Here is a 57,671-nt window from a genome sequence, read left to right on the forward strand (position 1 = left end):
GCAGGGGCTATTATTTTCTACCCGAAAGCGGAGTGTAACGTAGCGGCAGGGTGACGAAGTGAAGAGCAACGCAACGAAGTCCTACTCCCCTGAAAAGCAGGGGCTATTATTTTCTACCCGAAAGCGGCGTGTAACGTAGCGGCAGGGGTGACGAAGTGAAGAGCAACGCAACGAAGTCCTACTCCCCTGAAAAGCAGGGGCTATTATTTTCTACCCGAAAGCGGCGTGTAACGTAGCGGCAGGGTGACGAAGTGAAGAGCAACGCAACGAAGTCCTACTCCCCTGAAAAGCAGGGGCTATTATTTTCTACCCGAAAGCGGCGTGTAACGTAGCGGCAGGGTGACGAAGTGAAGAGCAACGCAACGAAGTCCTACTCCCCTGAAAAGCAGGGGCTATTATTTTCTACCCGGAAGCGGAGTGTAACGTAGCGGCAGGGTGACGAAGTGAAGAGCAACGCAACGAAATCCTACGCCCCTGAAAAGCAGGGGCTAATAATCAACATAAAAAACAGGCCGTGTGTCCACTGCCTGCTTTTTAAACTTGTAAAGCTTTATTTACTTCATCACGCACTTCGAAAATATCAAACGGTTTTGTAAAGTAACGAATGGCTCCTAATTCTAAAGCTTCTTGCACAACATCCAATTCTCCGTATGCTGTCATCATAAAAACAGGCAGCTTCGGAAATTTCTTTTTTAAACGTCTCAAAATTTCAATACCATCCATTCCTGGAATTTTCATGTCCAGTAAAACACAATCCATCTCTTGTTCGTCTGCATACTTTAATGCCTCTGAACCATTCGCTGCTAAATATGTAATATATCCTTCCTTTTTCAGCACTTCATTTAAAAGTAAACGAATTCCCTGCTGATCATCGACAATTAGTAATCGTTTCACATCGCATTCCGCCCTTTTTAGTTTTATTCTTACACAAAAACTTTCTTTATTATGTATAATTCTCCTTTTTCAGCTTAATACCTTCTAGTATTATAAATTATCTGCTTTTGCTTTCTAGCTTTTACCCTCTATAATATGAATAGAGGTGGAAACATGTCAAAAATTCTAACAACACAATTAAGTGGATTATTACAAAGAATTACACAAAATGAAGAAGATGCTATCGAGGAGACAGCAAGGTTATTAGCACAAGCCGCAATCGGCGAAGGAAACGTCTATTTTGCTTGCTTTGGAGAAATGCAGGTTGTGGAATTAAATGCACTTCAAGCAGTCGAACCCTTTAGCAAGTTAGCTCCTTGGACTACAGACACAAGCTTAACAGAAGCTGATCGGGTTTGCATTTTTACTCGTAGTGCATATGATGAAGAAGCACTCGTCTTAGCACAAAAATTAAATACACAATTTATTCCCTTTGCTGCTATAGCTAGTGAAGCAGCTAGTGGAGATAACCCTCTTGCAGATTTAGCCTATACGTATGTTTCTACGCGCATTAAAGGCGGTTTAATACCAAATGATCTAGGTCAACGTATTGTTGTACCACATGCACTTGCAGGACTCTTTGTATATGAAGCTGTCAAAATTGCTTATGATGAAATGCTTGGGTTGGATGAAGAAGAATTGTAGTGATCAACTTAAAAAGAGTTGTCTCGTGTATAACGAGACAACTCTTTTGGATTATTTAAATGTTGAGCCGATAAAGTCGCGGAACAATGGTTGTGGACGATTAGGACGTGACACTAGCTCTGGGTGGAATTGACAGGCTACAAAGAAATTGTTTTCTGGCAGCTCAATAATTTCAACTAATTTGCCATCAGGGCTTGTACCTGAGAAGACAAGGCCAGCTGCTTCCATTGCCTCACGATATTCATTGTTAAATTCATAGCGGTGACGATGACGCTCATAAACAAGCTCTTTACCATAAGCTTTGCTTGCTTTTGAACCATCCTTTAATTTACATGGATATAAACCTAAACGTAAAGTACCACCGATATCTACAGTATCATTTTGATCTGGTAAGAAGTCGATAATTGGATACTCTGTATTTGCATCAAGTTCTGTAGAATGAGCACCTTTTAGGCCAAGAACATTACGTGCAAATTCTACTGTTGCTAATTGCATACCTAAACAAATGCCTAGGAAAGGAACATTATTTTCACGTGCATATTGTGTTGCTAAAATTTTACCTTCGACACCACGATCACCAAAGCCACCTGGTACTAAAATAGCGTCAGCACCTTTTAATAGCGCGGCAACATTGTCAGCATCAACGTGTTCTGCATTAATCCAGTCAATTTCAATATCAGAATTATATGCATATCCAGCATGCTTTAATGCCTCAACTACAGAAATGTAAGCATCTTGTAGTTCTACGTATTTCCCGACTAATGCTACCTTTCTTTTATTTGGTAAGTTCTTCACTTTTTCTACAAGGTCACGCCATTCTTCCATATCTGCTTCTGGAGCTTCCATACCAAAATGATCCAAAACGATATCATCTATATCTTGCGCATGTAGGTTTAATGGTACTTCGTATAAATGCTCAGCATCACGAGATTCAATAATTTCATGTGGTTGAACATCACAGAATAACGCTAATTTCTCTTTCATTTCTTGTGGTACTTCTTGTTCAGTACGAACTACGATAATATTTGGCTGAATACCTAAAGAGCGTAATTCTTTAACAGAATGCTGTGTAGGTTTTGTTTTAAGTTCACCAGCTGCTTTAATATAGGGAATAAGTGTACAGTGAATATACATGACATTGTTATGCCCTAAATTTGTTTTCATTTGGCGAATGGCTTCTAGGAATGGCAATGATTCAATATCACCTACTGTTCCACCAACCTCTGTGATCACAACGTCTGCGTTTGTTTCACGACCAGCACGTTGGATACGATCTTTGATTTCGTTTGTAATATGAGGAATTACTTGGACAGTTCCACCGTTATAATCTCCACGACGTTCTTTCTGTAATACAGATTGGTAAACACGACCAGAAGTTACTGTAGAATGTTTCCCTAGGTTAATATCAATAAAACGTTCATAGTGTCCTAAGTCTAAATCTGCTTCAGCACCATCATCTGTTACAAAAACCTCACCATGTTGATAAGGACTCATCGTACCTGGGTCAATATTGATATATGGGTCAAATTTTTGAATCGTCACTTCTAACCCACGATTTTTTAATAAACGGCCTAAAGATGCTGCAACAATCCCTTTTCCAAGTGATGATACAACCCCACCTGTTACAAAAATATACTTCGTCATGAATAAATTCCTCCTTATGATGTTCTAAAATATTAGTGCGTTTAGGGGGGATCAGAACCATTTACATTCTAATACCCTAAAAAAAGAAAAGCCGAGAATGTCTACAAAATGTAGTCGATTCGAAGCTGTAATCGGTTCTATCTCTTTTCCACTTTCCTTTAAACCATAAAACTCTAATAACTATTCAGTCACCGTTTACTATACATCATGAATAATTAAAAACATTTATATTCGTATCGATATTAAAAGTATGGGAGAACTAAAATGATTAAAGTTAAAAACAAAAAAACGCTCCTCCTGCATAGGTTTGCAGGGGGAGCGTATTATATACACGGTCTTTCTCCTTCTTTTAAGGAGCCCAAGTAAAAGATTAAACGTAACCGTGATAGAAGTCAAGATTTTTTGCTTCTAGCTTAAAAGAAAGAAAATTCTAAGAGTACTGTATTAGATTTCTTCCTCTTCTTCTTCAAATTCTTCTTCCTCTTCATCGATAAACTCTTCATCAATTTCTTCATCAATTTCTTCTAGCTCTTCATCATCAAAGTCGATATCTTCTTTATCGTCATCTTCTTCTTCAAGATCTTCTTCATCAATGAACTCTTCAAAGTCTTCATCAAAGTCGATATCTTCTTCATCTAAGTCTACATCTTCATCAAGATCCTCTTCATCAAAGGCAGCTTTAGATTTTTTCTTTTGAGTCTTAACAGAAGGCGCTGTTTCTTCTTCGATTTGCTCTACTTTAAACCATTCACGTAAGCCCCAGCCTGCTTCTTGATTATATAAGAAGCGACCATCAATATTGATATCTGTATAAAATTGTAACAGACGGGATTTCATTTCTGCATCACTATAGCCCACAAGCTCTTGAATTAATTTTAATAAATCATTAAAAGATACTGAGGCACGTTTTTCATTTAAAATTGCATAAGCTAAGTTAATTAACGATTCTTCTGTTAATTGTTCCTTTGTCATTTCACGAAAATTCAATTCGTGCACTTCCTTTCCCTCATCACAATGGACGTTTTAAAATTACATGGTGCTTTATTCTCCAAGCGCAGCAAAAAAGGCCACGCAAAAGGTTCTTTCCATACAATAAGCATAATACCCATTATATACAAAGTTTTAGCCCCTTTGCTAGCTTCAATTACTGTTTTTTATATTACGCATTTTTTTTATTCCAAGATAAAACAAATAGACAGATAATAGTAGTAAAGGAATAGCGCCAATTTGCTTATTATACAGGAAAAAGGCTCCCAATACTAAAGCTAATATAATTATGTAGTGAATAGCTGATTTCATCCTCTACTGCGCCTCCCCTTTTTTTACATTTCTATTATAACGAAAATAAAAAGAAGTGCCTAATCTTAAGACTAGACACTAGAAATTAGAGGAGCATGATAGTTGAAATAGAAAACAAGAGTTTTGAACAACCTCGCTTACATATTACGACGATATTGTCCGCCAACTTCATATAAAGCTTTTGTAATTTGTCCTAAACTTGCTACTTTTACTGACTCCATCAGCTCTGCAAAAATATTGCCATTATTGACGGCCACTTCTTGTAGACGTGCAATTGCAGCTTCACTTTCCTCTTCATGTGCTTTCCAAAAAGCTTGTAAATTACGAATTTGCGTCTCTTTTTCTTCTGTCGATGCACGCGCAATTTCCATATTATCTATATCAGCATCTGAAGGTGGATTTGGGTTCAAGTAAGTATTAACACCAATGATTGGTAACTCCCCTGAATGTTTTAACATTTCGTAGTACATAGATTCTTCTTGAATTTTACCACGTTGGTATTGTGTTTCCATAGCACCTAACACACCGCCACGATCATTGATACGATCAAACTCTTCAAGAACTGCTTCTTCCACAAGATCTGTTAATTCTTCAACAATAAATGCGCCTTGTAGTGGGTTTTCATTTTTTGCTAGACCATGCTCTTTTGTAATAATCATTTGAATTGCCATAGCACGTCTTACAGATTCCTCCGTAGGTGTAGTAATGGCCTCATCGTAGGCGTTTGTATGCAATGAATTACAGTTATCTTGTAATGCCATTAAAGCCTGCAATGTTGTTCGAATATCATTAAAATCAATCTCTTGTGCGTGTAAACTGCGCCCTGACGTTTGAATATGATACTTTAGCTTTTGAGCGCGCTCATTAGCACCGTATTTATCACGCATTACAATAGCCCAAATACGTCGTGCCACACGGCCGATTACTGTATACTCTGGATCTAGTCCATTTGAGAAGAAGAATGATAAATTTGGTGCAAAGTCATTGATATTCATGCCACGACTTAAATAATACTCTACATACGTAAAGCCATTAGCTAAGGTGAAGGCTAATTGGGAAATAGGGTTTGCTCCAGCTTCTGCAATATGATAACCCGAAATGGAGACAGAATAATAGTTACGTACTTTATGGTCTATAAAATATTGCTGAATATCGCCCATCATACGTAAGGCAAACTCTGTTGAGAAAATGCATGTATTCTGTCCTTGATCTTCTTTTAAAATATCAGCTTGTACTGTTCCACGTACAACTTGCAATGTTTTTTCACGTGTCTCGGTAAACTCTTCAACTGTCAAAGTTCGCCCTAGCTCTTGCTCACGTAATTGAACTTGTTGATCGATTGCTGTATTCATAAACATCGCTAAAATAATAGGTGCTGGTCCATTAATAGTCATTGATACAGATGTAGACGGTGCACATAAATCAAAGCCTGCGTAAAGCTTTTTCATATCTTCTAGTGTACAGATCGATACACCTGATTCTCCAACCTTACCGTAAATATCTGGACGGTAATCTGGGTCTTCCCCATACAATGTTACAGAATCAAATGCTGTAGATAAACGTTTTGCATCATCATCCTTTGATAAATAGTGGAAGCGTTTATTTGTCCGTTCTGGTGTTCCCTCGCCAGCAAATTGACGCTTCGGATCTTCACCCTCACGTTTGAATTGGAAAACCCCCGCCGTATATGGGAATTCGCCAGGAACATTTTCTTTATAAACCCAACGCAAAATTTCCCCATAGTCTTCAAATTTCGGTAAGGCTACTTTTGGAATTTTCGTGCCAGAAAGACTAGTTGTTTTTAAGATGGTACGAATTTCTTTATCGCGAACTTTTGTCACAAACTCATCACCAGCATAAGCTTCTTTTAATGCCTGCCAATTATCCAATATACGCTTAGATTCTGCTGTTAATTCATCTCTAACACCTTCTGCTAAAGAAGTCAGCGACGCCACAAGCACATCATCAGGCGCTTTTTCTTGAACGGCTGCAATAGCACCTTCTAATTGGAACAGTCGACGAGCAAATGCCACCTGCTGCTCTGTTTTTTTATGATAGCCACGGACAGTGTCCGTAATCTCACGTAAATAATAACGGCGATCGTTTGGAATAATAACATCTTGCTTTTGCGTTTTCGCAAATTGCTCATAGCTTGTTTCCCAATTAAAACCTGTTTTTTCGTTAATTATTTTAACAAGAGCAGCGAATAATGCATTTGTTCCTTTGTCATTAAATTGGCTAGCTATTGTACCATAGACTGGCATGTTATCAAGTGATTCATCCCAAAGCTCGCGTGAACGTTGATATTGTTTTTGTACTTGTCGAAGGGCGTCCTCTGAGCCTTTTCGCTCAAATTTATTGATCGCAATAACATCCGCAAAGTCAATCATATCAATTTTCTCAAGTTGTGTAGGTGCACCAAATTCGCTTGTCATGACATACATGGATAGATCCGTGTATTTAGTAATTTCGGCATCACCTTGACCAATTCCACTTGTTTCTACGATGATTAAGTCATAACCTGCTACACGTACTACATCTAGCACATCACCAATTGATGCAGATAATTCAGTACGTGAGCCACGTGTTGCTAAACTACGCATATAAACACGGTTATTAAAAATAGCATTCATGCGAATACGATCCCCAAGCAATGCTCCACCCGTTTTTTGCTTTGTTGGATCGACTGATAGAATGGCTACACGTTTATCTGGGAATTCTTTTAGGAAGCGGCGAATCAGTTCATCCGTTAAGGATGATTTCCCTGCACCACCTGTTCCCGTAATCCCCATTACAGGCGTACCTTTTGAAAGCTTTCTTGCCTCTGCTAGCATTTCTTTCGTAGCTTCATCGTCATTTGACTCAGCTGCTGTTATTAGATTGGCTAAAATTTCAGGCGTCTCTGTCGTTAAAGCCTTTAATTTCTCTAAATAATTACCTGTTGCAGTAGGAAAATCTGTTCCTTTAATTTGTTCATTAATCATTCCCTGTAGCCCTAAAACACGGCCATCCTCTGGTGAGAATATCCCTGCAATGCCATACGTATGAAGCTCTTTAATTTCACGAGGTAGAATAACTCCTCCACCACCGCCATAAATTTTAATATGTGGTGCGCCTTTTTCACGCAGTAAATCATACATATATTTAAAGTATTCCATATGTCCGCCTTGATAAGAAGAAACAGCAATCCCTTGTGCATCTTCTTGTATCGCAGCATTCACGACTTCTTCAACAGAACGGTTATGACCTAAATGGATTACCTCTACACCGCTCGATTGTAAAATGCGTCGCATAATATTGACTGAAGCATCATGTCCATCAAAAAGACTCGATGCTGTCACAAAACGTACGTGATTTTTTGGACGATATACTTCTACCTTTGTCATATGAAATCCCCACTTTCTCCCATATTGAATAAAAAAAGCCAGCAATTGCAATATCGCTATATGCAATTGCCGACAAACCCCTTACAAAATATTAAAACCCCTTTATGCCTGAAATGAACAAGGTGATTTGCATGTCAATGAATTCGTCAATAGAATGCTGACGATGTAAAGCCCATTTGCGAAACGCCCAGCTTTGTCCTGAAACAACTAAGTTATTGGCTGCTAAATGAATTTGCTTATCTGTCATTGTTAGTTCGCCAGACTGCACACATCGCTGTAACAAGCGTTCAAATGTGGCAACCATTTCAAACTCTTTACTAAAAACATAGCGTTGTGCTTCTTTCGACAATGATTTTGTTTCTTGATACATGATTGTTAGCTCATCAACCATACTATCGATTTGCAGAAAGTATTCCCGAATCATTTCTTTTAACTCATCAATTGTTCCTGCTTTAATCTCATAACTTGAAAGACGCTCCATCGCATGGTGATAGATACTGTCACAAACAAGGTATAGAACGTCTTCTTTCGTTCGGATGTATTCATACAAAGTACCGATACTAAAGCCTGCAGCTTTTGCAATTTCTCTCGTCGTGGCACGGTGAAAGCCTTTTTCTTTAAATAGCTTAATAGCGCCTTGAATCATTTGTTCACGACGAATGGCGATTAGATTTTCATCTTTTACGGTTGACTGTACTTGGGGCCTTTTATCTTTATCAGTCATCAATTATTTCGTTAGCATACGCGAGATAACAAGACGTTGAATCTCCTGCGTACCTTCGTAAATTTGTGTAATTTTAGCATCACGCATAAAGCGCTCTACAGGATAATCTTTTGTATAACCATAGCCACCAAATACTTGAACCGCCTCTGTCGTTACACTCATCGCTGTATCGCCAGCCATTAATTTCGCCATTGCAGATGCCTTACCATATGGTAGGTTATTAGATTCTAACCATGCCGCTTGGTATGTAAGAAGTCGAGAAGCCTCTATTTGCGTTGCCATATCAGCTAATTTAAAGGAAATGCCTTGATTTGCAGTGAGTGGTTTACCAAATTGCACACGTTCTTTGGCATAGTCAACTGCTGCATCGAGTGCTCCTTGTGCAATTCCTACTGCTTGAGCTGCAATACCATTACGTCCACCATCTAGTGTCGTCATGGCAATCTTAAAGCCTTCCCCTTCAGCCCCTAATAGATTTTCCTTTGGAACACGACAGTTATCAAAAATAATCTCTGTTGTTGGAGATGAACGAATTCCTAATTTCTTTTCTTTCTTCCCTACAGAGAAACCTTCAAATCCAGCTTCCACGATAAATGCGGATGTACCATGTTTTGCTTCTGGATCTGTTACTGCAAATACAATATATGTATCTGCTACTCCACCGTTCGTAATAAAGATTTTTGAGCCGTTTAAAATATAATCATCGCCATCACGTTTTGCATAAGTTTTCATGCCACCCGCATCAGAGCCAGAGCCAGGTTCTGTTAAACCATATGCACCAATATGTTTGCCTTCAGCCATTGGACGAAGGTATTTTTGTTTTTGTTCTTCTGTACCGAATTTGTAAAGTGGCCAACCTGCCAGTGAAGTATGTGCAGATAAAGTTACACCAGTCGAGGCACAAACACGTGAAAGTTCCTCAACAGCTATGACATATGCAAGGTAATCAAAACCTGCACCACCATATTCCTCAGGCCATGGAATACCAGTAAGCCCAAGCTCCGCCATTTTGTCGAAAATCGCACGGTCAAATTCTTCATTTTCGTCACGTTCAGCAGCTGTTGGCGCCACTTCGTTTATAGCAAAATCACGAATCATTTCACGTAATTGTTCATGCTCTTCTGTTAACTGAAAGTTCATTGTCCATTTCCCCTTTTTAGTTAGACTCTGTTTTGTATTACCTGATTATTGTTAGTTTAGATTAGGAGCGTTTTTCCCTCACTCTGGAACGGTACCCATCACTTTGTACCATTCGCAATATCAGGCTTTATTTCAGTAAATGTTTACTAATGACTAGTCGTTGAATCTCACTTGTACCTTCATAGATTTCTGTCACCTTTGCATCGCGGAAATAGCGCTCTACTGGATAATCTTCCGTATAGCCATAGCCGCCAAATATTTGAACAGCCTCTATTGCCGTTTGTACCGCTGTTCGTGATGAGAAAAGTTTAGCCATTGAAGCTTCTGCTCCACATGATAAACCTTTTGCTCGTAAATCGGCTGCACGATAGACTAACAGTTTTGCAGATTCAACTGCCGTTGCCATATCAGCAAGCTTAAAGCCAACACCTTGTTGCGCGGCAATCGGCTTGCCAAATTGAATGCGTTCTTTAGCATAGGCAGTAGACGCCTCTAGTGCCGCCTCAGCAATTCCTAACGCTTGTGCCGCAATGCCGATTCGTCCAACATCTAAATTGGCCATCGCAATTTTAAAGCCTTCTCCCTCTTCCCCAAGTAGGTTGTCAGCTGAAATGCGACAATTATCAAATGTCAGCTGAACTGTACGTGAGCCGTGTAAGCCCATCTTATGCTCATCTTTTCCGATGATTAAACCAGGCGTTCCCTTTTCAACAATAAATGCTGAGATACCCTTTGTTTTTTCAGCTGGGTTAGTTGAGGCGAATACAATATACACATCAGCTTCTCCACCATTTGTAATAAATACTTTGGAGCCGTTAATCACATAATCATCGCCATCACGCACTGCCTTAGACTGTAAAGAGCCAGCGTCTGAGCCTGCACTTGGTTCTGTTAAACAAAATGCACCTAAATATTCGCCTGTTGCAAGCTTTGGTACATAACGTTTCTTTTGTTCGTCATTCCCAAAGTAAATAATTGGATTCGTTCCAACTGAAGTATGGACGGATAAAATAACACCCATTACAGCGCTTACTTTTGATAGTTCATTAATCGCAATAATATAAGATGTAAAATCCATGCCAGAGCCACCTAAGTCTTCTGGCGTCGTAATCCCCATTAAGCCAAGTTCACCCATTTGCTGTAGAAGTTCACGTGGAAATTCTCCCGCTTCCATTCGCGCCACCCATGGTTGAATTTTTTCCTGAGCAAATTGACGAACCATATCGCGCATCATAATTTGCTCATCTGTAAATTGCAAATGCATCTATAATGTCACCCCTCTAAGTTGTCCCGAAACATCTAAATAACCCCATCCCCATAGGATTACTCGTAAACGTAAAAACCTCTTCCTGATTTCTTACCTAGCCAGCCAGCTGCAACGTATTTACGTAGCAGTGGGCAAGGGCGATATTTACTGTCTCCAAGACCCTCATGTAAAATTTCCATGATGTAAAGACAAGTATCTAATCCAATGAAATCTGCCAATGTTAATGGCCCCATTGGATGATTCATACCAAGCTTCATCACATCATCAATTGCTTCTTTTGTCGCCACACCTTCGTAAAGTGCATAAATCGCTTCATTAATCATCGGTAGTAAGATTCGGTTTGAAATAAATCCTGGGAAATCATTCACTTCTACTGGTGTTTTCGATAATTTAACCGTCATCTCTTCAACAGCTTTGTACACTTCATCTGTTGTTGCTAAACCTCGAATGATTTCAACAAGTTTCATAACTGGTACAGGATTCATAAAGTGCATACCAATTACTTGCTCTGGACGTTTTGTTACTGCTGCAATTTCTGTAATAGGCAGTGAAGATGTATTCGTAGCTAAAATAGCATGGGCTGGCGCAATGCCATCAAGTTGCTTAAAAATGGATTGCTTAATTTCCATATTTTCCACAGCTGCTTCAATGATAATATCTACATCACTAGCATCCTGTAAATCTAGTGACATACTAATTCGACTTAGAACAGCAGCCTTCTCATCTTCTGTTTTACGCCCTTTTTCTACATCACGTGATAAATTTTTGGTAATAACCCCTAAACCACGCTCAAAAAATTCTTGTTTGATATCGTTCAATTTCACATCAAAGCCTGCTTGTGCACAAACTTGGGCAATACCAGAGCCCATTTGCCCTGCACCAATGACCATTACCTTTTGAATTCCCATTAGTTCAGTCCCCCTGTTTTTGGTACTTCAATCATAATTGCATCACCTTGGCCGCCGCCTGAACAAATTGCGGCAATGCCAATGCCACCGCCACGACGCTTCAATTCCTGTGCAAGTGTTAATATGATACGTGCACCAGATGCCCCAATAGGATGCCCTAAAGCAACTGCACCGCCATTAACATTCACTTTTTCTGCATCTAAATCTGCCAACTGCTTGCTGACTAAAGCTACCGCTGCAAAGGCTTCATTGATTTCAATTAAATCAATATCTGCTAATGATTTGTTAGTCTTTTTCAGTAATTTATTAATAACAAGACCTGGCGTTTGTGGGAAGTTTTCTGGCTCAAGCGCAAGTTCTTCGTGACCAATGATTATTGCCAATGGTTCTCTACCTTCACGTTTTGCACGTTCCTCACTCATGACAACAAGTGCACATGCACCGTCGTTAACCCCAGGTGCATTACCTGCTGTAATCGTGCCATCTTTGTCAAAGGCTGGTTTTAGCTTCGCCAGTACTTCCAAAGACGTTCCTGCTCTTGGTGCCTCATCTATATCAACAATAAGTGGATCACCTTTCCGTTGAGGAATCTCTACTGGTACGATTTCTTCAGCAAAGTAACCTTTTTCAATTGCGGCTAGCGCACGTTCATGACTGCGTACTGACCAAGTGTCCTGTTCTTCTCGACTTAGCGAGAACTCTTTAGCTGTTGCATTACCATAGCTACCCATATGCGGTCTTGCTTTATCGAAAGCACATGTTAAGCCGTCATATAGCATGCCATCTACCATTGTAGAATCTCCCATACGCAAACCATTTCGACCATTCAGAAGATAATATGGTGCATTGGACATAGATTCCATGCCACCCGCAATAATCACTTCTTCGTCCCCTAAACGAATCAATTGATCTGCTAATGTCACCGCACGCATCCCTGAAGCACAAACTTTATTGATTGTTTCTGTTTTTACTGCTGTTGGTAAATTTGCCTTCAGAGCAGCCTGTCGAGAAGGAATTTGCCCCTGTCCCCCTTGTAAAACAGAACCTAAAATTACCTCATCCACTTGCTCAGGTGCAAGATTTGCATTCTCTAATGCCCCTTTAATTGCAATCGCACCTAAATCACTTGCATGTAATGCTGATAATGAACCTCCAAATTTACCAAACGCAGTTCTTGCCCCTGCTAAAATTACAGCTCTATTCAAGTAAAACACCCCTTTTGTTTTACGTTCTCGATGAAGCTGCAAAGCATTATTGACTGAACGCTCGCTCGACTTCTATCGAGGAAAAATGGGAGTTTATTATCTCAACTCCCATTCCCATTTAATCTTATTCTACAAAACAATTTTTTATTGTGCAATTTATATTTTTCAGATAACTAAAATATTTCTGCAATAGCAATCATTTTTCTGCGTTCGCTTCCGTATTCTCGTCTTGTTGAGCATTTTCTATAGACGCTACCACTTCTTCGTATGTTTCTTCTGTTTCTTCGGAAGAAGGATTAACTGCCTTTACTTTTTCACCAAACACGGAACGTTCTAGTAATTCTGCAACATCAAATGTTCCAATAGAGTCTTCAACCTCTTTTGCCTTTGTACCATCCTCTAGCATTGTTAGGCAGTAAGGACAGCCCGATGAAATAACTGATGCATTTGTTGCAAGAGCCTGTTCTGTTCGAGCTACGTTAATGCGATTTCCTACATGCTCTTCCATCCACATTAATCCACCACCAGCTCCACAGCACATCGCTGTTTCACGGTTACGTTCCATTTCAACAAGCTTCACGCCAGGGATTCCTCGGAGGATCTCACGTGGGGCATCATATACATCATTGTAGCGGCCTAAATAACAAGAATCATGGAAAACAATCGTTTCATGAACCTCATAGTTTAGCGCTAGACGATTTTCCTCAATCAACTGATTTAATAACTCAGTGTGATGATACACTTCACCTTTCCAACCAAAGTCTTGATATTCATTTTTAAAGATATTATAGGCGTGAGGATCGATTGTTACAATTTTCTTCACGTCATTTTTCTCAAACTCATCAATATTTGCTGTAGCTAGCTCTTGGAATAAGAATTCATTCCCTAAACGACGAGGTGTATCCCCTGAGTTCTTCTCTTTATTACCTAAGATTGCAAACTTCACACCAGCTTCGTTTAATAGACGGCAGAATGCTAAAGCGATTTTTTGAGAGCGATTGTCGAAAGCTCCCATCGAACCAACCCAGAATAAATACTCCATTTCCTCGCCAGATTTTTTCAGCTCTTTTACAGTTGGAATTTGGATTGTTGGATCTAGATCACGCCAATTTTCTTTTTCCTTGCGGTTCAAGCCCCAAGGATTACCTTGTCGTTCGATATTCGTCATTGCACGTTGAGCATCAGGATTTACTTTCCCTTCAGTCATTGTTAGATAACGACGTAGATCAATAATTTTATCAACATGCTCATTCATTACAGGGCATTGATCCTCACAGTTACGACATGTCGTACAAGCCCAAATTTCCTCTTCTGTAATGACATCGCCAATTAAAGATGGACTGTAGATGTCCTCAATTACAGCACCTTCAGCACCAGCTGCCATTGCAAGCTGATTACCCTTTGTATTGGCAAAGAATTGATAAGGAACCCATGGTTTTTGCTTTGTTACGACTGCGCCCGTAAATGTTAAATGGTCACGCAATTTTACGATTAAATCCATAGGAGACAGCATTTTTCCTGTTCCTGTTGCTGGACACATGTTTGTACAACGTCCGCATTCTACACAAGAATATAGATCGAGCATTTGCTTTTGTGTGAAGTCCTGTATGCGTCCTACCCCAATAGAAGGCATATCCTCTTCGCTTTCAGCATTTTCTAAGGCCTCAAAATCAATTGGTGTTAATGTACCTGCACGATCTAAACGATTCATGTAAACATTAAGCGGACTGACAATTAAATGGAAATGTTTAGACTGTGGTACGTATACAAGGAATGTTAATAGAATTAAAAGGTGTGCCCACCACATTACATAAAACACACCAGCGGCAACAGATGTAGGTAAGAAGCCAAAAATAGCAGCAATACTTGAAGCAACTGGCTCCGTATAAGTTAATCCCTCACCATGCCAAATTAATCCCATACCATTAGCGATTAATGTAGATACCATTAACCCCCCAATGAAAATTAATACAAGGCCGTTTTTCCATCCTCGTTTTAGACGCACTAGCTTTTCAACATAGCGGCGGTAAAATGCCCACACTACCGCGATTAAAATCATCAAAACTACTAGTTCCTGGAAGAATGTAAAGACACCATAGAAAATGCCTAGTGGCAGATGTGACTCTGGTGCTAGTCCTTTCCAAATTAAATCAATGGCCCCTAACTGTACCATCAAAAATCCATAGAAAAACATAACATGTATTAAACCACTCTTTGGATCCTTTAATAGCTTATTTTGACCAAATACATTGACCATAATATAACGAAGTCGTTCTTTAACACTTTCATCAAACTCAACCTTTTTCCCCAATTGCACATACTTATAGCGTGTTTTCAACAGGTAGAAGAACAATCCTACTGCATAAAGCACAACCACGACTGTTAAGACAATGTTAGCAATTAATAATGGACTCATGGTTGGTCCCCCCTTTAGTTTGTCGTAATTTTCTCTCTTTGTGACGAATTTGCTAGTTCATACAGAAATGTACTTCACTTTATCATTATATTCCTATTCTAATAAATGAGTGAGCATTCAGTCAACATAAAACGGAAATATTTCTGATAATTTTATATTCTTACATTTTACAAGAAAAAAAGCCACCCTGAATTTTTTCAAAGTAGCCATTTTTTACTTTCCTTAACTATTTACTTATTGGGATGTCGCATATTCATTAGACATTTGAACATCTGCTAAATTTGCACACAAACCTATACCGCCCCTTAGCTAAATACATGGCAATTCATTTTTTGTACAAAAACCTTTACTCAATCAAACTTTATTTTTTAAAAACATTCCCACTGCGGATATATTCAACATCTGCAACGTTTAAGCGAGCATTTACAACACGTGCAGCTGCAAATAAATAATCCGATAAGCGATTTAAATATTTTTGTACAACCTTTGGTACATCTTCAACTTCTTTCATGAGTGTCACCATCTCACGCTCTGCTCGACGTGCAACCGTGCGTGCAATGTGTAAAGTTGCCGCTGCTGGTGCACCTCCTGGTAAAATAAAACGTTGTAAAGGTGGTGCTTCGTCTGATAAAGCATCTATACGAGCTTCAAGTACTTCAATCGGTTGCTCTGTTAATTTATAATGACGTTCTTTCATCACATTAGCAAGGTCTCCACCAGCATCGAACAGCTCATGCTGAATTGTCTCTAGGTCTGTTAAAATGTCCTTGAAGAGCGCTTGGTCTAATTCACTTACAGCCTTCCCAATAAAGGAATTTAATTCATCGATTGCCCCATATGTTTCCACACGTAAACTATCTTTATCAACCCGTCCTCCAATAAGACTTGTTTTCCCCGTATCGCCTGTTTTCGTGTAAAGCTTCATTTCTCTCATCTCCTAAAACTGGTTTTTGTAATTCCTAATCGCCTGAACTGTTGTTTCATAGACACCCTTTGCAATCGTTTTACCAACTTCTGTAATTGGGCCACCATACATCATTTCTTCTCCTTTTTGAGTTGCAGCAATTAACAGACTATCTGTAGCTGTACCTGTTGCAATGGTTCCACTCCGTTCATCACGAATATTTTCTGATTGCAACGCCTTTGTTTTTGCCTCAGTTGCTGTCATCAATGCCTGAAAAAATGCCTCTTCCGATAAACAGCCATTAATGATAACCCATGTATTAATAGTACCAATATATGGATCATCTTGTCTTTCATGTACTCGAGACACATCAACTGCATTGCCTACGCCAGCAGTTACAGCTACGATTATACTGCCAAAAGGTGCTGAAAATTCATTGATGGCCACTAGAGCTGTTGGTACTGCAGTTAGCATAACAACAGTATTGGTAGGTGAAAAATTTTCCCTTTTTAAAAATTCTTTAACTTCTCGTTTCACATCGCTGATGACATAATCACCAGGAACTGAGCGATTTAATAAGCAATTATGCCAGCCTATACCTGGGTTATGAACTGCTGAAGATACGGTCTTCAAAGGAAGCTCTGATTGAAGTTGGATATATTGTTCAGTTATCATTAAATGCTCTTTTTTGATGACAGCTCGCTGCTGGTAGTCTGTAGCTGCGGGCATCATTGTAATTTGAGGTTTTGGTATTTCAGGATGAGCATATGTAGTCACCCGTGCTTGATAAACTTCTTCAATTTGGGAGGCAATTAATACTTCATGTGGTGCACCAAGTGCTCTCATTCGTCCGCTTTCCATCAGCAATAATTCATCACAATAAAGAGAGGCTAAATTCATATCGTGTAGTACCATAACAACCGTTAAACCACACTCCATGGCTTCCTTCCGAACCATATCTAAAATTTGACGTTGGTGGGCAATATCTAAATGATTAGTTGGTTCATCCAGTAATAGTATTTCTGCAGTTTGAGCTAAGGCTTGTGCTACAAATACTCTTTGTTGTTCACCACCAGATAAAAATTCCATTGGTGTATGCTCATATCGCTTTACACCTGTTTGTAGCATAGCATGTTGTACAGCCTGTTCGTCCTGTTCAGACCAACTCGAGAAAAAGCCTGTTTGATGCGGGTAGCGCCCCAGTGAAACTGCCTCTCTCACACTGTTCGAGAAAGCATTTGCATGAAGCTGTGGTAATACAGCCATTTTTTTTGCCAAAGTACGAGCATTATAAGAAAAAATATTTTGTCCATCAATCGAAATGGTTCCAGCAGTAGCTGGTAAAATACCACTCATTACTTTTAATAATGTAGATTTCCCGCTACCATTCGGCCCTAGAATACCAAGAATTTTTCCTTTTTCAACAGTAAAACTGATGTCCTTGACGATTGGTACATCTTCATAGCCACCTGATAGCTGTTCAACAACAATCATGCCCGTACCCCCTTACTTCTTCGCTGCTTATAAAAAATATAGGAGAAAACAGGAGCTCCAATAAATGCCGTAATAACACCAATTGGTAGCTCTCTTGGCACAATGATTGTTCGTGCTACTAAGTCGCAAATAATGAGTAATGTTGCACCATTGAAAAAAGATAATGGTAATAGATGGCGATGATCAGAACCCCAAATCATCCTTGTCATATGCGGCACCACTAATCCTACAAAGCCAATTGTGCCAGAAACCGCTACAGCCGCTCCAGTGAGCATGGATCCACCTGCTAATATCAAATATTTACTACGCTTCACATTAACACCTAAATGTTTTGCCCGCTCTTCACCATACAACAAAACATTTAGTTCTCGTCTTTGTGTCCATAGCATAATTGAACCTACAATCACAAATGGAATGATCATTTGGACATATGGCCAACCACGCATCGAAACAGAACCAAGTAGCCAGCCTATTACCTGACGTAATTCTTCACCAGATAAGGCAATCATTAATGAAATAAGGGAACCTAAAAATGAACTAAAAATAACACCTGTTAATATCAACGTTTCCATTTTCAATGAGCGGTCTACGAGTCTAGCAAAGCTCATAACAACTACCATCGTGATGATAGCACCAATCATACTGAAGGTTGGCAGCGCATACAAACCGACAACAGGTATAGAAATACTAAAAAAGATCGTTAAAACAGCACCAACAGATGCCCCTGATGAAACCCCTAGTGTATATGGATCTGCTAATGGATTTTTTAATAAACCTTGGAATGCTGCTCCAGCAATAGCTAGAGATGCGCCTACTAGTCCCGCTAATAACACGCGAGGCAAACGAATTTTCCAAAAAATATTGGCGGCTGTTTCATCAACCGCCTTATTCCATAATACTTCTAATGGAATATGAACCGAGCCTATCGCTACGCCACACCAGATGCTAATAAGAAGAAGCGTACATGTTAATGTATAGGCTAGTGCTATTTTTTTCACTTAAATACCTCAGGATAGATTGCTTTTGCTAATTCTTCTAGACCTTCTGCTAAACGTGGCCCTTGACGACTTGTAGTACTTTCATCTACCTGCACAATCGCATTATTTTTTACGGCATTAATCGTATCAAAGCCCGCCCGTTTTGGTATTTTCGTTAAAATATCTGGTACATAATGATATGTCACCACGATGACATCTGGATTTTTTGCGATAATTTGTTCTGCATCAATTTTATACCAATTATCGCCATCTACAGCTACATTCTCTGCATTGATCATTTCAAGCATCGCGTTCATAAACGTACCATTGCCAGCTGTATAAATATCTGGCTCATCTGATGCTTCAACTAACACTTTTTTGGGTTCAACATCCTTGACTTTAGACAAAACTTCTTCTACTTTTGCCTTCATATTAGCAACAATTTTTTCTGCCTCTGGTAATTTTCCTGTAGCACGTCCAAGTTGCTCAATTGTTGTATATGTTTCATTAAAGTCTTGTGCGTTTCTTACTACAAATACTTTCAAACCTGCTGATTCAAGCTGTGCAATAGCCTCTTCTGAAAGAGACATGCTAGATTCGTGTGAAAAAACGATATCTGGTTTTAAGGCAATAATTTTTTCAATATCGTACTCCATACCACCAACCTTATCCTTCTCAGCTGCCTCTGGCGGATAATCGTCGTTGTCAGTAACACCAACTATTTCATCATTTAAACCTAGTCCAAAAAGGATTTCAGTATTACTTGGAATAAGTGAAACAATTTTCTCAGGAGGTGCTTCAAGTGTAATGTCCTTATTAAGGGCATCTGTTACCGTCATTGGGAATGTTGCTTCATCCACTTGTGCTGTTTCTTGCTGTGTTTGCTGCTCGTTAGATGGCTTGTTATCTTTTGCTTCCTGCCCACAAGCAGCTAGCAAGCCTACTGCTAAAAATGCTGATAATCCTATTTTCCAAAATTTCTTCATGTGAATCCTCCTTCGTTGGTCCATGCGACATTTCGCTTTATTCTGCATCAAAATAAAACCCCTCATCTTTGAACGATGAGGGGGCAAAATCGCACCAAAAAACTGATACAAAATCCACCACCCTATCCTCGTAGGTTGTCATGTCGTTATAAAGGCAGGTCTCCTGGCTAGTGCTACTTGCGATTTTTCAAGCCTTCCCGAAATCTTCAGTGGCATCATTTGAAAAAACTCACACTTACAGTGGCGGGACCGCATCGGAATCACACCGATTTCCCTTTTCACTTTACTTAAGTAAAGAACCTTTATAATATTCAGTTGATTTCATTATACATGAAAATGAAAGAAGTCGCCTCCATTCAAGACGACTACCCGGCCATTATACAATTTCAGAAAAGTATTGGACTGTTTTCATTTGAGCACCCATTTCTCTTAATGACCATGTCTGTTCTAAATAAACGTCCGCTAGTTTTTCATATTTCCCACCAAATTTATGTGCCCACTCAACCGCTATGACACTTTCATAAAGGTGAGCCATTTTTTCAGCCATACCTTTTGCTTCAAAAGTTTTCGTTGCCGCGTCTAAAGCGCTAAAAATTTGCAGTTTCATAGAAATATTCGCCAATTGTTCTTTAACGATTTGTACTAGTGAGCTGTCAGCTAATTTCTCTAATCGTTCCTCCATCTCACAGACAAACAGTTCATGTGCATGAAACTTATCCACTAAACGAATGAGTTCTAAGGCCAAAATATTAGCCGTCCCCTCCCACACCGTCAACACTTGCGCATCTCTTAATAAGCGGGGCGTTACAAAGTCTTCTATATAGCCATTACCCCCGTGTAATTCAATTGCCTCACTGGCATAGTAAACAGCTTGCTCTGCCGTTTCTTTTTTCATAATGGCAATATATAAACGATTCATAATAAGTTCTTGCTGTGTTCCCTGTCCACTTGTCACTTTATCGTATAATTGAATAAGATCAAAAACTGTCGCTACTTCCACGTGCAACTTAGCTGCAAATTTCCCTAAAGTATCCTGAATCATAGGGTATTGTGTTAAGGGCTTGCCAAATGCATGTCGATTGGTTACATAATGTTTTGCCTCTAAGAAGCCACGACGCATAATACCAATAGAAGCGACTGCATTACAAATTCTTGAGAGATTTAGTGCTTCTAGCATATAATAAATCCCTTTATTTTGCTCCCCTACAACATAGGCAAGTGCACCATCAAATTCTACCTCACCAGATGGAACTGCCCGAACGCCTAATTTATCTTTCAATCGGCGAATACGTAGATGATTTGTTGTTCCATCTTCTTTACGCCAAGGAACTGCAAACAACGTTAAGCCTTTGGAACCTGCTGGCGCCCCTTCTATTCGTGCCAATACCATCGCTACACCACACATGCCCGCATTGGATGCAAAGTATTTTTCACCATATAGACGATACGCAGTGCCATCCTTTCTCGCCTCCACCACATTTGCACCGACGTCAGAGCCTCCTTGACGTTCTGTTAAAAAGGTCGCACCTTCATATAAATCTGTGTCACCTGTTGCACAAACATGTGGTAAAAAACGTTGCTTTACCTCTTCATCTGCATAATGATCTAATAGATAGGCAGTCGCCATCGTCAATGTTACGGGACAATAAAATCCAGGTTCTGCATGTGATAGCAAATAACCTTGTGCAAAGCTATAAACATAATTCCCCTTGTGACCTAGCTGCGGAATATGCTTGTGTACATAACCTACAATCCCAGTATTATATGTCTCTTCAATCGTTTTTTTATAGCCATCATTAACCCAAACCTCTGATATCTCTTCACCATAGGCATCATATCTTTGAAGGCGAGGCTCACCCAGTCGATCTGTATGCTTTGCCCTCGTATCAATATCACCTGCACATAGCTCACCAAAATCTGTTAACTCTCGTTGGGCATAGGATAAAAACTCTTTATCTAACATCATTTCTACTATTTTTTGAAGCGTGTCATCTTCCGTAAAAAAGTTCGTAGTACGCATTGCTTCTTTTTGTAATACTTTCATACTATCTCACCTCTTGCCCCTTCAAATTTTGTTTTAATATTTTGCCTGATGCATTGCGTGGTAGCGCTTCCACTTTTTCAAAAATACGTGGTATTTTAAATTTTGCAAGATGTTCCTCTAAATAAGCTTTCAAAGCTTCCTCATCGATGTCTTGTTTAGCAGAATACACCGCCTTTACCGTTTCCCCCCATTGCGGATGTGGCACACCAATTACCGCAACCTCGAATATCCCTTCAAAGCTCAATAAACAATCTTCAATTTCTTTCGGATAAATGTTGACACCACCCGAAATAATGACATCCTTTTTACGATCTACAATCCAAATAAAACCATCTTCATCCTTACGAGCTAGATCTCCTGTTTTTAACCAACCGTCAATAAAGGCTTCATTAGTTGCTACTTCATCCTTATAGTAGCCAATCATGTTACCCTCACCCAACAAGACAATTTCCCCCACTTCGCCTACATTTACATCTTCTCCACTGTTATTCACAATACGCAATTCTGTACCAAGTGGCGCCCGCTGACCAATACTTCCTGCCTTTGCTTCATGCTCCTTGCCAAATAATAATGAACCACTTGGACCTGCCTCTGTTAATCCATATACACAAGTTAAATTATTTGTACGGAATGCCTGCTGAATGAATCGAACCTCACTTTGAGATAACGGTGCCCCACCATAGACCCACCATTTCATAGAAGACAAATCTGCCGAATGTAGCCTTGGCATCTGTGCCGTTAATAAATAAGCAACAGGTGCACCAAAGAAATGTGTTGTTTTCTCCTTTTCAATGGAGTCAATGAATAAATCGGGTGTAAAAGTTGGTGTTAATACATTTGTTGAGCCTACCAATACACCCGCCATTAAAAATAAATGTAATGGTGCAGAGTGTGTTAATGGCATCATGAGCAAAATACGGCTCTCAGGCTTTACCTCCATTTCAACAGCTATCATTTGCGCCACTGTTAAAATATTACGGTAGCTAAATAACACACCCTTTGGTTTTCCTGTCGTACCAGATGTATATAAAATCGTGGAAGGGTCATCCTCTTGAAACTGACAATCAATTGTTTGTGTACTAGCATTTTGAAGCATTGTTTCATATTGATGCCATCCCACTTTTTCTTGACCTGTTTTAATTTTTAACGGAATTCCAGCTAGCTGTTCAACTGCTGCAAAAATAGCCTCATGTACGACAATTGCCTTCGCTTCGGCATGCTGCGCCACGTACTCTACTTCTTGCAATGTAAATTTCGCATTGACTGGCACAACGATCGCTCCGATACGCTGAATAGCAAAGTAACTGACAACAAACTCTAAAACGTTTGGCATAAAAATTAAAACCTTATCCCTCGGCTTTACGCCCTGCTCTAGTAAAGCATGACTAAAGCGTGTCACCTGCTTATCTAAATCTTGGTAGGTTACTCTTCTGGCATGACAAATAACGGCTTCATTTTTCGGATACTTACGGGCATTACGTGCTAACAAATTGGAACTATTCATCTTGCATCTCTCCCTTTAAAGTCGCTAATTTTTCACTAAACATGCCATGCATTTGTTGTAACTCATGCTTCATCTGCGTCAGCTCAGCTATTTTACTCTCAATCTCTTGAATTTTTTGATCTCCGTATTCAACCGTTCGCTCTAATTGCTGAATTCCTGAGCGATCAAAATCAAATAGTAAAACCATCTCTTTGATTTCCTCCAACGAAAATCCGTAACGCTTGCCTCTGAAAATAAGCTTGAGCTTCACCAATTCTTTTTTGGAAAAGGTTCGTAGGTTGGTAGATGAACGATGGGGGCAAAGAAGCCCAAGTTCTTCATAATAACGAATTGTCCGCGTAGACACATTAAACTCCTTTGCTACCTCCTGAATCGTCTTCAAAACCATCTCCCCTTTCCTAATTGGCAATAGTATACCATTGACGTTAACGTAAACTTCAACAAAATTTTTGGAATTAACAGAAAAATAAAGTTTAAAACAGCTAATTTTCCATGGTTTATCCGTTTCTTTTGTCCTTCTATCCTTCACATTTAGAACTTTATCTCTCATATTCAGCCTTCGATCCATTAAAAAAGCCCCCAACACTTTTCATGTTAGGAGCTTAAAGTTTAATTACATTTTTTCAGGTGCAGATACGCCGATTAAGCGTAGTGCGTTCGCAATTGTTGTGCGGACAGCCGTAATTAATGCTAAACGAGCCTCTGTTAACTCTTTGTTTGAAGCATCTAATACTTTTTCTGCATTGTAGAAGCTGTGGAATGCAGCTGCTGTTTCTTGAATATAGTTTGCGATACGGTGCGGTGTGCGGTGTTTCGCTGCTTCCGCTACCACTTTCGGGAAATCACCAATCTTTTTCAGTAAATCGATTTCCTTTTCTGCTGTTAACAAATTGAGATGTTCTGTTGTAGCAGCAAAGCCTTGTTCATTTGCTGAACGTAAAATAGATGAAATACGTGCATGCGCATATTGTGCATAGTACACAGGGTTTTCATTAGATTGTGATACTGCAAGGTCAAGATCAAAGTCCATATGAGAATCGCCAGCTGTTTTTACAAAGAAGTAACGAACTGCGTCAAGGCCAACCTCTTCTACAAGCTCACGCATTGTTACTGCATTTCCTGTACGCTTAGACATCTTGAATTTTTCACCGTTTTTATAAAGCTGAACCATTTGAATAACTTCCACTTCTAACGTATCACGATCATAACCAAGCGCTTGAATCGCTGCTTTCATACGTGGAATATATCCGTGATGATCAGCTCCCCAAATATTGATTAATTTATCGAAGCCACGGACAATTTTGTCTTCGTGGTAAGCAATATCTGGTGTTAAATATGTGAATGACCCATCATTTTTAATTAGCACACGATCTTTATCATCACCAAATGTTGTAGAGCGGAACCAAGTAGCACCATCCTCTTCAAACACATGTCCATTGGCTTTTAATTTATCTAAAGCTACTTCGATTTTTCCGTTTTCATATAGAGACGTTTCAGAATACCAGACATCAAAATTTACACGGAAGTTTGCTAGGTCTGTTTTTAATTTATCTAATTCTAAAGCTAAACCGTGCTGACGGAAGAAGGCAAAACGCTCATCATCTGATTTTGCTAAAATTGCATCACCATGCTCTTTTGCTAATTTACCTGCAATATCAATAATATCTTGCCCATGATAGCCGTCTTCTGGCATTTCAGCTTCCATTCCTAATGCTTGTTTATAACGCGCTTCTAATGAATAAGCTAAGTTATTAATTTGATTACCTGCATCATTAATATAATATTCACGAGAAACACTGTAACCAGCCATATCCAACACATTACATAAGGAATCACCAACAGAAGCGCCACGAGCATGTCCTAGGTGAAGATCTCCAGTAGGATTTGCTGAAACGAACTCCACTTGAACCTTTTCCCCAGCGCCAGCATTTGAGCGACCATAGTCCGTACCTTGCTCAAGCACCTGTGTCACTACCTCCGTTAGGAAATCTTTACGCACTGTGATATTCATGAAGCCTGGGCCAGCAATATCGATCTTTTCAATATCTGTGCCTGTTGTATCAAGGTTTTCTAAAATAGCTTCGGCGATAGCACGAGGTGGCTTTTTAGCTAACTTTGTTAATTGCATCGCAATGTTTGTTGCATAGTCACCATTTGCTTTATCCTTTGGTGTTTCTAGGTGAATCGATAATTCTGTGCCAGCCTCAACTAGACCAGCTTTTTCAACAGCCTGCACGATCGCTGCTTTAATAGCCTGTTGTACTTGTTCTACTGCGTTCATCATTGTACCTCCGTAAATGTAATATCTAATGTATAGTTGCCAACGGATTGCCCACCCATTAGTAAATCGTACTGTACATGGAAATCTCCGCTTGTTGCCAGTTTTGTAAACGTCATATTTTTCGTATCAATCACGAGTGGCATAGCACCGAACTCACTTTCATAATGCCCTTTTTGTTGTTCAATTATGTTCAGCGGTAATCGCATATTAACCGCTCCAGCACGCATAATTAGTGCCTTCTCATGACCTAACTTCATCGTTGTGCGGATGGTTTTATCCTCCTGCACCTCATCATATTTCAAATACAAGCTTCCTGCTTTTTCAAGTAGCTGCCCTTTGAGCCACATTTCATAACTTTCGGACTCCCCATCACTTGGACGAATGGTAGAAATGAGCTTTATGTTCACTTGCGATCTTACATCGTTCGCCATAACGGATGCCCCTTTTTAGTCTTTTACTATAACCTTTTTATTATAGGATGAATACTTATGGTTTTTCAAGATAGAAGTGAAGTAAAGCTCCTCAACAAGTTTATTCGAGAAAATATAAACCCTCCCCTTCCATTAACGGAAAGAGAGGGTTTCATTTTATCTATACCATTTTTTTATAATCAACTGTTGAACTATTAACAATAAAGCACTAACAGTCCAATAGATCGGAATAATCGCTGGATTAAACAGACTAAAAATGAGGATCATGATTGGATTAATAAATACCATTATCTTCATATTTAATGGTTGACTTTTCTCTAGGGCTATACAACTTTGAATGAAATAAATCAAACAAGCAATCATCGAAACCCCAATATCAATTGTTCCTAAATTCATCCAAAGGAAATTTTCACTGGCAATCACTAAATCTAGCTTAATTGCGTAGTACAGTGAAAATAATATCGGTAATTGAATAAGGATTGGTAAACAACCTAGTAAAGAGCTTTTCAATGAAGCTGAAGTTAGCTCTTGGATTTGTTGCTGTACCATTCTTTTTTCAGATTCGCTTTGACTATTCTTATATTTGTCTGTAAGCGCATCTAACTCAGGCTTAATGGTAGTCATTAATTCTTTTGAGTGTTTTTGGTGTTTTGCCGATCGAATAAATAACGGCATAAGAATTAATCTGACTGCAATCGTAATAGCAATGACACTAAGTGCGTAGCTACCTGTAAAAGAATGGATGAAATGAATGAGGTTAATAATAGGTTGTGCTAAAAATGTTAACAATGGTTTTCCTCCTAGTTTTAAAGTTTAAATCAAACTAGGAGATACACTTTCTTCCTCATTGTCTTCGGACATTCTAATACACAGAACAAACCACGTTAGCATAGGTGGAGTCCAAGTATTCGTGATAGTATAGTCAACTTCAAACTCCTCGTCCTTCACATCTTGAACGGTTATTTTATTGACGAGATACAGATGCAAATGAACACTTAATACAGTTAAAACCAAAGATGCTAATAACCAAAAGTATTCCATTGTACTGACAAAAATGAATAAATCATTCATGAGAAGTGACCAAATCATAATACTCCTCCTTCCTTTATTAAAATTGAAGAAACATACATTTTACTAACTAAAAGATGACATTGTTTTCATCAATCTTTCTCTCTTTGTCATATAAACTATTACCTTACTTATCTACGCTATAAAGTAAAATAAGTTTCAATTTTATGCTAAGGCTCATTCTTCATTTCAAAAATATAAAATGGGGCTTGCTCATAGCTCACCCCATTTAACCAATCTTATTTATTTTACCCAGCCTAAGATCATTTCTCGTAATAATTTTGAGGCTGTGTTTGCTGTCATCTCTGAAGAATCGTAGATCGGTGCTACTTCAACTAGGTCGAAACCTACTACATTTACACCACTTGCTGCAATAGCATGGATGGAAGCGAGTAATTCTTTCGAAGTAATACCACCACAGTCTACTGTACCAGTTCCTGGTGCGTGTGCTGGATCTAAAACATCAATATCAATTGTTACATACACATTGCGTCCAGCTAGTGTTGGTAGGACCTCTTTTAACGGTTCAAGCACTTCAAATTTTGATATGTGCATACCGTTCTCCTTTGCCCATTCAAATTCCTCTTTCATACCTGAACGAATACCAAATGAATAGACATTTTTTGGTCCTATATGTTCCGCAATTTTACGAATTGGTGTAGAGTGCGAAAGTGGCTCTCCCTCATATTCCACACGTAAATCCGTATGTGCATCAAAGTGAATAATAGCAAGATCATCATATTTAGCTGATACAGCCTTCATTACTGGCCAAGACACTAGATGCTCCCCACCCATGCCGACAGGAATCTTGCCATCCGCTAATAATTTTTCAATAAATTTTTCAATTTCATCTAATGAACGCTGTGCATTCCCAAATGGTAGTGGAATATCACCTGCATCAAAGTACTTTACTTCCTCAAGCTCACGATCTAGATATGGACTGTACTCTTCAAGACCAATGGATACCTCGCGGATACGCTGTGGACCGAAACGTGATCCTGGACGATAACTCACTGTCCAATCCATTGGCATGCCATAAATTACTGCCTGTGCATCGTCATATGTAGGATGACTTTTTATAAAAACATTTCCTGAATAAGCTTCATCAAATCTCATTGCTAGCCCTCCATATAATTAATCATCATTTTTCGTCTTCTTCTATTATGGCTTACAGGATTGTAATGAAACCTGTATCCTTTTATCCTCGTATACATTATTGGAACGTCTAGCAAATTTCGATTAAAATCTACAAGGTGCGATTTTTTTGTCGAATGCCAGCATTTCAAGTAGTACAAAAAAAGTATAGATGTTTTTGAATAAAGTGCAATAGTTTTTAGTTAGAATTTCGATTAAAGATGAATGTTCGAACACATACTAAAGCTAAGTTCGAAGTTGTGAGAAAACGAGGTGAAGTCGGATGAAACGAAAAAGCTATCATCGAAAGCAACAACGTGTAAAGCGCACACGCAAAAGCCTTACGTTATTTGTGGCCTTTACATCTGCAATTGTCGTAGCGTTTGTCGCACTCCGCATCTATGTTCAAGTGGCTGGTGCACCGCCTTTAACCGTACCAAAGGCTTCTATTTTCTTAGATGAAAATGAGAACCAAATTGGGGATCACTTTACAAATCAACGACGATATTGGGTCGGCCTCGATGAGATGTCACCTTATTTAAAGGAAGCAGTTGTTGCTGTTGAAGATAAAGATTTTTATCAACATGGAGGTTTCGACTATTCACGTATTGCTGGTGCCATTTTAGTGGACATTAAAGCTGGCGGTAAGGTTCAAGGAGCTAGTACTATTACACAACAATATGCTCGTAATCTTTATCTTTCCCATGAAAAGTCTTGGACACGTAAATTAAACGAAGCCCTGTATGCTTATAGATTAGAAGTTTTTTATGACAAGGACGAAATACTAGAGGGCTATTTGAATACGGTATATTACGGTCATGGCATGTATGGAGTAGAAGCTGCCAGTCGTTTTTATTTCGGAAAATCTGCCAGTGATTTAACGCTTGCTGAAGCAGCCATGCTAACAGGCGTACCAAAAGGACCAAGTATCTACTCACCAATTGCCAATTTAGATAAGGCTACCAATCGTCAACACGTTATTTTAAAACTTATGGCTGACCAAGGTGCCATTACACAAGAGGAAAAAACGCGTGCTGAAAATGAGCAGCTCGTCTTAAAAAATGATAGCTGGGTTGCAACCAAATCTGTTGCCCCTTATTTCCTGGATGTGGCTTGGCAAGAAGCCAGTGAAATCTTAAAATCAAAAAACCTTGATATTAGTGAAGGTGGCTGGACGATTCAAACAACGCTTAATCTGGAGCATCAAAAAGCGGCTGAAGAAGCAGTAGCCAAAAATATGCCTGCCAATGATTTGCAATCTGCGTTTGTAAGTATGGAATCTAAAACAGGAGCTGTCACTGCACTAGTTGGTGGTCGTGATTATTCAGTAAGCTCATTTAACCGAGTTACACAAGCAAAACGTCAACCAGGCTCTACTATTAAGCCGATCTTATATGCAGCGGCACTAGAAAATGGTTACACTCCACTAACTTTTTTAGATGTTGGGGAAACAACTTTTACGTATGATAATGGGCGTGGCACTTATGCACCTAAAAACGTCAACGGTCAATTTGCAGATCATGATATGACAATGGCACAAGCAATTGCGATCTCAGACAATATTTACGCAGTAAAAACCTTAGAGGACATTGGCTTCAAAGAGTTTCATGATATGGCAAACCGTTTTAATGTAGGAATTGGCGCGAAGGATAATTTATCAATTGCACTGGGAACGATTGAAACGACATTATACGAAATGACAAATGCATATAATATTTTGGCATCGCAAGGACAGCAAACAACACCAACAACCATTGTATCCATTAAAAATGCACATGGAGATGTTATTTATAAAAACAAAGATGTAGCAAGCAAAGCTGAAACAGCCATTTCTAAAGAAAATGCATACATCTTAACCGAAATGATGACAGGTATCTTTGATCCGGTTTTCAGTGACTATTCACCCGCTACAGGAATCAGTATTCGTTCACGTATGACACACACATATGCTGCTAAATCAGGTTCTACGAATAGTGATCAATGGTTAATTGGTTTTACACCAAGACTAACTGCTGGTGTATGGAATGGCTATGATCAGGGTAAAAACCTTACTACCAAGGAAGATACTGCTGCAACAAAACAAATCTGGATTGACTTTATGGAAACGGTCAACAAAGGTACAAAAAATGAGGATTTCAAAAAACCTAAAGGTGTAGAGGGCGTTGTCATTGATATTGAAACAGGTAAATTAGCGACTGACGCTTGTCCTAAACAACGTCTAGTCTATGTAGAGTCAAAGGATGTACCAACTGAAAAATGTACAAACTTCGATATTCTCGACAGTAATACATGGGGAGAATTTTGGAATATGCTACCATTTTCTATATTTAAGGACTAAACAAGATAATTTCGGAAACCTTTTTAATCCTAATACGTTTTAAGCTACGAAGGCTCTCGACAAAGTAACTGATATACGAAAAATAAGAAAAGCTTTCTCTTCCCCGGAGACGTGTCCGTGGGAACAGAAAGCTTTTCTTTTTTATGGTCCGCGAAGTATGAGCATCATGGGGCATTTGGCTTGGGTTTGGGTTGTTCAAATGCCGCATAGCGCTCATCACATTCGCGATACCAAGTGTCCTAGCTTACTAAAATGTAAGCTCTGCCTCAAGTGTACTTTGTTTCAAACACACTTTCAACCTAATATCGAAAGCGATTGCAAAATGTCACAGATTGTTCAATCATTACGAGTCTATTCGACAAATAAGTCTTGACGCAATTGCTCCTCACTACGTTCCCACAATTCAGGATTAAGTTGTTTAAGGAAAGAAGCTAACACTTTTTTAGACGGTGCATCCATATGCTCTACAATAATATGACGTTTCATGGATTTATCCATTTTATTCACATGATCAGCTAGAATTTTATAGCCACGTCGTTTTTCACGATTTACAACCATCTCACAGGCTGTAACTCCAGCATAATATGGCCCATTTTCTTTATGGTCTATCGTCACCCACACAAGCCAATACGGTTTCCCGCCCTCTGAATCAGCACGGTCCATTGTAAATTTAATACCACGCTCAACGTCACTTCTTGCATGCATGGCACCAATTTCAACAGAAGCCGTCCCCTCTTCTACATCCACTATTACAGGCGATACATTCTCTAATGAAAGTGAACCGATACCAAACCCTTTATGTCCATCTGTTGGATCATTTTTTATAATGGTAAAACCCATTTTTTGTTTTGGTTTTTCTTCATTTGTCATACTTAAATATCCTCCATTCTGCTATTATAAAGGAAAGCATATCAACGCATATTTTGTCGAAACAATTACTATTTTCGCCATTGCGTATATGCCTCAACGTAAGTAAGAAGTTTATACTTTCTTATAAACTAACTATACAACATTATTCTATAAAGGAGGCAATATTATGCCATACGTAACAGTGAAAATGCTTGAAGGTCGTACAGAGGAACAAAAACGTGCTCTTGTAAAAGAAGTAACAGAAGCAGTATCTCGCACAGTTAATGCACCTGCAGAAAATGTAACAGTTTTTATTGAAGAAATGTCTAAAAACCATTACGGCGTTGCAGGCGTTCGCTTTAGCGAAAAATAATAGTAAGATGGATAGAGCAAGCATCTTAACGCTCTATCCATTTTTTAAAAACGGTCATAAGTTAACCATCTTTTGCTAGAATAAAACCTTCTATTTCAAAAACAAGGATGTGATCTACGTAATGAATAAACTGAAGATAATTTTGCTCATCACTATGCTCGCCCTTGGCCTAATACTTGTATTTATCAGCCCCATTCAAAATGCGATCATTGCGCATTTAAGCCATCAATTAAATACTACTGAAATCACTGTAGAAGAGATTGAAAAGAATAATCAGGTTGATGCAGATTATGTATTTGAGGATGTAAAATCGCTGTCCATAGCAGAGGTCTTAAAGGCTCAAACAAAGGCGAATAAAATGCCCATAATTGGTAGTATCGCCATACCAAGTGTTGACATGCAACTTCCGATTGTCAAGGGTGTTGGAAATGCTGCACTGGCCGTAGGGGCAGGTACCATGAAGCCAAATCAAAGCCTCGGGCAGGGAAACTACGCCTTAGCAGGACATTATTTTGAAGAGAAGGATATCTTATTTAGTCCTCTATATAAAGCAAGTATAGGAGATACAATCTATATAACGGATTTAACCAATATTTATGAATATCAATTAGCTTCTAAGAAAATCATTGCTGCAACAGATATTTATGTAATCGATGATATTCCAAATAAAACTGTTTTAACACTCATTACATGTGCTGATAATGGAACAAAGCGTCTTGCCATACAAGCTGATTTTGTTCAACAATATCCATTTGATGAATCACCTGAAAAGCTATCAGAAGCATTTTAAAAATAGGTGAAGCCCCTAAGATTTAAGAGTCTTAGGGGCTTCTTTTAAATAATTATTTAACTTCAGCGTTGCGGCGACGTAAGAAGAATAATGCACCAAGAATAAGTGCTACTCCAATCAGCGTTAGTGCTGTTTGATTGGCACCATCTGTCTGAGGTAATTTACCTTGTGCTTTTAATTGAGCTTCTAATCGTTTTGCATCCGATTTAATTTTGTTAATATCAAGTGATTCTGCAACAGCTTCCTGTTCCTCTTTAGTTAATTGACTATACTTATTCAAGAAATCCTTATAAGCATCTAGTGTATCTTTTGTAGCTTTAGTTGGATTATAAGGCGGTAAGTTTTTCCCTTGATCAATGACACCTTGAACAGAAGGTTTAGATCCCTCAGTTTTTCCAGGATTGGCCGAATTGTTTGAATCTGTATTTGGTTTGTTTGGTTCTACTGGATTCTCAGGATCTGGATTTGGTTTGTTCGGATCCACCGGTTTCTCTGGATCTGGATTTGGTTTGTTCGGATCTATCGGTTGCTCTGGATCTGGATTTGGTTTGTTCGGATCCACTGGTTTCTCTGGATCTGGATTTGGTTTGTTCGAATCTACTGGTTTCTCTGGATCTGGATTTGGTTTGTTCGGATCCACCGGTTTCTCTGGATCTGGATTTGGTTTGTTCGGATCCACTGGTTTCTCTGGGTCTGGATCTGGATTTCCAGGATTAGGTGTAGGAGGTGTTACTGGTAGATTTGGCTGAATTTTAGCCTCGCATGTATTACCCACGATAACTGTACCAATAATTGTCTTACCATTCTCTCTTACAATATACTTACCTGGCTTGATAATTGAATTACTGATTGTAATTTGACCCTTGCTATCTGTTATAAACTCTGTTGAACCATTATCTTCAACCTCTATACCATCTGCACCTGTAATTGTTACTTTTACGCCTACACGTGGTTGACCAAACATATTGTTAATTGTCATTGTAAAGGCTGGACAAACTGGTGCAATTGATAATGTAATTTCACAAGGAACACTCGCATAAGAAATTTCAATCTCACCTAAGTAAATATTTTTGTCATATACATCATATTTACCCGCAGGTGTTGTTTTAGATACAAATGTTAAATTTCCATCTTTATCCTTATTCGTTGTGATTACTTTTCCAGATTTATCTTTAATAATGACATCGTTACCTGGCTTGATGATACCATTATTATCTTTGATCATTACTGTGAAGTTATCACATTTTGGTGTTGGTTGAACGCTCTCTTTACAATCGATATTGCTTTCAAACTCATCAATTTCTTCACCATCAACTACAACTGTGTAAACCCCTGGCTCTAAATCGCTTAATTCAATTACACCGTCTTTTGTAGTTTTTGTCGCTATAATGTTACCTGTATCTTTATTTTTAACCGTTACTGCAGTACCATCAGCAACTAAATTACCATCAACATCATAGACAGTTAATTCAAACGTTTCACATTTTGGTGCTAACTGTACTTCACTCTGACAATTATCATTGTGATACGTAACATTTACTTCCCCTAAATATTGGGTACCCTCATATAGCTTATATTTTCCTGCTGGAGTTGTTTTATCAATGATGAATTGACCATCACTATTTGTTGTGCCAGTAGCTATAACAGTATTACTTAGATCTTTAAGTGTAACTGTTACATTAGGACGTGGATTTCCATTCTCATTTTTCACATTAATTGTAAAGTTAGGACAAGAATTTGTAGGTTGGATAGTATCTTGACATTCTCCCGTACCATACTTCACGGTAACAGTACCTAATGGGCTGTCATTTTCATCCACTACTGTATACACGCCTGCTTGGACTTCTTTACCACCTGTACCAGGTCTCTTAATATCTGATACTTGCCCCGCAGCATTTGTTGTACCCGTGTATTTTGCATTGCCGTTGCTATCAATTAATTTAATATTTTTATTAGCAATAGCTTTACCATCAATATCTTTCACTGTTAATGTGAATGCTGGACAGGCATTTGTTAAATTAACATCCTCAATGTTATCAATAACATATGCTTTACCATCGACACCTGGAGTAATATCTATATTTGCTCCCATTGTAATCGTGATTGGCGCAATCGCAATATAGCCCGTTGGTGATTCCTCTCTTAACGTATACTTTCCATAACGCACTTGTTCAAATGTCAATGTACCATCTGCATCTGTTGTTCCTTCATCAAGTTTGATTGTGTTATTTTTATTCCATAATTCAAACTTAACACCAGCAAACTCTTCACGTTTACCTGTTAAAGGATTTACTTTATATTTTTTTAATTGCAATGTACCCTTAACACCTGATGCACTTGTATCAGATGAGCTATATTTAAATGTTTTGCTATCGCCACCGTGGTCACTTGTACCTGCAGCCGTTGCTCCAGCGTAACCAATAGAGGCACTATTAGAAATTGTTTCACCCGCGTTACCATCCCCCATAAAGAATGTGGAATACGTAACAACATAACCTTTGCCATTTAATTCTCCCAAATTAAGACTAAAACTACCATCTTGATTGAAGACGATTTCGCTAGCATCTACAGTAATAGGGGATCCTATATTTTGAGAAGTCCCATTTGCATTTAATTTAATCTCTTGTTTCTTGAACGTGTTTGTTAATATTTTTTGGTTACTTGATGGTTTGTCTGTTAATGTAATATTTCCTAATTTTGAATTAGAAGCATTCACTGTAACTGTCCAATTAATAATATCGCTGGCTGGAACAGGTGTCGCTGATTTTTTAATTAACTCATTTGCAAGATTACTAATTTTTGCAGTTGCATTATAATTATAGCTTCCATTGTGTGGTGTATCTAAAGTCGCTGTATTTGTGTAATCTCTTGGAGCAGTAGTTGAGTTTTGACCAAAAATATCGTCAGCATCTTTTGTTTTGTATTCAATTAAATACGCTTCGTTGTTATCAGTAATTGGATCTAGGTTAATAAACGTAATTTCAAAACCTGTAACCTTGTTATCTGTTAGTGTTTCTGTAACAGTCCATTTAGCAGGATCTAATGTACCATTTTTTGTTCCCTCTTCTGTTGTTAAGTTTAGCTTAGATATGATAATTTGATCTTTTAATGTTTGACCATCTGGAACAGGAATATAATGACCCGCACCTAATGTATCTGTTAAAGTAGCACTGTTAATATCTTGTTTATTGATATTAACCCCAATACGCCAAGAAAATTCTTGTGTATTGTTATCTACAGTAACTTTTTTGTAGCCATTATTGTTTGTTGGAGAAGTAGAATCTGGCGTATAATTAGCAGTTCTATCTAATACTTGGTTATGAGAATCTATTGCGCCATCCCATGTTGCATCAGCCGTATTAATATACGCTGTTGCTACACCTCCGTTTGGCTTAATATCGTACTTTGTTTTGTATCGAATAGTAACTGTGCGGTCTTTTGGAATATCACTTGAAAATTCCATTTTAAAACCTTCGTTGCCTATAGTTGGGGCAATACCCGCCTTATCTGTAATTGTGTACGTTAAACCATTTGCACCAGTAACCTCATAGAAGTCAGTACCGTTCCATGGTGTTAATGTGTGTTTTAACGTTTCTCCAGCTTTATTTGTGGTTGTAAAGTCATCTTCTATTACAAAGTTTTTCAAATCTTTCTCTGCATTAATGGTTAAAGTCCATGTAATTGTTTTGTTTACATAGTCAATTGCCCCGCGTGCTTTATTAAAAATGTTTGAAGCCAGGTCTAGAGTTGCTGTGTCTGAACCACTATCTCCTCTTGTTACAGTATTTGTAATCGTGCCCGTATTTGCATCTGTAACAAATTCATCTTCCAGCTCTGTATCATAGACAACTTTAAACGCTGATGTCACCTCACCAGCTGGACCTGTAGTATTTGTTGAATGGTCAAAGTTGATTATAAAATTATAATTATTTTGTGAATCGAAGCTATAGTCTTGACCTTCACTTAACAGAATTGAAGATTGCTCCGTTTGACCGTCATTCGATAAAGTTACACGATATACTTCAAAACTACTGTAATCAATTTTATGCTTACCAGTTGTTGGCGACGAGCCTGTTAGTGTATCTGTTAGTTTCGCTTTATCAGCAGGTATTTTTTGACCTAGCCAGTTATACTTGATTGTCCATGTCGAATTATATTTATCGCCACTTCTTGTTTTATCTAAGCTTGGTCCATACTGTACAGTTTGTATTCCATTGGCTGTTGTGTTAGCAGGAATATTTGTCCCTGTCAAAGTAGCTACGTTTGTATATGGCATACTTGATGCAGTTGGATCTGCTGTTACAACAGTGTTATATGTTACTTTGTATGCATAGTATCCATCTGTCAATGAGATAGGGAATGAGGTTTCAATGCTTGTATTGTCTACAGCACCTGGGCTATTTGGATTAAATCCACTCAAACCTATTTTATATCGCTCAACTGTAATATTTCCTGCCAGCTCATGCTTTATATCTGGTACATCATTCAAACTTGCACTTTCAAGTTTTTGCCCACCAGTATTCACCCAAACTGTCCATGGAATCGTTACTTCACCACTTGCGTCACGTGTAATAGAACCAGCATTTTTAGTTAATAATTGCCCACTACCTGTAGGTGCAAATTCAAAGTCTAGTTGAACATCCGCTCCTCCAAGCACAGGGATTATTAATGATTGTTCAAGTTCACTTTCATCAGCAAAATTATCAAATTTCGCCATAAACTCAAAATTCATACTACCTGATTGCCCTTGTTCTAATTCACTATCTATTGTGACTGTTACTGTTTTTGTAGCACTGTTATAGCTTGACGAATAGGCTAACCAATCACCAGTCTCTGTTAATGTTCTTGATTGATTAAAAGAACCTGCTGTGTACTCTTCAATCATATTGGCAGGTAATTGGAATGTGAACGTAGAACCTATCCCATAATCAATTGTTGGATCCAAAGAGAATGTGTAGTTTAGATATACTACATCACCCTTTTTAGGTTTTGGCCCTGAATAATTTGCTAAATCTGTAGCATTTGTAATTAATGCTCCACCTTGTGAAAAGAGCTTTAAGCCACTAAATGACATCGTCACATCTGCTTGCATATTTTCAACAGGGTAACCTACTGGCGCACCTAATGGCATTATTAGCTGTGGCTGGTTTTCTGGCTTTGCTTCCTCCTCTGGAATCGTCACTTCAGCAGTATCTTCACTTGTTATATTTTGGTTTCCTTCTTCTCCATCAGAATCAATCACAGTATTTTCGCTAGATTCATTTTGAGGAGTCACAGGAGGTTGACTCTCGTCGGCAAACACTGAAATTGGTGAAAGTACTGTTTGAAATACAAGTAGCAATATAATAATCGCTATGTTTAATTTTTTCATGTTTCTCTCCTTTTTTAGTTAGAGAGGTACCTGATACTGTTTGCTACAAAGATTAATCCTTTCGTGTTTAGGAAAGGAATGAACAAACAATAGGTCACACTCTCTTCCCTTTAATTTTTATGGAAACATCGCAAATAAAAATCAACCATTACCTTAATATAGGTCATTAGAATTATTCACAAATTTCCCAATACATCTTCACAGCACTTTTGTATGACAACAACCAACAGGCACCACCTCCATTTCAAAATTATTGATTAATTATATCTAATTCAACTTAACAGTTTCTAAACAATTATCTAAAAATAATAAAGCAGTAAACAACATCCCACTGGAACGCGTTTACTGCTTTATTATTTTTAAAATTTATATTTATTTATTGTCTTTCCTTAATAGCATTAATATTTGTTTTTTTACAGTTGAGTTTGTTGAATCGTCCTCTAAGAAATCTAATGGGAAATAGATTTTATGATCTCGTTTCATACGCCCTGAGATGGCATCCACAATAATGGATTCACGTGAAAGCTCCCGAAGCTCACCATTTTTCATTTCTAAAAAAATTGGTACACGCACTTCTTCCTCTCCTGGTCTGTAAAAATCATATGGCAGATCTGCCGTTGTATCATGTACAAGATAATATTCAGGGTCTAATCTAGCCTTTTTGAAAAGGTCTTGAAGTTTTTGATATTTATTGAGTTCTACTCCAGGGTCTAAATCAATGTATTGAAATAGCTTACGATTCACAAAGCGGCGGCTTAAATCACTTAGAATGGCATCCTCCTCTTGCATCCATAACTGAAAATATGTAAAAAGTATACTCTCGTCTAACGCAAGATAATCCTCTAATGTAATAACATTTCGGAAAAATGCTAGGAAATGAGTAGGCTCATGCTTAAATGTATAGCCCTCTAAGCTTAATTGTTTTACTCTTTTTAATATATTATTTAAAATTACCTCTGCACTTCGTGAAACAGGATGGAAATAAATTTGTAAGTACATTTGATAGCGACTCATTATATAGTCTTCCACCGCATGCATGCCTGTTGCTTTGATTACTACTTGGTTTTTTCTTGGACGCATCACTCTTAAAATCCGCTCCATATCAAAATGACCGTAGCTTACACCTGTAAAATAAGCATCACGTTGTAAGTAATCCATACGATCTGCATCAATTTGGCTCGAAATTAAACTAATTACTTGCTTATTTGGATATGTCTTTTCAATTACTTGGGATACCTTTTCAGGAAAATCAGCTGCCACTTTTTTTAAGATCGCATTTACTTCCGTATCTCCCAACAAAATTTGCCTTGTAAAATATTCATGATCAAGCTCGAATACATTTTCAAAGGCATGGGAAAATGGGCCATGACCTAAATCATGTAAAAGGGCTGCACATAACACTAATAATCTTTCACTTTCATCCCAATCTGGACGCCCTACAAAGATATCATCTACTATGCGGCGTACAATTTCGTAAACCCCCAGAGAATGACTAAAGCGACTATGTTCTGCTCCATGAAATACTAAAAATGTGGTACCTAGTTGACGAATTCTACGTAAACGCTGAAATTCTCTTGTACCCACTAAATCCCATATCACTTGATCTCGAACATGTACATAACGGTGTACTGGATCTTTAAATACCTTTTCTTCTTCTAATTTAGCGTTTGCATATGTCATTTGGATAGCACCCCCATTTTGTTCTAGCTCTATTATATGCGATAAATCTAGGACTAGCATACTTATTGCCATTTTTCTATAGATATTAACAACCTATTTCAATTATCTTTATCATTATTTTTATATTGGTCTAATTTCTCAACATATAAAAAAAGCAAAACAAAAACTATCCCCCCAAGTAGAGATAGCTTTTAGTTTTACTTTTTTAATTTTGCTAAAACCTTTTCCATTAGTTCATCTTCTGTTAATGCAGCAACAGGTCGGCTATTTACAAAGGTAAATGTCTTTTTGCGTCCTGGACCACAGTAAGAATGACAGCCAATTTCGATGGTTGCATCAGGATCGATTTCCTTTAATTTTGGAATTAACGTTTTTAAGTTAACGGCCTGACATTCATCGCAAACTTTAAATTCGTTTGCCATTTTGTCAACAACCCTTTCTATATAGTATTTTTCAAACATAATCTCGCTCTATTGCACACATGACCTTCACATATTTAAGTATGCAGCATGTGCACAAACCTACATCGGGTATTGTATCGTACTTTTCCCCTTCTATTCAAGCATAATTCCTTCTACATAGATGAATAAAAGGTTAAAAGATTGGTCATGCTAGTCTTAAATAACAAGTTCCAGATAAAGGTGGGAGGATTTTAATATGAGTAAAGTAAGACAAGATGCTTGGTTAAAAGAAAACGATGAATTACTAGCAGAGGCTGTAATCCGTCATGTAACAGAAGGAAGCACACAGCTTAATGCATTTGAAGAAGCAGGCGATGCATTAAATCGTACTGCGGCGGCCTGTGGTTTTCGTTGGAATGCCGTTGTTCGTAAAGAATACGAGGAACAATTAGCAGAAGCTAAAAAGGAAAGAAAAGAGAGAATGCGAGTGTTGGGAGCGCCAGCAAGACGCCGTGCTTCTAGTATGTTTACCGTAAATAATAGTGCTGCAGAAGGAAAATCAATTCCGCTATCTGCCCTTTCTCTTGATATTGTCATAGCTTATTTACTACGTTTACAGCATTCTGGTGAAGTAGGAAATGAATCTTCAAAATGGCGACAACTTGTACATGTAACATCTGAGAAAAATAAAAAACTAGAGAAAACCATTACAAAACTAGAAGAGGAGAATCGAGCGATTCGCAAAGATTACGAGCAATTTGTTCAAATTATGAATCGTGCTAGACGTCTTGTTACGCTTGATGAAGAGGAAGAGCGAATTGCACCTGTTTTTAAAATGGAGAAGAACGGAAATCTTGTAACTAGCAGTTCTATTTATCAACCAGAAAATGGCGATGCGCTAAATTAGCCGCATCGCTTTTTCTGGTTCATATAATCAACCAGCTTACTTACGTTCAAGCATTTTGGTGTTGCGCTCAAAAACGCGCTGTAAATAAAAACCATACAACGTTAATTCTTCGTCGTAAAAGGACTGTGGACGTACTTCCTCGGCCCACTGATTAAGTAGTTGCTGAAGACGAATAACAACCGCTTCTACTGTTAAATGGGGGTCTACAAGCTCCGATAGCGAAGCCATGACTTCTGGCACAATTTGAGGGTAAGCGAATTTTGTTTCCTCTTGTTGCAAGCTTTCTTCATAAAAGTCACGGATAAGTGCCGCGCGTTGTGAGCCACTCCCCTCAATACATAAATAAATTTGCACTGCCACCCCTTGACGTAAGCGTCTTTGTGAAATACCAGCAAATTTTTTCCCATCAATACTTAAATCATAAGAACCTGGGCAATAAGAGCCCACTATTTCATAAGCCTCAATTTTTTCAGCTACTTCTGGGAACAATCCCTTCACAAGGTCCACCATCACATCGTAGCCATCATTTATACTGAGCGACTCTTTTTGTTCAGACAATACCACGGAAATATTGAGAACCCCTTCATCTAGCACAACCGCTAGTCCACCAGAATTACGAACAATAGGATGATAGCCTCTAGATTCTAGTAATTCCATACCTTGCTGAACATAAGGTAACCGATGGTCTTGAATACCTAGCACAACAGATGCCTCATGAACCCATGTACGAATTGTTGGAGGAGACATCAATTGGCCAACTAATTGGCACAATGTATCGTCCGTCGCAAAAGATTCAAGCGGTGATCTTTGCTTCGCACTAATGGATTGATCATAATAACGCCAAATTGGTTGTTGTAAAATATGTTTCATTTTGGTACTCCTCTTATTACATCTCTTCTCTTTAGAATACATTATCTTTAGATGGTGTCAAATTCGTGAATTACTATCATGAACTTAGGGTTTTTGTACAAACTATGATAAACTAATTTTTGAATGGTATTCACTTATAAAGGAGTGTTTTCAATAATGAATGAAGCAGCAATTACGTTAGATGGTTGGTACGCTTTACATGATTTCCGCTCAATTGATTGGGCATCTTGGAAACTTGTTTCTGCTGAGGAACGTCAAGCAGCAGTAGAGGAATTTATTGCTTATTTAGAAAAACTGAACGAAGCAGATGTAGCTAAAACAGGTGCTCATGCTTTCTATGCAATCGTTGGTCAAAAAGCTGACTTTATGATTATGACATTGCGTGAAACAATGGATGAGTTACAAGAGCTTGAAGCAGAATTCAATAAATTAGCTATTGCAGATTTTACAATTCCTACATATTCTTATGTATCTGTGGTAGAGCTTTCAAACTATTTAGCTGGCGAATCAAATGAAGATCCTTACCAAAATCCACATGTACGTGCACGTCTATATCCTGAACTTCCACGTGCTAAATATGTATGCTTCTATCCAATGGATAAACGCCGTCAAGGGAATGACAACTGGTACATGCTATCAATGGACGAGCGTAAATCATTAATGCGTTCACATGGAATGATTGGTCGCGGCTATGCTGGTAAAGTAAAACAAATTATCACTGGCTCTGTAGGCTTCGATGATCACGAATGGGGCGTAACTTTATTTGCTGATGACGTACTGCAATTCAAAAAATTAGTATATGAAATGCGCTTTGACGAAGTGTCAGCACGCTATGGCGAATTCGGGGAATTTTTCGTCGGAAACCTTCTTGATAAAGATAAATTGGTTAAATTCTTAACTGTTTAATATCTAATTAAAAATGTGAGTCCACCAATAGGGACTCGCATTTTTAAATTTCGTTTTCTTCTGCATTCTCGGATTCGAATATTAAAATAATAATATGAATAAAAATCCCAGTTAGAATCATAAGAAAAACTAAGTACCAATTATATGGTTGATGATAATATTCTGCTATTCCAACTGCCAGAAAAGCGCTGATGATAATCGCTACAAACATACTAAAAATACGCATGGAAACGCTCCTTCATAAAAGCAAAAATAAAGTCATTTTCAGTATGTCACGCTATATTTTTAATATACTTACTAAGCAAGAATAATTATGTCTTATTGAATAGCAGCTAAAACAAGCATTGTAAAGGCATTTTTCCTGATGCTCTGCTTTCCACACTAGCAAATTTATACTCACAATATAAAAAAGTGCCATCTTTTAGCGATGACACTTTCTTAACCCCAACACGTTTCTTCTACATACTTCATTAAGAGCTTTCGTTCTTTACTTTTAAAATTAAGATAACCGTTTGAATAAAAAAACCAATCACTATAATGACAATAAAGAGATACCAATGGAGCGGCTGTCCATAAAACTCCCCTAATAGAAAAGCCAGTACTGCACTTAATAAGATCCCAAACCAAACGCCAATTTCCATAAGCCATCACCTCACATGTATTAGATACACATGCAATTCATTGATCTCACGTTCCCCTAAATCTATTTTTTTCTATTTACCCTTTTTGCTATAAAAACTATCGAGCCTTGCAGGATTTGAAGTATTTTCTACGTACTTGTCGTTATTACTACTATATGCATAGTAACTTTAATATGTGATTGTCTTTCTTAACAAAATTGAACATGACTACTATACCTTCGTGCATATACTGTCTGCGAGGAGGTATGAAAATCGCTGTTATTAAGACGAATGATGCACAGACAGCCCTACTCGCAAGACTAATGCGTGCCGAAGCAGAAGGCGAAGGAGAGTTAGGCATGCTGATGGTTGGGAATGTTGGCGTTAATCGTGTAAGAGGTGATTGTTTAGATTTTGGTGATATTCGAACAATTGAACAAATGGTTTATCAACGTCCTGGAGGCTTTGAGGCAACACAAAAGGGTTATTTTTATCAACGAGCACGTGATCAAGATATCCGGTTAGCTAAAAGGGTGATTCAGGGTGAAAGATTTCATCCAGCTACCCGCTCTTTGTGGTTTTTCATGCCAGCAGGTGATTGTCCTGCACAATGGTATGGCCAATGGAATACTGGCAGGTTCAAATCCCATTGTTTTTTCTCGCCAACTGAACAAGATTGTCCTCAAATTTAAAAAGAAAGTAGGTTGATAATTGATGATGCCTTATTATTGGACACCAACAACGCAACAACAAATGACTCCTCCTCCAGTCACACTTCCGAGCGGACGACCACCTGGCCGTGAGGAGTCCTATATAGAAAATATTTTACGTTTGAACCGTGGAAAACCAGCTACCTTCCATTTTTCTTTTGAGCACGCAGTAGAGCAGGGAAAAAACACAAAAACTGTTCGTGGTGTGGTAGAAGCAGCTGGTCGAGATCATGTCATTATTCGTGAGCTTAAGTCTAATCATCGTTTTCTTTTCCCTATGATTTATTTCGATTTTGCTGAGTATGATGAGGAAATGGCTTACTTTAATCAAAATCCATAATTCTATCACTAAGTAAAAATCCGCAATACACTCACTGACCAAAAGTCGATGGGCGTATGCGGATTTTTATCATTCGCTATGTTCAATTTTCTTTTAAATACGTTAAGGTTGCTTTACCTAAGGTTTTTGCTGCAATTAGCATGGCACGTTCATCAAAATCAAAGCGTGCATGATGATGCGGATAGGCTGTTTCCCATTCTGGCTTTTTAGCTCCTGTGAAGAAAAATGTGCCTGGTACTTTTTCTAAATAATACGCAAAATCTTCCCCAATCATAAATGGCGGACATGTTATTACTTGATCTACCCCTGGTACAGTCGACGCCAATTGTGCCAAAAACTCGGTTTCTCTCTGATGGTTATAAACAGGTGGATAACCCCTTGTGTAACGATATTCGTAACTTGCCCCAAATGCCAGACAAGTCGCATTTAATACTGCTTCTAACTCCTGCTCCATTTGTATGCGCACTTCTTCTTCAAATGTACGAATTGTCCCCGCTAAAACTACCCGATCAGCTATAACGTTAAACGGATTAATTGCTTCAAAATGACCGATTGTTAAAACAGCTGATTTCAATGGGTCAATTCGTCTTGAAACAAGCTGTTGAGCATTGACGACAAATTGGGAGGCTAGGGTAACAGCATCAATAGAATGATGAGGCTCTGCGCCATGACCACCCTTTCCTTGAACCGTTATTTCTACTTTATCCGCAGCAGCCATGATGGCTCCATCTTTCACTAATATTTCTCCTAATGGTGTAGGTGCCCATAAATGTGTAGCAAAAATAACATCTACACCTTCTAAACAACCATCCTCAATCATCGGCTTAGCTCCACCTGGCGCCACTTCCTCTGCATGCTGATGAATGAATACGACATTGCCCTCAATTTGGTCCCTCATTGCATTCAATGCCTTAGCTAGCCCAAGCAATGTAGCTGTATGTCCATCATGTCCACATGCATGCATTTTTCCAGCTATTTTAGATTGGTAAGGTACATCATTCTCTTCTTGTATCGCTAATGCATCAAAGTCAGCTCGTAATGCCACCGTTTTGCCCGGCTTACCGCCACGTAGTATCGCTACGACGCCACGTCCTCCCACTCCTTCTCGAACCACATGCCCCAATTCTCTATGAAAAGTAGCTATATAGGATGGCGTTTCGACTTCTTCAAAGGATAATTCAGGGTATTCATGTAAATGGCGACGAATCCCTACCATCTCATTATAGTTAGCATCCAGTAATGTAAATAGTTTTTCCATACTATGTAACCTCACTTTTGGTATTTTCGAAATATTGCAAGTAATATTAGTAGTGTACTATAAATTCTTACAAAATGGATAGGATTTAAATCCCTATCTTTGAAAGATGACTGATAACAAAGAAAAACCCTCCTACAAATCATGTAAGAGAGTCAACTTAAAATTAACGAGCATGCTTGAGAGCAGTTAAGATAATAAGTAGCCATCCAGCTAAAAATAGTACGCCACCAATTGGTGTAATAGCCCCTAATACTTTAATACCACTTATTGCAAGAACATATAAGCTCCCAGAAAAGAAAACAATACCAAGGTTAAAGAAAATACCTGCTAGATTTAATTGTTTCACTTCACCTAATAGTTTAGAGCTCATTAACAGACCAATGAATAGTAATCCTGTAGCGTGGAACATTTGATATTGAACAGCCGTTTCCCAAATACCTCGACTGTATTCATCTAAAATTTCCTTTAAAGCATGTGCACCAAATGCACCCAATGCTACTGCTAATAGGCCATGAAGAGCACCTGTCACGATAAATCTTTTCATTTTCATTACCCTACCTTTAAAATGGATTAAAAATCAAAAATGGAATCGCCATTTGCCCCATCTTCTTCAATCTTTGCTGTATATAAAGTGGATGGTTTTGACTCTGACACAAGCATTTGCGGTACATGCTTATGAGGAGTGATTGATGGTGCATCACTTGAAGAATCTAACACCACATCACATAATGCTCGAATGGCTGTAAGCGTCTCACGAATTTGCTGATCATTCCCCGCATTTTTTGCGTTAGATAATTGTTTTTCAAGTTGCTGTATAACGGCTTGATAAGAAATCATTACATTCTCCCACTTTCTACTTTTGGTACGAATTTTAAACAATCCACACCCGAGGATTGCTTCACAACAACGGATGGTATTTGCTTTGTTTTAAAGCCATAAGCTGCACATGCTCGTGGGTTTTGAGGGTCCCAGGTTACTTTAAAAAATTGACACTTAAAACAATTCACCTTCATCAATGTCCCTCACTTTCTTCTATATTAAATGTAACATGATTGCTAAAGCGTATAAAGCAAACGATTTGTGCCAATCTATTCTAAACACCAATCAATCGGCTGCTTGCCCCACTCCACTAATTGTTGATTAATCTTTGAATAAGGTTTACTGCCAAAGAATCCTCGATAAGCACTTAAGGGACTTGGGTGTGGCGCTTCCAGTATGACATGAGGTGTTTTATATTTTCGGATTAATTGCTTTTTGCGTTGCGCTGGTTTACCCCACAATACAAAAATTAGTGGTTCTTCCCTTGCAGCTAATAGATCGATAACAGCATCGGTAAATTGCTCCCATCCTTGTTCTTTATGGGAGTTCGCTTGTCCTGCTCGAACCGTAAGCACCGTATTTAATAGCATAACACCCTGTTCAGCCCACTTTGTTAGCGTTCCATTTTGAGGAATTGGACAGCCTAAATCATCCTGTAGCTCTTGAAACATATTCCGTAAGCTAGGAGGATGTGGAATACCTGGTTTAACAGAAAAGCTTAGCCCATGCGCTTGATTAGGCCCATGATAAGGGTCTTGTCCCAAAATAACAACTTTCACATCATGATATGCTGTTGTATAGAATGCGTTCATCACATCATTCATTGGTGGATAAATAGTTTGTGTCGAATATTCATTTGCGACAAATTGACGTAGGTGTTGATAATATGGTTTTTCTAATTCTTCTTTGAGTACTGCTTGCCAATCATTCGGGAATACTTGTTTCATCGTTCTTTAAGCCCCTTTCTCTTCTTACAACGGTACAAAAAATTAAAGATGAATTCAAGCTTCAGTTGAAACTGACCATATAAAAATATAGTATTCTGGCTATTTTTATAGAATCAGAATCGGACTATACTAGATGTTAATTTTATAACTCTTAACGATAAAGGAGATCCTTTACATGACTCTAAAAAAAACATTAACAATTGCTGGTTCAGATACATCAGGCGGTGCAGGAATGCAAGCTGACCTTAAAACATTCCAAGAGCACGGTACATATGGTATGGTGGCATTAACAGTTGTCGTAACAATGGACCCTAATGGCTGGACACATAACGTCACACCTTTGCCAACTGATTTACTACAAAAACAAATTGACACAGCACTTTCCACAGGAATTGATGCCATTAAGACAGGAATGCTCTCAACAGAAGAAATTATTCGTATTGCTGGAAAGGCTATTGCAAATTCAGGGACTTCAAATGTTGTCATCGATCCTGTTATGGTATGTAAAGGGGACGATGAAGTACTGAATCCCGGTAACACAGATGCCATGATTCAGCATCTTTTACCACTAGCAGCGGTAACAACACCAAACCTTTTTGAAGCTGGACAATTAGCTGGCACAGGTACACCAAAAAACATTGACGACATGAAGATTGCCGCTCGTAAAATCCATGAACTAGGAGCTAAAGCTGTTGTCATTAAAGGTGGAAAAGCACTGGCTACTGAAAAAGCAACAGACTTATTCTTTGATGGTGAAACATTCTACTTATTAGAATCTGAAAAAGTCGCATCTACAAATAACCACGGTGCAGGCTGTACATTTGCTGCTTCTGTGACAGCCAATCTTGCGAATGGTCTTACTATTAAAGATTCTGTCATTGAAGCAAAAGAGTTTGTATCCGCAGCTATTGCACATGGCTGGGCGTTAAATGAATATGTAGGTCCTGTCATGCATGGAGCGAAATCTCGCTTTGGTGCTCCACACGTAACAGTAACAGAAATATAAGGATGAAAGGGATGTCTCAAAGTCATTTGAGACATCCCTCTTTTTTTACATATAATTCTCCATCATTTCTAGCCGATAATCCCATGGATCATTCATAGATATAAATTGTGCTAATGCTTTACTTTCCTTTTTACGTTCAGCACGCGCCTTCGCTCGTTCTGAAGCTGTTTCATGCAATTTTGTCTCTTCTACTGTTTCAGGAATTACTCTTGGGACCAATGCTGGTTTGTTATTTTCATCCAATGCCACGAAAGTTAATAATGCAGTCGCTGCCACCTTCCTCTCCCCAGTTTTCAAGTTTTCAGAAATAACTTTGACAAAAACCTCCATAGAGGATCTTCCCGTCCAAGTTACATAGGATTCGAAATAAACCGAATCTGTTGGGCGAATGGGATGTAGGAAATCGACTGAATCAGTTGAGGCTGTAACACAATCTCTTCTGCTATGCTTTGCAGCTGAAATGGAAGCAACTTGATCAATATCGCTCATCAACCGTCCTCCAAATAATGTATTATGATTATTCACATCGTTTGGAAATACACGACTTGTACGCATCACTCTTGATTCCTTACAATATTTAAAGTCCTTATTCACACCTATTCCCCCTCTAAACGTCTTGTTTATTCCTACTATAATGCTATATTTAAATGGAAAAATCAATGTAATTATTAGAAAATTACAAACATTAAATAATTCGTTAATGATGAGTACTTATCCAATAAAGATTAAAATAGGACAAGATACCTTAATGCCTCATACCCCATATATTAGCTGTATGGGAGGGGAAAAAATGAAAAAAAACAAGGTAGAAGACTTAACGGAAGAATCAGGTTTACTAGCTGGAGAAATCACCTCTTCAAAAGTTGAAGTAATTGCCTCCATCATATTAACACTTGGTTATTCATTATCCACCCTTGCCACAATATTAGCTCTGCAGGAGGAGGAAGAATTGGCACAAGCCAAAACCACTGAAACCCAAGATCAAAATCTTTATATGAAGCAAATGTTTAAACAATTACAAAATGTTAATAATCGTTTAGATACAATTGAACGAAAACTTAATCGATACTAACAAATACATAGCCTACACGAATGTACAAAAAAACCGCGACTCTCTGTCATAAAAGAGAGTCGCGGTTTTTATTATACTATGATAATGAGCTTCATTTTTCTTCCCTTTTTAACAGCTACCTTGCCTAACCTGTTCAAGGAACGTCATCTATTGTACCAAGATAGAATTCATTATTTCTGAAATAATACTACCTTTAACAGGTGGAGCTGTCTAACACACACGAATTAGGAAGAAGTCATGGTTGCAATATCTTTTCAGATGTGAAAACGGATACAATGTGAAACGACACAGTTTGTACATATTTATTTTCACACTCCCTATATTGATACATTACAATAATTTTTTCAAGAATATTGCTTAAGAACTTGTCATAGATTTAGAGATGGTGATTTATTTCCTTGAATGCTAGGATTCATTTTTACACTCTCAAAAAATTTGGACCAAAATGCAGTAAGGTTTATAAATATAAATCATCACTTTTTTTATCAAAGCAATCAATTTCCCTTTGCGAATTTTTTTTACTATACTTAAAGGAGAAATGATCGAGAGGAGTGTTAAGATGCAAGAAGTACAAGTAGAGACGTTGCAAAAATTGCTGAATTCTTTCGCCAACAAAGACGTTTATATTCATCTTGAGACGACAAACGGATCTTATGCAGCACACTATGATGAACAGTTTTTTAATGCAGGTGCTTTTATTCGCAATGCTAAAATTAACTATGAGCTTGCTAAGGTTGTAGATAATGCACCTCATCGTGTGGGTTTAAAATTACCTCATGGCTGGGTTTATGCTCAAGGCATTACACATTTTGAATTAGATGATTTAGGCCGTTTATTAATGGCTGGACTAGACTACTCTGGAAAATTGGCGATTGCGCTTGAAATTAGTGAAACGCCATTTACTTACTAAGGGGGACGACTATTTGAATTTACAACCACAACGTCATATTTTAATTGTGTACCCTCACCCAGATGACGAGGCTTTCTCAGTTGCGGGGACCATTGCCTACTATACGAAGAAAATGAATACACCTGTTACATATGCCTGTTTAACATTAGGCGAAATGGGACGTAATTTAGGTAATCCACCCTTTGCTACACGCGAGTCTTTACCTGAAATCCGTCGTAAGGAATTGGTTGCAGCAGCAGAGGCAATGGGTATTCAAGATTTACGTATGCTTGGTCTACGGGATAAAACAATTGAATTTGAAGATGATGAGAAAATGGTAAAACTAGTGGAAGGGCTAATTGAAGAACTAATGCCTTCTTTAATTTTCACATTCTTACCTGGCTTTGCTGTCCATCCAGACCATGAAGCAACAGCACGTGCTGTTGTTGAAGCTGTACGTCGTATGCCAAAGGCTGCTCGTCCACAAATATTCGGTTGTGCCTTCGCCAATGATACGATTGAAAAAAATGGTGAACCACATGTGGTCTATGATATTCATGAAATGCGAATGGACAAATTAAAAGCATTACAAGCCCATGCATCTCAGACTGGTTGGATGATGCAGGAGACTGAAAAACGTATTGATGACGGGGAACCAATGAGCGAGAGTTGGCTTAATGTTGAAAAATTCTATATTGTTGACCCAGATAAATATGTAAAATAAATAAAAGTACTGTTCTCATTTTTGGAGAACAGTACTTTTTAATTAAGCAGCTCTTACTCTCTTCATCATATGCACAATAATTGTAATAGAAAAAGCAATCACTAAGAAAAGGAAGAATAAATAATGAGGGATGTGGAAATTGAAAACACTCACTAACATTTTTAAGCCGATGACGCCTATAATAATGAAGGCTGTTGCTTCAAGCTCTGGTATTTTTTCAATGATGATTAAAAAAACACCTGCAATCGTCCTCATCATTAATATTCCTAACATCCCTCCGATTAAAAGCACCCAGACTTGATCTGATATCGCAAAGGCGGCAAAGATTGAGTCAATTGAAAAAGCAATATCCATTAGCTCAACAGAAATGACAGTTGCCCAAAACGTGCCGAAAAGACGCACCATCCATCCTGACCTTTTTACCTCTTTTACACTATCCTCATTCCCTATGTGAAGAAAATGAGCAACACAAAGCCAACCTAAATACAAAGCACCTAATACTTTAATAAACCAAAATTCTACTAGATAAACACCTATGCCAATAAATAAAAATCTAAAAAAATAGGCACCTAGCATACCATACATTAATGCCCGCTTGCGCTGTTTATCTGGTAAATGTTTCACTAGTACTGCTAATACCAATGCATTATCTGCCGACAGCAAACCTTCTATAATAATTAATGAGGATATTAGTCCCCAGGAGACAGGGTCCATTAGTACTTCTTGCCACATCGCCAAATCAAAAAACTTCCAATATGTTGATAAAATCCCTTGAATGATTTCCACTACATACCCTCCTACTTGTCCTAAGCTAATCTAGTATATGCTTGACCATTTTTGTTATGAGAGTAGTATTTTTTAGATTTGAGACAACAGATTGTCTCCACTTAAATTGAGCTAATTCTAGGTCTGACACATTGCTTTTTTATAAAAGAATTAGCTATATCAAGATAAAACGCTTACATCTCAAAATAGACACAGAAAATTTAGAATTTACTAAAAATTAATCACAAAAAGCAAATAAAGTGTGCTATCATAGATAAATGTTTTAAACGTATAACGGAGGATGAATACTATGGAAGTTGCTGATACTAGAACCGTGCAAGTGGAGAATGTCCTGATTGCACATCATTTTTTAAAAGATGTAGTTGTGCACACACCACTACAAAAAAACGACTATTTATCCGAGAAATACGGAGCTAATATTTATATTAAACGCGAAGATTTACAGCATGTACGCTCATTCAAGCTTCGTGGTGCCTATTATAAAATTAAAAAAATCGAGGATGAAGCGCGCAATGCTGGGGTTGTCTGTGCAAGTGCAGGCAATCATGCCCAAGGTGTAGCATATGCCTGTGCCCAATTAAAAATTCAAGCAAGCATTTTTATGCCACAAACAACGCCGAAGCAAAAAATAGACCAAGTACGTATGTTTGGACGTGAATATGTGGAAATTATTTTAGCAGGAGATACATTCGATGACTCTGCTGAAAGCGCGTTGAGCTATTGTGAAGAGCATGATAAAATCTTCATTCATCCATTTGATGATTTCGATGTCATTGCTGGCCAAGGTACAGTAGCGGTAGAAATTATGAATGATATGGAGGAACCAATCGACTACGTATTCGGTAGTATTGGTGGTGGTGGCTTAATGTCAGGCGTGTCTGCCTACATTAAAAATCTCTCTCCTACTAGCAAAATTATTGGTGTGGAGCCTGCTGGTGCTGGTAGTATGAAGGCTGCCTTTGCTGAAGGTGGCGCAGTTGCCCTTGATTGGATTGATAAATTCGTTGATGGTGCTGCAGTAAAATGCGTTGGTCACCACACTTATGATGTTTGTCGTCGCTATTTAGACGATATTGTTCTGGTACCTGAAGGCAAGGTATGTACGACCATTCTAGATCTATATAATAAACATGCGATTATTGCTGAGCCTGCTGGAGCATTATCAGTAGCAGCCCTTGATTTTTATAAAGAAGAAATTAAAGGTAAGTCAGTCGTTGTCATCATCAGTGGTGGGAATAATGACATTGGAAGGATGCAGGAGATTAAAGAAAAGTCACTTATTCATGAAGGCTTACTTTACTATTTCATCGTCAGCTTCCCTCAGCGTGCCGGAGCATTACGTCAATTCCTCACTAGTGTACTTGGACCAAACGATGATATTACTACCTTTGAATATACTAAGAAAAACAATAAAGAAAGTGGCCCTGCACTAGTCGGCATTGAGCTAGGTGATCGTGCTGAATATGAAGGACTACTTGCCCGAATGGATGAATTCGGCTTCAAATACAAAGAAGTAAACAACGATATTCAACTATTTGGCTTACTCGTTTAAAATGAAGAGTCTCACTTCTCTGAAAGTGAGGCTTTTTTTATGTGATAAAGTTTATCGATCCTTTAATTTCCCCAAATAAAAATTATTCAAACTAGTGCATAAGCGTTTTATAAGATGTTGAAAAAATAATATCGTCTGCAGAAAGAAACATTCTGGCAAGACGAGGGGTTAATCTCCGTTCCGCCAGCGTTCAGGGGGGCGTCTGATGTTCCGCTAAATCCCCTAGGAGTGACGATGGCTCCACTCCAATCAACCATTTTGAAATGTGTCTTTTCATTTTCTTTCATACTAACAATAGAGAACAATTTGGAAAAACGATGTGTGACAACGCCCCTCCCATAGGATAGATCGGCACCCCCTACACATGGATTTAGGGAACCTGCAATAGACATTCATTTTCACCATTCATAAAAAACACTATTGAAGAAATTTTTAACACTATAAAAAACGCCCATACAAGTGTATGAGCGTTTCGATATTAACCTAATAGAGCACGGTCTGAATTCATTTTTTCCCCACGAATACGTTCAAACTCAGACATTAAATCAGGGATTGTTAATTCATGTTTGCGATCTTCACCAACTTCTAAAATGATTTGGCCTTTATCCATCATAATCAGACGATTCCCTAAATCTAATGCTTGCTGCATATTGTGCGTTACCATTAATGTGGTTAAATTATCTTTTTCCACTAAGTACTTCGTAATACGGGTAATTAATTCTGCACGTGATGGATCTAGTGCAGCTGTATGCTCATCCAGCAATAAAATAGATGGCTTTGTGAAGGTAGCCATTAAGAGCGACAAAGCTTGACGTTCCCCACCTGAAAGTAAACCTACCTTAGCAGAAAGACGATTCTCAAGATTTAAACCAAGCATCTCTAGCGATTCTTTAAAAAATTCACGACGCTTTTTGTCCACACCATTGCGTAGCCCTCTATGCTTATTTCGAGAGTATGCTAATGCTAGATTTTCTTCAATTGTCATCGTAGGTGCCGTTCCTGCCATTGGGTCCTGGAAGACACGACCAATGTATTGAGAGCGTTTATATTCAGGCAAACTTGTCACATCATTACCATCAATCAATACTGTACCGAAATCGGGTGTTAAAGCACCTGAAATCATATTCATCATCGTTGATTTACCTGCACCATTACTACCTATAATTGTCACAAAATCACCTGGCTTTAAATGTAGGTTTATCTCCGCAAGTGCAATCTTCTCATCAGGTGTTCCTTCATTAAATACCTTATTAATACCATGTAATTTAAGCAAGGCCATTTCCTCCCTGCTCTACTTTTTTTACTTGTGAAAGTTCTGCAGCACGTTTAGCTTTACGTTTACGTTCTTTACTCTTATTGATAAATTGAGGTAAGATCAGTGCCAAAATAACAATGATCGCCGTAATTAATTTCATGTCCCCTGAATCAAGGAAATCTACACGTAATGCTAAAGCTAATATAATTCGATAAATGATGGCTCCTGCAATGACTGCAAACGTTGTACGGATAATGGTTTTAGTCCCAAAAATAGCTTCACCAATAATAACGGATGCGAGACCGATCACAATCATACCAATCCCCATACTAACATCAGAGAACTTCGAGTATTGTGCGATTAAAGCTCCAGAAAATGCGACAAGCGCATTGGAAAGTCCTAGCCCCAAAATGATAAGTGTATCTGTATTTGCAGAGAAGCTGCGAATCATTCGTTTATTATCACCAGTTGCTCGGATAGCTAGCCCAACCTCTGTCTTTAAGAACCAGTCTGCTATTAACTTAATTAAAATCGTGATGATTAATACAACAATCAGCACACTCCATGTACCTGGTACATGCTGAAAGCCTATGCTTTTTAATAGGTTATTGATAGCATCATCGATCCCTAAATTACTCCAGAAAGATTGAAACTTTGAAAAGATTGTTTCAGAGTTTAGTAGTGGAATATTCGGGCGACCTATCGTATTTTCTGCAGTTAACCCCATGATACGTAGATTAATCGAGTATAAAGCAATCATCATTAAAATTCCTGATAAAAGCGGATTAATCTTTCCTTTCGTGTGAAGAATTCCTGTCATACATCCAGCAATAAATCCAGCAACAATTGCCACTAAAGTCGCTAAGATTGGGTGGTAGCCAAGCAAAACCATTGTTGCTGCAGTTGCCGCCCCTGTTACAAAGCTTCCATCAACCGTTAAATCCGGAAAATCTAACACCCGAAATGTTAAATATACACCAAGTGCCATAATTGCATAGATGATTCCTTGCTCCACTGCGCCAAATAATGCTAAAAACATCGTTGAATCATCTCCTAAATCTCTTTATTATTTATATCGCTTGTAAAATGAAGATAAAGCGGGGATAATTCACCCCGCTTCGTTTTACTGTTCTAGAATTTCGGCACCCCAAGAATCTTTAATTTCGATTCCTAAATCATCTGCAACTTTTTTATTGATTAATAATTTCAGATTTTGTGGGTATTGTGCTGGTGTATCGGCAGGTGTCGCTTCACCTTTTAAAATTTTCACAGCCATTTGACCTGCTTCATAACCGATATCGAAATATTCAAACCCATAAGCAGCTAAACCGCCACGTGCTACAGAATCTAGTTCTCCTACGATTAATGGTAATTTATTCGTATTGGCAACATCAATTACCGACTCTAATGCAGAAACTACTGTGTTATCAGTAATAATATAGAAAGCGTCTACTTTACCAATTAGAGATTCTGTCGCTTGTTTTACATCTGCTGAAGTAGATGCTGATGCTTCTACCACCGCTAAACCTTGTTCGTCCATAACCTTTTTCACTTCTGAAACTTGTGCAACTGAGTTTTGCTCACCGGCATTGTAGACCATCCCTACTTTTTTCGCGCCAAGTTCTTTTAGGAATGCTACAGTTTTAGATATCGTTTCAGGATGTAAATCGATTGTGCCTGTAATATTTTTCCCTGGCTTCTCCATTGAGTCAATTAACTGTGCACCAACAGCATCTGTAACAGATGTAAAAATAATTGGAATATCACTTGTTGCTGTTGCAGCGGCTTGAGCAGAAGGTGTAGAGTTTGCAAAAATTAAATCTACGTTTGCACTTACTAGATTGTTAGCAATTGTTGTGTTAAGGCTATTATCTCCCTGTGCAATTTGTGGATCGTATTCAACTTTTAAGCCAGCATCTTCAATTGCTTTTTTAAAGCCTTCCGTTGCTGCGTTTAACGATGGATGCTCAACAATTTGAGTAATCCCGATTTTATATGTTTTATCGTCTGCATTTCCGCTCTCACTAGCATTGTTTGTTTCATTTCCTTTTGAATCTGTTGTACCAGAGCCACCGCTACCACAAGCAGCAAGAAGCAACACTAATCCAAAAAGAAGGAATGACAACTTCTTTACATTGCTTTTCACAAATAATCCCCCCGATTATATTCTCGAATATCTATCGCACTTTATCCAAACAAAGTGTGAATGTATCGCTATATTATCGTTATTATCGAGCTCCGTCAACAACATTATGAATGTTCTGACTTTTAAAATTGACAAAATATTTTAGTTTTTCATTTAATTCGGCGCTTTAAACCGCTAAACTACGCTGTTTTAGTTATTCTATTTCCTTTTTCAACATAGTAAAAAATATTTATGACAATTTTGCGGCAATAGGACATTATAGACAAAGTCTGACATTTGACTTCTACTAGATATCTATAATAGAATATTTACTTGTGTGAAAGCACCGTGGTTCGTAACCATCCCACGAAAAAAAACTAAGGAGAAATGAATATGAAGATAAAATTTTTAGCAGCAAGTGGTATCATTGCGGCTCTCTATATAGCTGTAACCATGCTTGTTGCACCATTTGGTTTTACAGAGGTTCAGTTCCGAGTATCTGAGATGTTTAACCATTTAGTGGCCTTTAATCCACGCTTTGCCGTAGGGATTATTATTGGAGTATTGATCTCTAATCTCTTTTCACCACTTGGCATTTACGATTTAGTGTTTGGTGTAGGTCATTCAATGATTACACTCGGCCTGTTTATTTTAATCTGTAAATTTGTCAAAAATATTTGGGCACGTTTAATT

Annotated in this window: 52 protein-coding genes and 2 riboswitches (1 of these 54 running past the window's edge); of the genes, 14 read left to right on the top strand and 38 right to left on the bottom strand. The window is 38.3% G+C overall.

What is annotated here, in order from left to right:
* Positions 1–534 precede the first annotated feature (534 nt).
* A complete protein-coding gene (locus tag JIN86_RS11880; protein WP_004269444.1) occupies positions 535–894 on the bottom strand; it encodes a response regulator in 360 nt (119 codons plus the stop codon).
* A 153-nt stretch (positions 895–1,047) separates the two neighbouring features.
* Between JIN86_RS11880 and JIN86_RS11885 the strand changes: the two genes are divergently transcribed.
* Entirely contained in the window at positions 1,048–1,578 is a 531-nt protein-coding gene (locus JIN86_RS11885; RefSeq protein ID WP_004269443.1) for a DUF2529 family protein, read from the top strand.
* A 51-nt stretch (positions 1,579–1,629) separates the two neighbouring features.
* Here the strand turns inward: JIN86_RS11885 and JIN86_RS11890 are convergent, their stop codons facing one another.
* The 21 genes from JIN86_RS11890 to speB form a co-directional block, all read right to left on the bottom strand.
* Complete coding sequence (locus JIN86_RS11890; RefSeq protein ID WP_004269442.1) at positions 1,630–3,222, bottom strand: CTP synthase; 1,593 nt, start codon at positions 3,220–3,222, stop codon at positions 1,630–1,632.
* Between the two features lie 444 nt (positions 3,223–3,666).
* Positions 3,667–4,209, bottom strand: a complete 543-nt coding sequence (gene rpoE, locus JIN86_RS11895; protein WP_004269441.1) for a DNA-directed RNA polymerase subunit delta — start codon at positions 4,207–4,209, stop codon at positions 3,667–3,669.
* Between the two features lie 449 nt (positions 4,210–4,658).
* Complete coding sequence (gene icmF / locus JIN86_RS11900; RefSeq protein ID WP_202342017.1) at positions 4,659–7,907, bottom strand: fused isobutyryl-CoA mutase/GTPase IcmF; 3,249 nt, start codon at positions 7,905–7,907, stop codon at positions 4,659–4,661.
* Between the two features lie 91 nt (positions 7,908–7,998).
* Positions 7,999–8,631 (bottom strand): TetR/AcrR family transcriptional regulator, encoded by a 633-nt coding sequence (locus JIN86_RS11905; protein WP_004269438.1) that lies wholly within the window; start codon positions 8,629–8,631, stop codon positions 7,999–8,001.
* Positions 8,632–8,634: 3 nt separating this feature from the next.
* Positions 8,635–9,771 carry an acyl-CoA dehydrogenase gene (locus tag JIN86_RS11910; protein ID WP_004269437.1) on the bottom strand — a complete coding sequence of 379 codons (1,137 nt, stop codon included), beginning with the start codon at positions 9,769–9,771 and terminating at the stop codon, positions 8,635–8,637.
* Positions 9,772–9,898: 127 nt separating this feature from the next.
* Positions 9,899–11,035: an acyl-CoA dehydrogenase gene (locus JIN86_RS11915; RefSeq protein ID WP_004269436.1), complete on the bottom strand. Its 1,137-nt coding sequence runs from the start codon at positions 11,033–11,035 to the stop codon at positions 9,899–9,901.
* Positions 11,036–11,094: 59 nt separating this feature from the next.
* Complete coding sequence (locus JIN86_RS11920; RefSeq protein ID WP_004269435.1) at positions 11,095–11,946, bottom strand: 3-hydroxybutyryl-CoA dehydrogenase; 852 nt, start codon at positions 11,944–11,946, stop codon at positions 11,095–11,097.
* The gene (locus JIN86_RS11925) at positions 11,946–13,151 is read right to left on the bottom strand and encodes an acetyl-CoA C-acetyltransferase (RefSeq protein WP_004269434.1); all 1,206 of its coding nucleotides are present in this window, start codon (positions 13,149–13,151) and stop codon (positions 11,946–11,948) included. Before JIN86_RS11925 ends, JIN86_RS11920 begins: the two co-directional genes overlap by 1 nt.
* Before the next feature lie 196 nt (positions 13,152–13,347).
* Positions 13,348–15,567, bottom strand: a complete 2,220-nt coding sequence (locus JIN86_RS11930; protein WP_202342018.1) for a heterodisulfide reductase-related iron-sulfur binding cluster — start codon at positions 15,565–15,567, stop codon at positions 13,348–13,350.
* Positions 15,568–15,928: 361 nt separating this feature from the next.
* Positions 15,929–16,492, bottom strand: a complete 564-nt coding sequence (locus tag JIN86_RS11935) for a cob(I)yrinic acid a,c-diamide adenosyltransferase (protein ID WP_004231536.1) — start codon at positions 16,490–16,492, stop codon at positions 15,929–15,931.
* 12 nt (positions 16,493–16,504) lie between these two features.
* Complete coding sequence (locus JIN86_RS11940; protein ID WP_202342019.1) at positions 16,505–17,965, bottom strand: adenosylcobinamide amidohydrolase; 1,461 nt, start codon at positions 17,963–17,965, stop codon at positions 16,505–16,507.
* Positions 17,962–18,963: a FecCD family ABC transporter permease gene (locus JIN86_RS11945; protein WP_004231533.1), complete on the bottom strand. Its 1,002-nt coding sequence runs from the start codon at positions 18,961–18,963 to the stop codon at positions 17,962–17,964. The genes JIN86_RS11940 and JIN86_RS11945 overlap by 4 nt, the downstream gene beginning before the upstream one ends.
* Complete coding sequence (locus tag JIN86_RS11950; protein WP_004231531.1) at positions 18,960–19,928, bottom strand: ABC transporter substrate-binding protein; 969 nt, start codon at positions 19,926–19,928, stop codon at positions 18,960–18,962. The genes JIN86_RS11945 and JIN86_RS11950 overlap by 4 nt, the downstream gene beginning before the upstream one ends.
* Before the next feature lie 136 nt (positions 19,929–20,064).
* Positions 20,065–20,247: riboswitch (cobalamin riboswitch) on the bottom strand.
* Between the two features lie 57 nt (positions 20,248–20,304).
* Entirely contained in the window at positions 20,305–21,972 is a 1,668-nt protein-coding gene (locus JIN86_RS11955; RefSeq protein ID WP_202342020.1) for an acyl-CoA dehydrogenase family protein, read from the bottom strand.
* A 1-nt stretch (position 21,973) separates the two neighbouring features.
* Positions 21,974–23,476 (bottom strand): class I adenylate-forming enzyme family protein, encoded by a 1,503-nt coding sequence (locus JIN86_RS11960; protein WP_202342021.1) that lies wholly within the window; start codon positions 23,474–23,476, stop codon positions 21,974–21,976.
* Entirely contained in the window at positions 23,469–23,858 is a 390-nt protein-coding gene (locus tag JIN86_RS11965; protein WP_237497248.1) for a MerR family transcriptional regulator, read from the bottom strand. Before JIN86_RS11965 ends, JIN86_RS11960 begins: the two co-directional genes overlap by 8 nt.
* Positions 23,859–24,089: 231 nt before the next feature.
* A complete protein-coding gene (argS, locus tag JIN86_RS11970; RefSeq protein WP_202342023.1) occupies positions 24,090–25,757 on the bottom strand; it encodes an arginine--tRNA ligase in 1,668 nt (555 codons plus the stop codon).
* Positions 25,757–26,188, bottom strand: a complete 432-nt coding sequence (locus tag JIN86_RS11975) for a YwiB family protein (protein WP_004231523.1) — start codon at positions 26,186–26,188, stop codon at positions 25,757–25,759. Before JIN86_RS11975 ends, argS begins: the two co-directional genes overlap by 1 nt.
* Before the next feature lie 156 nt (positions 26,189–26,344).
* The gene (gene yidC, locus JIN86_RS11980) at positions 26,345–26,977 is read right to left on the bottom strand and encodes a membrane protein insertase YidC (RefSeq protein WP_004231522.1); all 633 of its coding nucleotides are present in this window, start codon (positions 26,975–26,977) and stop codon (positions 26,345–26,347) included.
* 24 nt (positions 26,978–27,001) lie between these two features.
* Positions 27,002–27,277: a hypothetical protein gene (locus JIN86_RS11985; RefSeq protein ID WP_004231520.1), complete on the bottom strand. Its 276-nt coding sequence runs from the start codon at positions 27,275–27,277 to the stop codon at positions 27,002–27,004.
* 222 nt (positions 27,278–27,499) lie between these two features.
* Positions 27,500–28,372, bottom strand: coding sequence for an agmatinase (gene speB, locus JIN86_RS11990; protein WP_004231519.1), 873 nt, complete (start codon positions 28,370–28,372; stop codon positions 27,500–27,502).
* 301 nt (positions 28,373–28,673) lie between these two features.
* Here speB and JIN86_RS11995 point away from each other — a divergent pair, with 301 nt between their 5' ends.
* A complete protein-coding gene (locus JIN86_RS11995; protein WP_004231518.1) occupies positions 28,674–30,728 on the top strand; it encodes a transglycosylase domain-containing protein in 2,055 nt (684 codons plus the stop codon).
* 351 nt (positions 30,729–31,079) lie between these two features.
* Here JIN86_RS11995 and JIN86_RS12000 read toward each other — a convergent pair whose 3' ends face one another.
* On the bottom strand, positions 31,080–31,598 hold the full coding sequence (locus tag JIN86_RS12000) for a YwhD family protein (RefSeq protein WP_004231517.1): 519 nt from the start codon (positions 31,596–31,598) through the stop codon (positions 31,080–31,082).
* A 166-nt stretch (positions 31,599–31,764) separates the two neighbouring features.
* On the opposite strand from JIN86_RS12000, the gene JIN86_RS12005 reads away from it, so the two are divergent.
* Positions 31,765–31,950: a 2-hydroxymuconate tautomerase gene (locus tag JIN86_RS12005; RefSeq protein WP_202342024.1), complete on the top strand. Its 186-nt coding sequence runs from the start codon at positions 31,765–31,767 to the stop codon at positions 31,948–31,950.
* Between the two features lie 121 nt (positions 31,951–32,071).
* Positions 32,072–32,740: a class A sortase gene (locus JIN86_RS12010; RefSeq protein ID WP_004231515.1), complete on the top strand. Its 669-nt coding sequence runs from the start codon at positions 32,072–32,074 to the stop codon at positions 32,738–32,740.
* 52 nt (positions 32,741–32,792) lie between these two features.
* Here JIN86_RS12010 and JIN86_RS23880 read toward each other — a convergent pair whose 3' ends face one another.
* The 3 genes from JIN86_RS23880 to JIN86_RS12025 all read right to left on the bottom strand — a co-directional run bounded on the left by JIN86_RS23880 (position 32,793) and on the right by JIN86_RS12025 (position 40,213).
* Positions 32,793–38,111 (bottom strand): collagen binding domain-containing protein, encoded by a 5,319-nt coding sequence (locus JIN86_RS23880; protein WP_202342025.1) that lies wholly within the window; start codon positions 38,109–38,111, stop codon positions 32,793–32,795.
* A gap of 372 nt (positions 38,112–38,483) precedes the next feature.
* Complete coding sequence (locus JIN86_RS12020) at positions 38,484–39,791, bottom strand: HD domain-containing protein (protein WP_202342026.1); 1,308 nt, start codon at positions 39,789–39,791, stop codon at positions 38,484–38,486.
* 197 nt (positions 39,792–39,988) lie between these two features.
* Positions 39,989–40,213 (bottom strand): YuzB family protein, encoded by a 225-nt coding sequence (locus JIN86_RS12025; RefSeq protein ID WP_004227652.1) that lies wholly within the window; start codon positions 40,211–40,213, stop codon positions 39,989–39,991.
* Between the two features lie 235 nt (positions 40,214–40,448).
* Between JIN86_RS12025 and JIN86_RS12030 the strand changes: the two genes are divergently transcribed.
* Complete coding sequence (locus JIN86_RS12030) at positions 40,449–41,099, top strand: RsfA family transcriptional regulator (protein WP_004227650.1); 651 nt, start codon at positions 40,449–40,451, stop codon at positions 41,097–41,099.
* A gap of 36 nt (positions 41,100–41,135) precedes the next feature.
* Here the strand turns inward: JIN86_RS12030 and lipL are convergent, their stop codons facing one another.
* Complete coding sequence (gene lipL, locus JIN86_RS12035; protein ID WP_202342027.1) at positions 41,136–41,969, bottom strand: octanoyl-[GcvH]:protein N-octanoyltransferase; 834 nt, start codon at positions 41,967–41,969, stop codon at positions 41,136–41,138.
* 156 nt (positions 41,970–42,125) lie between these two features.
* Between lipL and hemQ the strand changes: the two genes are divergently transcribed.
* Positions 42,126–42,875: a hydrogen peroxide-dependent heme synthase gene (hemQ, locus tag JIN86_RS12040; RefSeq protein WP_004227638.1), complete on the top strand. Its 750-nt coding sequence runs from the start codon at positions 42,126–42,128 to the stop codon at positions 42,873–42,875.
* 470 nt (positions 42,876–43,345) lie between these two features.
* Here hemQ and JIN86_RS12045 read toward each other — a convergent pair whose 3' ends face one another.
* Positions 43,346–43,516 (bottom strand): hypothetical protein, encoded by a 171-nt coding sequence (locus JIN86_RS12045; protein ID WP_004227634.1) that lies wholly within the window; start codon positions 43,514–43,516, stop codon positions 43,346–43,348.
* A 245-nt stretch (positions 43,517–43,761) separates the two neighbouring features.
* On the opposite strand from JIN86_RS12045, the gene JIN86_RS12050 reads away from it, so the two are divergent.
* Together JIN86_RS12050 and gerQ are read left to right on the top strand one after the other, a co-directional pair.
* Positions 43,762–44,187 (top strand): cell wall hydrolase, encoded by a 426-nt coding sequence (locus tag JIN86_RS12050; protein ID WP_004227631.1) that lies wholly within the window; start codon positions 43,762–43,764, stop codon positions 44,185–44,187.
* A 22-nt stretch (positions 44,188–44,209) separates the two neighbouring features.
* The gene (gerQ, locus tag JIN86_RS12055; RefSeq protein ID WP_004227629.1) at positions 44,210–44,545 is read left to right on the top strand and encodes a spore coat protein GerQ; all 336 of its coding nucleotides are present in this window, start codon (positions 44,210–44,212) and stop codon (positions 44,543–44,545) included.
* 82 nt (positions 44,546–44,627) lie between these two features.
* On the opposite strand, the gene JIN86_RS12060 is transcribed toward gerQ, so the two are convergent.
* The 5 genes from JIN86_RS12060 to JIN86_RS12080 form a co-directional block, all read right to left on the bottom strand.
* A complete protein-coding gene (locus tag JIN86_RS12060; protein ID WP_237497249.1) occupies positions 44,628–45,803 on the bottom strand; it encodes an amidohydrolase in 1,176 nt (391 codons plus the stop codon).
* A 163-nt stretch (positions 45,804–45,966) separates the two neighbouring features.
* On the bottom strand, positions 45,967–46,347 hold the full coding sequence (locus tag JIN86_RS12065) for a DUF423 domain-containing protein (protein ID WP_004227623.1): 381 nt from the start codon (positions 46,345–46,347) through the stop codon (positions 45,967–45,969).
* Positions 46,348–46,373: 26 nt separating this feature from the next.
* Positions 46,374–46,640, bottom strand: coding sequence for a YwdI family protein (locus JIN86_RS12070; RefSeq protein ID WP_202342029.1), 267 nt, complete (start codon positions 46,638–46,640; stop codon positions 46,374–46,376).
* On the bottom strand, positions 46,640–46,816 hold the full coding sequence (locus JIN86_RS12075) for a hypothetical protein (protein ID WP_048393435.1): 177 nt from the start codon (positions 46,814–46,816) through the stop codon (positions 46,640–46,642). Before JIN86_RS12075 ends, JIN86_RS12070 begins: the two co-directional genes overlap by 1 nt.
* Before the next feature lie 75 nt (positions 46,817–46,891).
* The gene (locus JIN86_RS12080; RefSeq protein WP_004227613.1) at positions 46,892–47,569 is read right to left on the bottom strand and encodes a uracil-DNA glycosylase; all 678 of its coding nucleotides are present in this window, start codon (positions 47,567–47,569) and stop codon (positions 46,892–46,894) included.
* Between the two features lie 175 nt (positions 47,570–47,744).
* On the opposite strand from JIN86_RS12080, the gene thiD reads away from it, so the two are divergent.
* Positions 47,745–48,575 carry a bifunctional hydroxymethylpyrimidine kinase/phosphomethylpyrimidine kinase gene (thiD, locus tag JIN86_RS12085; RefSeq protein WP_202342030.1) on the top strand — a complete coding sequence of 277 codons (831 nt, stop codon included), beginning with the start codon at positions 47,745–47,747 and terminating at the stop codon, positions 48,573–48,575.
* Positions 48,576–48,620: 45 nt separating this feature from the next.
* Here thiD and JIN86_RS12090 read toward each other — a convergent pair whose 3' ends face one another.
* Complete coding sequence (locus JIN86_RS12090) at positions 48,621–49,169, bottom strand: acyl-CoA thioesterase (protein WP_004227610.1); 549 nt, start codon at positions 49,167–49,169, stop codon at positions 48,621–48,623.
* 196 nt (positions 49,170–49,365) lie between these two features.
* On the opposite strand from JIN86_RS12090, the gene JIN86_RS12095 reads away from it, so the two are divergent.
* The 3 genes from JIN86_RS12095 to bshB2 all read left to right on the top strand — a co-directional run bounded on the left by JIN86_RS12095 (position 49,366) and on the right by bshB2 (position 51,260).
* A complete protein-coding gene (locus JIN86_RS12095) occupies positions 49,366–49,647 on the top strand; it encodes a hypothetical protein (RefSeq protein WP_048393429.1) in 282 nt (93 codons plus the stop codon).
* Positions 49,648–50,206: 559 nt separating this feature from the next.
* Positions 50,207–50,557: a YojF family protein gene (locus tag JIN86_RS12100; protein WP_004225428.1), complete on the top strand. Its 351-nt coding sequence runs from the start codon at positions 50,207–50,209 to the stop codon at positions 50,555–50,557.
* Between the two features lie 13 nt (positions 50,558–50,570).
* Entirely contained in the window at positions 50,571–51,260 is a 690-nt protein-coding gene (bshB2, locus tag JIN86_RS12105) for a bacillithiol biosynthesis deacetylase BshB2 (RefSeq protein ID WP_202342031.1), read from the top strand.
* 42 nt (positions 51,261–51,302) lie between these two features.
* On the opposite strand, the gene JIN86_RS12110 is transcribed toward bshB2, so the two are convergent.
* A complete protein-coding gene (locus JIN86_RS12110; RefSeq protein ID WP_202342032.1) occupies positions 51,303–52,046 on the bottom strand; it encodes a TerC family protein in 744 nt (247 codons plus the stop codon).
* A gap of 289 nt (positions 52,047–52,335) precedes the next feature.
* On the opposite strand from JIN86_RS12110, the gene ilvA reads away from it, so the two are divergent.
* Positions 52,336–53,598, top strand: coding sequence for a threonine ammonia-lyase IlvA (gene ilvA / locus JIN86_RS12115; protein ID WP_009371610.1), 1,263 nt, complete (start codon positions 52,336–52,338; stop codon positions 53,596–53,598).
* Positions 53,599–54,076: 478 nt separating this feature from the next.
* On the opposite strand, the gene JIN86_RS12120 is transcribed toward ilvA, so the two are convergent.
* The 3 genes from JIN86_RS12120 to JIN86_RS12130 all read right to left on the bottom strand — a co-directional run bounded on the left by JIN86_RS12120 (position 54,077) and on the right by JIN86_RS12130 (position 56,999).
* Positions 54,077–54,871: an ABC transporter ATP-binding protein gene (locus tag JIN86_RS12120; RefSeq protein ID WP_004225432.1), complete on the bottom strand. Its 795-nt coding sequence runs from the start codon at positions 54,869–54,871 to the stop codon at positions 54,077–54,079.
* On the bottom strand, positions 54,864–55,892 hold the full coding sequence (locus JIN86_RS12125; RefSeq protein WP_009371612.1) for an ABC transporter permease: 1,029 nt from the start codon (positions 55,890–55,892) through the stop codon (positions 54,864–54,866). The genes JIN86_RS12120 and JIN86_RS12125 overlap by 8 nt, the downstream gene beginning before the upstream one ends.
* 84 nt (positions 55,893–55,976) lie before the next feature.
* Complete coding sequence (locus JIN86_RS12130; protein WP_202342033.1) at positions 55,977–56,999, bottom strand: ABC transporter substrate-binding protein; 1,023 nt, start codon at positions 56,997–56,999, stop codon at positions 55,977–55,979.
* A gap of 321 nt (positions 57,000–57,320) precedes the next feature.
* A riboswitch (PreQ1 riboswitch) is annotated at positions 57,321–57,365 on the top strand.
* A 6-nt stretch (positions 57,366–57,371) separates the two neighbouring features.
* Between JIN86_RS12130 and JIN86_RS12135 the strand changes: the two genes are divergently transcribed.
* Positions 57,372–57,671, top strand: the 5' portion of a protein-coding gene (locus tag JIN86_RS12135) for a QueT transporter family protein (protein ID WP_048393417.1). The gene runs 183 nt beyond the window's last position; only the first 300 of its 483 coding nucleotides appear in the window; the start codon lies at positions 57,372–57,374; its stop codon lies beyond the right edge, outside the window.

Source organism: Lysinibacillus sp. HST-98, assembly GCF_016757845.1.
GTDB classification, from domain to species: Bacteria; Bacillota; Bacilli; order Bacillales_A; family Planococcaceae; genus Lysinibacillus; species Lysinibacillus capsici.

What these genes read in the sequence shown, in the direction of transcription:
- JIN86_RS11885 (WP_004269443.1), top strand. Translation starts at nt 1,048, where the DNA reads ATGTCAAAAATTCTAACAACACAATTAAGTGGATTATTACAAAGAATT.
- JIN86_RS11890 (WP_004269442.1), bottom strand. Translation starts at nt 3,222, where the DNA reads ATGACGAAGTATATTTTTGTAACAGGTGGGGTTGTATCATCACTTGGA.
- icmF (WP_202342017.1), bottom strand. Translation starts at nt 7,907, where the DNA reads ATGACAAAGGTAGAAGTATATCGTCCAAAAAATCACGTACGTTTTGTG.
- JIN86_RS11905 (WP_004269438.1), bottom strand. Translation starts at nt 8,631, where the DNA reads ATGACTGATAAAGATAAAAGGCCCCAAGTACAGTCAACCGTAAAAGAT.
- JIN86_RS11910 (WP_004269437.1), bottom strand. Translation starts at nt 9,771, where the DNA reads ATGAACTTTCAGTTAACAGAAGAGCATGAACAATTACGTGAAATGATT.
- JIN86_RS11915 (WP_004269436.1), bottom strand. Translation starts at nt 11,035, where the DNA reads ATGCATTTGCAATTTACAGATGAGCAAATTATGATGCGCGATATGGTT.
- JIN86_RS11920 (WP_004269435.1), bottom strand. Translation starts at nt 11,946, where the DNA reads ATGGGAATTCAAAAGGTAATGGTCATTGGTGCAGGGCAAATGGGCTCT.
- JIN86_RS11930 (WP_202342018.1), bottom strand. Translation starts at nt 15,567, where the DNA reads ATGAGTCCATTATTAATTGCTAACATTGTCTTAACAGTCGTGGTTGTG.
- JIN86_RS11935 (WP_004231536.1), bottom strand. Translation starts at nt 16,492, where the DNA reads ATGAAGCTTTACACGAAAACAGGCGATACGGGGAAAACAAGTCTTATT.
- JIN86_RS11940 (WP_202342019.1), bottom strand. Translation starts at nt 17,965, where the DNA reads ATGATTGTTGTTGAACAGCTATCAGGTGGCTATGAAGATGTACCAATC.
- JIN86_RS11950 (WP_004231531.1), bottom strand. Translation starts at nt 19,928, where the DNA reads ATGAAGAAATTTTGGAAAATAGGATTATCAGCATTTTTAGCAGTAGGC.
- JIN86_RS11955 (WP_202342020.1), bottom strand. Translation starts at nt 21,972, where the DNA reads ATGAAAGTATTACAAAAAGAAGCAATGCGTACTACGAACTTTTTTACG.
- JIN86_RS11960 (WP_202342021.1), bottom strand. Translation starts at nt 23,476, where the DNA reads ATGAATAGTTCCAATTTGTTAGCACGTAATGCCCGTAAGTATCCGAAA.
- argS (WP_202342023.1), bottom strand. Translation starts at nt 25,757, where the DNA reads ATGAACGCAGTAGAACAAGTACAACAGGCTATTAAAGCAGCGATCGTG.
- JIN86_RS11975 (WP_004231523.1), bottom strand. Translation starts at nt 26,188, where the DNA reads ATGGCGAACGATGTAAGATCGCAAGTGAACATAAAGCTCATTTCTACC.
- JIN86_RS11985 (WP_004231520.1), bottom strand. Translation starts at nt 27,277, where the DNA reads ATGATTTGGTCACTTCTCATGAATGATTTATTCATTTTTGTCAGTACA.
- speB (WP_004231519.1), bottom strand. Translation starts at nt 28,372, where the DNA reads ATGAGATTTGATGAAGCTTATTCAGGAAATGTTTTTATAAAAAGTCAT.
- JIN86_RS11995 (WP_004231518.1), top strand. Translation starts at nt 28,674, where the DNA reads ATGAAACGAAAAAGCTATCATCGAAAGCAACAACGTGTAAAGCGCACA.
- JIN86_RS12000 (WP_004231517.1), bottom strand. Translation starts at nt 31,598, where the DNA reads ATGACAAATGAAGAAAAACCAAAACAAAAAATGGGTTTTACCATTATA.
- JIN86_RS12005 (WP_202342024.1), top strand. Translation starts at nt 31,765, where the DNA reads ATGCCATACGTAACAGTGAAAATGCTTGAAGGTCGTACAGAGGAACAA.
- JIN86_RS12010 (WP_004231515.1), top strand. Translation starts at nt 32,072, where the DNA reads ATGAATAAACTGAAGATAATTTTGCTCATCACTATGCTCGCCCTTGGC.
- JIN86_RS23880 (WP_202342025.1), bottom strand. Translation starts at nt 38,111, where the DNA reads ATGAAAAAATTAAACATAGCGATTATTATATTGCTACTTGTATTTCAA.
- JIN86_RS12020 (WP_202342026.1), bottom strand. Translation starts at nt 39,791, where the DNA reads ATGACATATGCAAACGCTAAATTAGAAGAAGAAAAGGTATTTAAAGAT.
- JIN86_RS12025 (WP_004227652.1), bottom strand. Translation starts at nt 40,213, where the DNA reads ATGGCAAACGAATTTAAAGTTTGCGATGAATGTCAGGCCGTTAACTTA.
- JIN86_RS12030 (WP_004227650.1), top strand. Translation starts at nt 40,449, where the DNA reads ATGAGTAAAGTAAGACAAGATGCTTGGTTAAAAGAAAACGATGAATTA.
- lipL (WP_202342027.1), bottom strand. Translation starts at nt 41,969, where the DNA reads ATGAAACATATTTTACAACAACCAATTTGGCGTTATTATGATCAATCC.
- hemQ (WP_004227638.1), top strand. Translation starts at nt 42,126, where the DNA reads ATGAATGAAGCAGCAATTACGTTAGATGGTTGGTACGCTTTACATGAT.
- JIN86_RS12045 (WP_004227634.1), bottom strand. Translation starts at nt 43,516, where the DNA reads ATGGAAATTGGCGTTTGGTTTGGGATCTTATTAAGTGCAGTACTGGCT.
- JIN86_RS12050 (WP_004227631.1), top strand. Translation starts at nt 43,762, where the DNA reads ATGAAAATCGCTGTTATTAAGACGAATGATGCACAGACAGCCCTACTC.
- gerQ (WP_004227629.1), top strand. Translation starts at nt 44,210, where the DNA reads ATGATGCCTTATTATTGGACACCAACAACGCAACAACAAATGACTCCT.
- JIN86_RS12060 (WP_237497249.1), bottom strand. Translation starts at nt 45,803, where the DNA reads ATGGAAAAACTATTTACATTACTGGATGCTAACTATAATGAGATGGTA.
- JIN86_RS12065 (WP_004227623.1), bottom strand. Translation starts at nt 46,347, where the DNA reads ATGAAAAGATTTATCGTGACAGGTGCTCTTCATGGCCTATTAGCAGTA.
- JIN86_RS12070 (WP_202342029.1), bottom strand. Translation starts at nt 46,640, where the DNA reads ATGATTTCTTATCAAGCCGTTATACAGCAACTTGAAAAACAATTATCT.
- JIN86_RS12075 (WP_048393435.1), bottom strand. Translation starts at nt 46,816, where the DNA reads ATGAAGGTGAATTGTTTTAAGTGTCAATTTTTTAAAGTAACCTGGGAC.
- JIN86_RS12080 (WP_004227613.1), bottom strand. Translation starts at nt 47,569, where the DNA reads ATGAAACAAGTATTCCCGAATGATTGGCAAGCAGTACTCAAAGAAGAA.
- thiD (WP_202342030.1), top strand. Translation starts at nt 47,745, where the DNA reads ATGACTCTAAAAAAAACATTAACAATTGCTGGTTCAGATACATCAGGC.
- JIN86_RS12095 (WP_048393429.1), top strand. Translation starts at nt 49,366, where the DNA reads ATGAAAAAAAACAAGGTAGAAGACTTAACGGAAGAATCAGGTTTACTA.
- JIN86_RS12100 (WP_004225428.1), top strand. Translation starts at nt 50,207, where the DNA reads ATGCAAGAAGTACAAGTAGAGACGTTGCAAAAATTGCTGAATTCTTTC.
- ilvA (WP_009371610.1), top strand. Translation starts at nt 52,336, where the DNA reads ATGGAAGTTGCTGATACTAGAACCGTGCAAGTGGAGAATGTCCTGATT.
- JIN86_RS12125 (WP_009371612.1), bottom strand. Translation starts at nt 55,892, where the DNA reads ATGTTTTTAGCATTATTTGGCGCAGTGGAGCAAGGAATCATCTATGCA.